The organism is Rhizobium sp. BK602, assembly GCF_014195095.1.
Lineage (GTDB): Bacteria > Pseudomonadota > Alphaproteobacteria > Rhizobiales > Rhizobiaceae > Rhizobium.
Map to the genome: position 1 here is coordinate 687,808 of NZ_JACIBC010000003.1, position 56,002 is coordinate 743,809.

Consider the following 56,002-nt stretch of genomic DNA (forward strand, 5'->3'; position numbering starts at 1 on the left):
TCTCCTCCGGCCATATCGCCTTCGATGGTATCGATCTCGCGCAACAGAGAACGACGAGCCTCGCCAAGCTCAGGCGCGAGGCGGCCATGGTGTTCCAGGATCCGTATAACGCGCTCAATCCGCGGCTGACGATCGGCGATATGCTCACCGAAGTGCTCAAGGTACAGGGCAAAGTTGCATCCGCCGACATCCCTGCCCGCGTCTACGAACTGCTCGATCTCGTCGGTCTGGAGCGCGAATTCGCCAAGCGCAAGCCGCGCAGCATGAGCGGCGGCCAGTGCCAGCGCGCCGGCATCGCCCGCGCGCTCGCCGTCGACCCGCAGCTCATCATCGCTGACGAATGCGTCGCCGCGCTCGACGTCACCATCCAGGCGCAGATCATCGAACTCTTCCGCGAGCTGACGCGGAAGATGAACCTGACCCTGCTCTTCATCGCCCATGATCTCGCCATCGTCCGCAATCTCTGCGAACGCACCGTCGTCATGTATCGCGGCGAGATTGTCGAGGAAGGCCTGTCAGAGGAGGTCTTCGCACGTCCGAAACATGCCTACACGGCCTCGCTCATCGCTGCCATTCCGGACATCGATCCGGACAAACAACTCTTTGCCGAAACCGATCTTCGCGGTGAAAACCACATCGCCGAAATCCTGCCATTCAAACGCATGCCATAACAAACAAGGGAACGATCTCATGACCAGCAGATGGAAATCAATCGGGCTTGCGGCCATCGTCGCCGGCCTCACGCTCACCGCAACCTATGCCGAGGCAGCCGGCGTGCTGACCATCGGCCGCCGCGAGGATTCGACCACGTTCGATCCGATCAAGACCGCCCAGAACATCGACAACTGGGTGTTCTCGAACGTCTACGACGTGCTGATCCGCGTCGACAAGACCGGCACCAAGCTGGAGCCCGGCCTCGCCGAAAGCTGGACGGCCTCCGACGATGGCTTGACCTACGTCTTCAAGATCCGCGACACGAAATTCTCCGACGGCTCGCCACTGACGGCCGAGGACGCCGCCTTCAGCTTGCTGCGCATTCGCGACGATCCGGCCTCGCTCTGGAGCGATTCCTACAAGGTGATCGACACGGCGGTCGCGACCGACGCCCATACGCTGACGATCAAGCTCAAGCACCCCTCCGCACCCTTCCTCTCGACGCTGGCGCTCCCCAACGCCTCCGTCATCTCCAAGAAGGGCATGGAGACGCTCGGCCCCGACGCCTATGCCGAAAAGCCGATCGCCTCGGGCGCCTTCACCGTCGACGAATGGCGGCGCGGCGACCGCATCATCCTCAAGAAGAACCCCAATTTCTGGCAGGCCGACCGCGTGAAACTCGACGGCGTCGAATGGATCTCCGTCCCCGACGACAATACCCGTATGCTGAACGTCCAGGCCGGCCAGCTCGACACGGCGATCTTCGTGCCCTTCTCCCGCGTGGCGGAATTGCAGAAAGACCCGAACCTCACCGTCGACATCGACGCCTCGACGCGCGAGGATCATCTGCTGATCAACCATGCGCATGGCGATCTCGGCAAGAAGGAGGTCCGCCAGGCGCTCGATCTCGCCATCGACAAGAAGGCGATCGTCGATGCCGTCACCTTCGGCCAGGGTACGGTCGCCAATTCCTACATTCCCAAGGGCGCGCTCTATCACTATGCCGACAACCTGCAGCGCCCCTACGACCCGGAAAAGGCCAAGAAGCTACTGGCGGACGCCGGCGTTTCCAACCTGACCCTGACCTATCTGCTGCGCGCCGGCGATGAAGTCGACGAGCAGACGGCGGTGCTGATCCAGCAGCAATTGCAAAAGGCCGGCATCACCGCCAACCTGCAGAAGGTCGATCCCAGCCAGGAATGGGATATGACGGTCGCCGGCGATTACGACATCTCGGTCAACTACTGGACCAATGACATTCTCGACCCCGACCAGAAGACGACCTTCGTGCTCGGCCACGATTCCAACAACAACTATTCCACCAACTACAAGAACGAGGCGGTGAAAGAACTCGTGGCCAAGGCGCGCCTGGAGCTCGATCCGAAGAAGCGCGAGCAGATGTATATCGATCTGCAGAAGATGGCGAAGGACGACGTCAACTGGATCGACCTCTATTACAGCCCCTATATCAACGTCTCGCGCAAGAACATCGAGAACTTCTACCAGAACCCGCTCGGCCGGTTCTTCCTGGAAGATACCGTGAAGAACTGATCTTCGGCAGACGTCCTCTTCTCCCAAGCTTGCGGCAGAGGCCGGCACCATATCGGTGCCGGCCTCTTCGACATTGCAGGGCCTGTCTATCCGTCGAGACGTCATGCCGTCCGGGCGCTGTAACTTTCTCAACAAAGAAAAACACAAACGAAAAATCGGAAGACATATGGTCGTCCGGCAGGCCGAGGCGCGCGGAAAAGACCTGCAACTGCCAACGCTGGACATCGGCTCTCGCAATCGATGGCACAAGCGCTGCGCGCCATGAAGAGACTTCGGTAAAGGAATCCGATCATGAAAACTATCTTCGCGGCTCTCGCCTTGACCATGGCGGCCACGATCGGTGGCATAAGTCCGGCCGCCGCACAGGTGATCATCTACCGGGACCATTCACCCGACGATGCTTCGGACGACGACCAGGTGGAGCCGTCCTTCATCCAGCACTGGAACCGCGAGCACGACTCGACCAACCGATGGGGAGAACGGCGCCACAGCTTTGGCCCGAACGATGTCATCCGGCTGCTGGAGCGGCGGGGCTATCGCGTCCGGGATGTCGACGATGTCGGCGAACGATATCTCGTCAGGGCGTCGCGCGACGGCGACAACCTTCTGGTCAGCGTGTCCCGCGACGGTGAGATCATGGGCGTCGTACACGACCGTTATTGATGCGATTGCCGCCGGACGGAGATGCTCTCCGCGGCGGCGACCCACGGATCGCTCCATTAGAGATTTTTGCCCCGCAGCCTCAAGCTGCGGGGCGTCCGGTCTTCGGGAGGAAACGGTATCCCTATGCTAAAGCGAAGTCGGCACGTCACCCTGGTCGACGCGGCGGGAGAATTCGGTCTCGATCCCCTTCGCCAGCTTCGCGGCCTGCCCGACCCAGTCCTCGCGCTCGATGCGGCCCGGAAAGGCCAGGTAGCTGCCGACCCATTCGGCATTTTCCTCGGTCCAGGCCGCGATCTGGGCAAAGGTCCAGATGCCAAGCTCGTTCAGCTTGATCTCATTGACATGGCCGATGCCGGAAATGCGCTTCAGATTGTCCGGCGTCGCATCTCCTTTCGCGGCGGTCGGCGGGCGCCGGCCGGGATGCTCACCGTCAGCGCCAGCGGTGGTGGTCGCGGCAGGCGCCGATGACGCCGGGCCAGGTGATGTGGGCGTATCGCCCGAGCGCGCGGAATCGGTTCCGAGCCCTTTCGCCAATTGCGCCGCCTGCCCGATCCAGTCCTCGCGCTCGATGCGGCCGGGGAAGGCCATATAGCTGCCGACCCATTCGGCATTTTCCGGCGTCCAGGCCGCGATCTGTTTGAAGGTCCAGACACCCAACTCATTGAGCTTGCCCTCGTTGACGGGACCGATACCGTCGATGAGCTTCAGATCGTCAGGGGCGGCAGCCCCTTTCACCAAGGCCAGCGGGCGCAGGCCGGGATGGAGGTGATCGCCAGCGGGAGCGGCGGGAACTGGTGCCGATGCGGTTGCCCGCACCGGCTCGGGTGTTGGAATCGGCGCTGGGGCTGGCGTCGGCACGGGAGACGGCGGCGTGACCCGAACAGGCGTGGGTTCGGCGGCTACGAGAGGCTCGCTCACATCCGCTTCCCGCGCGCCGAAACTCGCCAGCCAGCTACCGAGGAAGCAGCCGACGATATAGCTTCCGACGAAGAGCAGCGCGGTTTCGAGATAGTGTCCCGCCAGTCCGGGCAACCATTTGAATATAGCCACGACCAGGCCGATGAGAAACAGCAGGCCCAGCAGCTTGAACCAGCCGGGCCAGGCATCCGGCCACCAGCCGCTTCTTGAGCGCAGGAAGGTCACGAAACCGACGATGCCCCCAAGCACCAGTGCGAGAAGCATCCATAACCAGTAGGTGGAAAACAGATAGGTCATTGCCGCCTCTCCTATTTGATAGAGAATTCGATACGGCGATTGAGCGCCTTGCCCTCATCGGTATCGTTCGATGCGATCGGGCGAGACGAGCCGAGACCGATGGCGGTCAGCCGGCTTGCCGGTACGCCCGCGTCGCTCAGATAGGTGACGACGGCTTTGGCCCGCTGTTCGGACAGCGCGACATTCGCCGCTTCGTTGCCGCTCGAATCCGTATGACCGGAGATCTCGACAGCATTGCCGGGGCAGCGATTGATCGTCGCGACGATGGTATCCAGCACGCCTGATGATACCGAGGAGATCCTGGCCTTACCGGTATCGAAGTTGATCTTCGATTTGCTGAGGATCGTGTTGAGCAGGGATTGGCAATTCGGAGCATCGACCGCCGGAGCGGGCGCGCTGACGGCGATTTCGGCGGGCGCCGCCTTGAAGCCCGCAGGTATGGCAGCGGCGAACCCGTCCTGAATGCTCTTGACGGCACCGTCATAGAGCGCTTCGCCGGACAGCTTCGCATCCGTGCTGGAAAGCGAGAACGATCCCGTGGCAAGGCGTGACAGGGCATTGAGGCCGGCGGTCGCGGCAGCGGCAAAGCCGTCCGGCGCGCCGGCGGCGGCTTTCAACTGATCACTGATCTCATCGCCGGCAAAAAGGTTCTTGGCGGCGTCGAGGATCTTGCCGTGCGTGTCGTCGTCCGGATAAGTGCCCGAAAGCGTCAGTTTCCCCGCCTCCTTCAAGGCGTCGAAACTGAAGGAAGACGGCGCAAGCGCCGGTGTGACGGAGGCCGAGGCTCCGGCGGAGGCCACTGCCGCGCCGGAAGAAACCGCCGGGTCCGTCGGAGCGGGAACAGCGGCCGCTACGGGCGCGGGTGCCGCGATATCCGACTTGGCAAGGGAAAAGCCTTGCGGCAGTGCCTTGAGCGCAGCCATGATCCCATCATAGGCATCGCGGGTGTCGACCGTGCCGGAAATTCCGAGCCCGGTATCGGACAGCGATACAGCGCCCTTGGAAAGACGGGCGAGCTGATCCAGCCCGAACTGGACACCGGCATCGTAGCCGGCTGGCGCGCCGCTGGCATATTGCATTTCATCCTTGACGTCGGCGCCCGAGAAAGCAGCCTTCGCGGCCGAAACGATCTTGTCGCGCACGGTCGGGTCCGGCACGTTGCCAGTCAGGACGACGCTCGAACCTTCGTGGGATGCGCCCCAGTTGAAAGGCTTGGCGACATCCGGCTGCCTGGCATCGACCAGTACCTTGCGGACACCCCAGACGCTATCCACGATGCCCGCGATCTTTCCGGCCTCATCCGGCGAAAACACCGTGCCGGAGACGGAGACGTCGCGCCCGACCACGTTGAAGGCAGGATTGAGAACCGCCGAGCCCAAAGCGGACGTCGACCTGTTGCCAAGATCACTATCGATGGATTTTCCGGTAAAGATCGTGGCTAGAATCCACAGGATTGCAAGGGGGATCAATCCCCACCACCATTTCGAAGGCTGACTCATAGATACCCCCAATGACTGAACCCAGGACGGCTATATATGAGTTATAAAGCATATACTTTAAACCATTATATTCGCAACAAAAATTGTATTCATCACATGTATGCGATCTTCTGCGGTTCTTCGTGAGCTAGCCTCCGACGGGGTTCATTGGGGTGCAAACGGATATTTCGAACCCGCATCCAAGGCCCTTTAGGCCCGCCTTTTGAGGAGATTGCAGCAAAGCGGTTCAGCCGCATACAAGGCAATACCGGCCTCGCACACGCGATGAAAACGGGGCAAGATGATAAGAAACCTCGCGACCTATCTCGCCGGTCGTTCCTACCAGACGAAGGGAACGAACCGATAGCGCACGCGCCCGACATAGGCATCGTAGCCGCTCAACTCCGATCTTAGAGTCCGCTCCTCGTGAACTGCGCGCCAGCCGATCGCGACGATCAGCAGCGCGGAGAACAGCAAGCCCCACCAGGAGCCGAGCAACAAGGGCACCCCGAGAAAGAGAAACAGCACGCTGGCATACATCGGATGGCGCACGATCGCGTAAGGCCCTGTATCGATCACCGTCTGATCCGGCTGGATTTTCACCGACGGTGCGGCAAAGACATTTGCATGAAACGTCCATAATGTGCCGAGCATATTGGCGACGACACCAAGGGCTCCGGCCACCTGAAGCCAGAACGGCACGGCGGTAAAGCCGGTGCGGGCCGCATCCCAGCCCATGAAGCCCATCCAGCAGCAGAAGGCCGGGATGAACAAGCTCAGCCAGATACGATCCCAGGTTTTCTGACCGCGCTGCAAGGGCGAGCCCATGCGCTCCAGCAGCAGTCTCGGACTGTAACGCGACAACCAGGAGATCATGGCCAGACTGCCGACCGCAAACAGGCCGATCACGACCCAGGCGCCGGGAAAAGCGAGCGTGCCGGCCGGCCAGAAAAGCAGCACGGCCATGAAGACCAGCCATGCCAGGAGCTGAAACAGATAAGAGGTCATGATGCTCCTCGATGGAGGAAACCTGCAAACGGCCGGCATCTGGAGGCATGAAGACGAGACGCAGGACTATTCATGGACCATTCCCCCACGCTTGGTTCAAGTCAATCGTTCAGCGGGCATGCAAGCTGCAAAATGCTTTTCCAGCACCGGCAATGTCTTCCTGGCAAGCGTCGATACCGGCAGCCGCCTTCGCGTCAGAAATCGAAGATGCTGAGGCCGGTCGTCATCTCGTCCAGCCCGAGCGGCCTGGTCACGGGCGGTTCGGCGCGCGAAAGACAGCCCTTGCGTTCGCACAGCCGACAGGCCGGCCCGACGGCGACGGGTAGCTGGCCCGATGAAGCGGACTGACCATAGGCCAGATTGGCGCCGACCGCGCTGTCGCAGCCCACAAGCAGCGCCGTACGTCGAATACGCTCGCCGAACGGCGCCCGCGGCCCCTCCTGGGTACGCGCCACGGTGAGATAGGTCGAGCCATCCGGCATCTCGACGGTCTCCGACAATATCTGGCCCGGCTGCAGGAATGCGGCGTGGATGTTGAGTTTCGGACAGCCGCCGCCGAAGGACGAGCGCGGAAAGCCATGCGCGCCCATCCTGCGCAGGCGATGGCCGGCGGAATCGATCTCCATGAGAAAGAAAGGCACGCCGGATGCGCCTGGCCGCTGCAGCATGGTCAGACGCGCCGCCGCCTGCCCGAAGGAAACCGAGAAACGCGCGCACAGCATATCGATATCGTATTTGACGCCCTGGGCCGCCTTGAGGAAGGCCGCATAGGGCATGGCGAGCGCCAGCGCCGCCAGGCGGCCAAGCTCGAAGCGGGCGATGCGCCTGGCCTCGGGGGTCGACAAGGAAAGCTCCCCCAGCTCGGCGCCGATCGCCTCCTTGAGGGCGATGCCTGCAACCTCGATGGCGATCTCATGCGTCTGGTCGGCCGGCGACAGCCGTTCGGACAGAAACAGGCGCATCGAATGCCGGTCGAAACGCCGGCGAAGATCGGGCATGACATGAACGGGCAGAATGCGCACGCTGATCCCACACTCCGCGCGCAGCCAGTCCTTCAAGGCGAAAGGCAGATCCTGATCGGCCGACAGGCTGGCGGCAAAACTTTCAGCCGCCGTTTCAAGACGCGGGAAATAGGCCGAACGGCTCTCGAAGACGTCGCGGACCTCATCGGCCGGCAGGCGGGCACCGCCGATGGGCGGCGTCGCGCCGGCTTGCGTGGTCAAGGTCATCAGGTCGGAAAGGCGGGCGGCCTGCTCGCGATAGGCGCGGTAGAGCTTGACGACACCGCTTGCCGCATTCGGCGCGATCTCGGCAAGCTCGACCAGCTCCTGATCGCCCGGCAACTCGCCGGCAAGCAGCGGATCGGCGAAGACCTCCTTCAACTGGCCGAGACCGTCGCCCGCCTCGCTCCTGAGTTCGTCGAGATCGATCTTGAAGGCGGAGCTCAGCTTCAGCAGCAGCTGCACGGTCAAGGGCCGCTGGTTGCGCTCGATGAGGTTGAGATAGGAGGGAGAGATTTCCAGCGCATCCGCCATCGCGGTCTGGGTCATGCCGAGCCCGTTGCGCACACGCCGGACCTTCGGGCCGGCGAAAATCTTTCTCTCCACCATCAGCGCTCCTCCGCCTCCAATATTTTACAAATCTTGACAAAGTGACTGCCGCTCTTCGTCAAGGATTTGCAACGTGACCCTTTTCCGGACGCTATCCAAAAGGTTTCTCTGGCATTTCGCCGTCACTTTGTCGATCTTGTCAATGCGTCACCCGAGTGACGGACATTCTGTATGGAGGAAATCGTGACAGAATTTGACAATCTGATCCGCAATGCACCGGCCGGCCGTTTCGACGGCATCGAACGTCCCTATTCGGCGGAAGACGTGCGGCGGCTGCGCGGTTCGGTGGAGCTGCGCTATTCGCTGGCCGAACTGGGCGCGAACCGGCTCTGGGCGCTTCTGCATCGCGAGGATTTCGTCAACGCGCTCGGCGCCCTCTCCGGCAATCAGGCCATGCAGATGGTCCGCGCCGGCCTGAAAGCGATCTATCTCTCCGGCTGGCAGGTTGCCGCCGACGCCAACACCGCATCCGCCATGTATCCGGATCAATCGCTCTATCCGGCCAATGCCGGGCCGGAGCTTGCCAAGCGCATCAACCGCACGCTGCAGCGCGCCGACCAGATCGAGACCTCCGAAGGCAAGGGCCTTTCCGTCGATACCTGGTTCGCTCCGATCGTCGCCGATGCCGAAGCCGGCTTCGGCGGGCCGCTGAATGCCTTCGAGATCATGAAGGCCTATATCGAGGCAGGTGCTGCGGGTGTTCATTTCGAGGATCAGCTCGCGTCTGAAAAGAAGTGCGGCCATCTCGGCGGTAAGGTGCTGATCCCGACGGCGGCCCATATCCGCAATCTCGATGCGGCCCGTCTGGCGGCCGACGTCATGGGCGTGCCGACGCTCGTCATCGCCCGCACCGACGCGGAAGCCGCCAAGCTCATGACATCGGACATCGACGAGCGTGACCGCCCCTTCGTCGACTACGATGCCGGGCGCACGGTCGAAGGCTTCTACCAGCTCCGCAACGGGCTGGAGCCCTGCATCGCCCGCGCGGTCGCCTATGCGCCGCATTGCGACCTCATCTGGTGCGAGACCTCGAAGCCCGATCTCGAACAGGCGCGGCGTTTCGCCGAAGGCGTGCACAGGCATTATCCCGGCAAGCTGCTTGCCTATAATTGCTCGCCCTCCTTCAACTGGCGGAAAAATCTGGACGAGGCGACCATCGCCAAGTTCCAGCGCGAGCTCGGCGCCATGGGCTACAAGTTCCAGTTCATCACGCTTGCCGGCTTCCACCAGCTCAATTTCGGCATGTTCGAGCTGGCACGCGGCTACAAGGAACGACAGATGGCGGCCTATTCCGAGCTGCAGCAGGCGGAGTTTGCTGCCGAAAGCAACGGCTACACCGCCACCAAGCACCAGCGCGAGGTCGGCACCGGCTATTTCGATGCCGTGTCGCTCGCCATCAGCGGCGGCCTGTCGTCGACCACCGCCATGAAAGCATCGACCGAGCACGAGCAATTCCGCCCGGCCGCCGAATAAACCGAAGCTCAAGGAGGAAAACCATGGCTTCCATCGTACGTGTCCGCGAGCGCGCGGAAGAACAATCCACAACCCTGACGCCCGATCAGCAAAGCACGATCCGGGCGCTGGCGAACGACCTGCACCGGCTGAACCACTCGGTCATGAAGGCCGTCGAGGCCGGCATCTCGGTCGAGCTCGTCCGCTCGGCCCGCCATCACGGCGGTGAAGGCAACTGGGGCGACCTGTTGATTCCGGTCGTCATGGCGCGCGGCCAGGCGTAAACCTGCCGCCAGTAACACGATGCTGCCGCATGTCGGACACGACCTGCGGCAGTATTCGTTTTAGGGGACATCATCCATCTCGCAAGAAAGGATCGGCATCGCGGCTGGAGGCGCTCTGCCGGGCGAGCCAGCCCGCCAGATCCGCCTCGGCGCGCTCGATCGCGCTGTGGTTCAGGAGTTTGCGCAGGAAAGCGACGGCCACGGCCCGTGCGCGCAGATTGAACCGGCCGTCATCAGGGTCATGGCCAAGGGAGCGATAGACGTCCAGCTTCTCATAGAGCTGCTGCAAGCGGTTCTGCACGCTGCGCACCGAGAGATTGCGCCGCTGGGCAATGGCCCGGTCGGTCAGACCGAGCGCGATGTCGACAAGGATTTCATATTCGGCATCGGTGAAGCCGTTGGCATTGCCAAGGCTTTTCTGCTGCATACCGCGCACTTCGCGGTCGATCACGCACTGGCTCTCGATGAAGATGCTGCGCAGCGCCAGCCGCAAGCGATCGTCCGAGGCCGACTTCAGCACATAGCCATAAACGGCCCCCTGCGGCACGATGCGCGACACACCCCGCACATAGGCCTCGTCGGAATAGTTCGACCAGAACAGGATGCGGGTCTCGGGCCTCTCTTTCCAGATGGTCCGGGCCGCCTCGATGCCGTTGCGCGGGCTCATCTGCAGATCCATCACCACATGGGCCGAACGATAGTCGCGGGCGAGCCTTTCGCCGGCATGGCCGTTTTCCGCCTCGAGCACGGTTTCGCATTCCGGTAGAGCCGCCCGGACCGCTTCGTTGAGATAGGAACGATGCAGCGGATCGTCCTCGATGATCAACACCTTCATGCCGCCCCTCCAAACGCCGCCAGAGCCCGGCCGGCAAGCGTCACGGTGACGCTGGTGCCACCGGCCGGGCTCGACGGTTTGACGGCAAAGCGCGCCGAAATCAGGCGAGCCCGCGTCTTCATGTTTTCAATTCCCCCGCCGCTTGTCTTGCGTGCGGTGTTGAGGCCGATGCCGTCGTCGCTGACCTCTATGATCAACGCTCCGGCCGCCGCCTCCAAACGCACCAGAACGCAACTCGCCTGTGCATGGCGGATGGCGTTGTTGATCGCCTCCTGCGCAATGCGAAACAGGGCGATGCTGACGGGCTGTTCAAGGCAATCGATCGCGCCGTTGGTCTCGTCGGTAAGTTTCCAGCGCATGATCGCCCCGCTTTCCTGGATCGAGCGCTCCAGATGGTTTTCGATTGCCTGCGCGAAACCGAAAAGCTGCAATACCGACGGCTTGGCCTCCTCGATGATCTGGCGAAGATCGTGCATGCATTGCTGCAATCCGCGAAAGAGCGGCTCCAGCGCCTCGCCGGTGACGTCCGGCATACGCGCGAGCCGTTCCAGCCGCCGCGAAAGTCGCGTCAGATCCGCCAATATCTGGTCGTGCAGGTCCATGCCGATGCGCTGGCGCTCGGCCTCCAGCGCCTCCGTCAATTTCAGCGCCCCCAGCCGCAGCCCCTCCTCGCGGGCCCGCGCCTCCGCCTCCACGATCGCCGAACGCTTGGCCTGCTCGGCCGCGCGGATGGCGAAGAAATGCGGCGCCAGCAGATCGGCGATGGCGCGCGCATTCTCCACATCCTGCATTCCATAAAGGCCGGCCCGATGGCTGGAGCAGCTCAAGGCGCCGATGACATTGCCCTGAACCTTCAGCGGCACGTGCAGGCGGCTTCTCAATTGCTCGCGGATGATCGGATGCGAGAAGGCGCCTTCGAAGTGGAACCGCGGGTCGCTGCAGGCGTCGTCGGTCAACAGATGGTCGACCTCGCCCCAGAGCAGCGTGCGGATGGGGCTGTCGCTGACCGGAGCGGGGTGGCGCTTGCCCCAGTCGGTCTCGAGGCCGCTCTCATAGGCGATGTGATATTTCTCATCCACCATGATGATGCAGACATCGAAATGGTCATATGGGATGACATGGCTGATCTCGTCGGCAACCGAGCGGATGACCGAATGAAAATCGAGCTGTCCGGCCAGGAGCCTGGAAATGCTCAGATAATGGTCGAACAGCGACCGCGACTCCGACATGTGCAAGGCCGGCCCTCCCAGGCAGCGCGCCGGCCTCTCCCCAGGCCGGTTGCGAAACGCAAAATCCGAGCGTCATTAAGCGCCGATCGGGATCGTTCGTCTTGCGGAAAGGCGCAATTTTTCTGCGGGTTCCCGCAACGTCCGTCCCGTTAAGCGCCTGTACAACCGAAAGAATCTCGGACATCCTATCTTTACTGACGGGGCGACCTTCAGTGCAAATATTATTTTCGGCCGTTGTTGAGGAGCATCGTCGAAAATCCTGACCTGGGAGTGAGATTTAGGTCTTTTTGGGAGGAAAGAATATGAACATTGCCAAGATGCTGCTGGCATCCGTCGTGATTGCCAGCGTTGCAGCGCCGTTTTCCGCGCTTGCGGATACCGCGTCCAAGAAAATTGCCCTATCCAACAATTATGCCGGCAACTCCTGGCGCCAGGCCATGCTGACAAGCTGGCAGAAGGTGACGGGCGAGGCCGTGAAAGCCGGCGTGGTTGCCGCGGCCGATTCATTCACGACGGCGGAAAACCAGGCGACCGAACAGGCCGCGCAGATCCAGAACATGATCCTGCAGGGCTACGACGCCATCGTCATCGACGCGGCTTCACCGACAGCGCTGAACGGCGCCGTCAAGGAGGCCTGCGACGCCGGCATCACCGTCGTGTCCTTCGACGGCATCGTCACCGAACCCTGCGCCTGGCGCATTGCCGTCGATTTCAAGGGAATGGGCGCAAGCGAGATCGAGTATCTCGCCAAGAAGCTTCCGAAGGGCGGCAACATCCTGGAAATCCGCGGCCTTGCCGGCGTCTCGGTCGATGACGAGATTTCGGCCGGCATTCACGCCGGTGTCGCCAAATATCCGCAGTTCAAGATCGTCGGCTCCGTGCATGGCGACTGGGCGCAGGACGTCGCCCAGCGCGCCGTCGCCGGCGTCCTGCCGAGCCTGCCCGAGATCGCCGCGGTCGCGACGCAGGGCGGCGACGGCTATGGCGCCGCCCAGGCTTTCGCGGCCGCCAAGCGCCCGATGCCGACGATCGTCATGGGCAACCGGCAGGACGAACTCGCCTGGTGGAAGAAGGAAAAGGACGCGAACGGCTACGAGACCATGTCGGTTTCCATCGCTCCCGGCGTCTCGACGCTCGCCTTCTGGGTCGCCCAGCAGATCCTGGACGGCAAGCAGGTGAAGAAGGATCTGGTGGTGCCGTTCCTGCGCATCGACCAGGCCAATCTGGAGACCAATCTCGCCAATACCCAGCAGGGCGGCGTCGCCAATGTGGAATATTCGCTCGAAGACGCCCAAAAGGTCATCGACGCGGCGAAGTGATCCGCAATACGCAGCCGTTTTCGGCCGATGCCATCGCATGGCGCGGCCGAAAACGATGCTCTTGCCAGCCTCTGAACGCAGTCAAAGACAACGGAGCCCATGACAGAAGAAGCATTGACGAAGGCTGTCGTTTCCGCGCGCGGCATCAAGGTGCAGTTCGGCGCCGTCAAAGCGCTCGACGGGGCCGATCTCGTCATCAATGGCGGCGAATGCATCGGGCTGGTCGGCCATAACGGCGCCGGCAAGTCGACGATCGTCAATGTCATCAACGGCGGCCTCAGCCCTCACGAGGGCTCGATCGCCTATCATGGCGACGCCTCCGCGCATGGCATCAATGCGGCGCACAGCCACGGCATCCGCTGCGTCTTCCAGGAACTGTCGCTGTCGCCGAACCTGACCGTCGTCGAAAACATGCGGGTCGTGCATCGCGACCTCAATGGCTGGAACTGGCGCCGGCAGGCCGCCGGCATCGTCCGCACCAAGCTCGACGAAATCTTCAGCGGCCACGGCATCGATGTTTTGCGTACCGTCGGCGAGCTTTCCATCGCCGAGCGGCAGATGGTCGAGATCGCCATCGTCTTCTGCGCCGTCGCGCAGACACCCAAGCTGGTCATTCTCGACGAACCCACTTCGTCGCTCGACGCAGGGCTTGCCGCGCAGCTCATGACCTATGTGCGCAAATATGTCGATGCTGGCGGCGCCGTGCTGCTGATCTCGCATATTCTCGGCGAGATCCTGTCGACCTCCGATCGTATCGTCGTCATGAAGGACGGCAAGGTCGTCGCCGACCGCCCGGCCGGGGAGTTTTCGACGCATAGTCTCGTCCAGGCGATGGGCAGCGTGGTCAAGGATTATGATTTCGGGCGAGGCAAGGAAAGGGCAGCGAACGCGTCGCCCATCCTCTCGCTGCCAGCCAGAGGCGGCAAGGGCATTGCTTTCAACGCCTACCGAGGCGAAGTCATCGGCCTTGCCGGTCTCGGCGGCCATGGCCAGACCGACATGCTGCTCGACCTCTATCGTTCGCTCAGCAGCGACTGGCTGCCGGGACGGCAAGGCCAGATTGCCTTCGTCGCCGGCGACCGCAGCCTCAACGGCACCTTCCCGCTATGGAGCATCCTGAAAAACCTCAGCATCGCCTCGCTTTCCGATATGTCGAGGAGATTCCTGGTCGACAGGGTCCGCGAGGACGGCATCGGCGCCGACTGGAAGAGCCGGATCGAAATCCGCACGCCCAGCATGGCGAACGGCATCCTGTCGCTCTCGGGCGGCAACCAGCAGAAGGTGCTCTTTGCCCGCGCGCTGGCGACGAGATCCTCCATGGTGCTGATGGACGACCCGATGCGCGGCGTCGATATCGGCACCAAGCAGGAGGTCTACAATATCCTGCATCACGAGGCGGGAAGCGGGCGCACCTTCATCTGGTACTCGACCGAGATGGACGAGATCCGGCTTTGCGACCGAGTCTACGTGTTTCGCAGCGGCGCCATCGTCGCCGAACTGATCGGCGATGCCATTACGGAGGAAAATGTGCTGGCGGCCTCATTCTCTGGAGAAGACGCATGATCCGCATGTCTTCCGGCACTGTGCGGCTCATCATCCCCGCTCTCTCGCTCGTCGTCCTGCTCGTCGCGGTCTTCTATCTGCAGCCGCGGGCCATGAGCTATGTCGGGCTGAACCTCCTGTTCAATCTGGCGGTGCCGATCGCGCTTGCGACCATCGCCCAGATGATGATCATGTCGGTCAACGATCTCGACCTGTCGATTGGGACTTTCGTGAGCTTCGCCGCCTGCGTGGCGGCGACCTATCTGCAATCCCAGCCGCTCGTCGGCATTCTGATCCTCGCGGCTGCCATCGCCGCCTATGCCGTCATCGGCATGGTCATCTATATCAGGGACCTGCCGTCGATCGTCGTCACCCTCGGCATGAGCTTCGTCTGGGGCGGGCTCGCCGTACTGCTGCTGCCGGCGCCGGGCGGCGCGGCGCCCGACTGGGCGCGCTGGCTGATGACCTCGAAGCCGCCGCTGGTTCCGATGGCGATCGTCGCGAGCGTCGTCATCGCTCTTGCCGCGCATTTTCTCGTCATGCGCTCCGCCTTCGGGGTATTGGTGCGCGGCGTCGGCGGAAACCAGCGCTCGGTGCAGCGCGCCGGATGGTCGATCCTCGTCCTGCGCGCCGCCGCCTATGGGCTCGCCGGCTTCTTCGCCGTGCTCTCGGGCATTGCGCTGGTCGGCCTCACCACCTCGGCGGATGCCAATATCGCGCTGCGCTACACGCTGCTGTCGATCGCCGGCGTCATCCTCGGCGGCGGCGAATTCACCGGCGGCCGCGTCTCGCCGATCGGGGCCGTCATCGGTGCCCTGACGCTGACGCTCGCCGGCTCCTTCCTGTCGTTCCTGCGGATTTCGCCGGACTGGCAGATCGGGGCGCAAGGCGCCATCCTGATCATCGTTCTTGCCCTGCGCCTGCTGCTCAACCGTCTTGAAAAGCGGGAGAAACACGCATGAACGCCCTTCACGCGCTCCATCGCAAACCCTGGATCTGGTCCTTCGCAGCCGCGATCGCGGTCTGGATCATCACCGTCCTGTTCACCGGCGGCGCCAGCTCCCTCGGCCTGTCGCAGGCGGCGCTGACCTTCGCGGCCTTCTCCGTCATCGTCGGCATCGGCCAGATGTTCGTCATCACCCTCGGACCGGGCAATATCGACCTTTCCGTCCCGGCAACGATGACGCTTGCCGGCACCTTGGCGCTCAAGCTGATGAATGTCGAAGACGGCATGATCGTGCCTGGCCTTCTGGTTTCCATCCTGATCGGCATCGGTATCGGCATCGGCAATTACGCGCTGATCAAGCTGCTGCGCATTCCGCCGATCATCGCGACCTTGTCGATGAGCTTCATCGTGCAGTCGACCGCCATCTGGAGCAATCGCGGCCTGCGCATCAAGCCGCCGGAACAACTGGCGGACTTCACCACCTCGAGCCTTGCCGGCATTCCCAACATCGCCATCGTGGCGCTGCTGCTTTCCGTGCTTGCCTGGATTCTCCTGGAAAAGACCATCTACGGCCGCTGGATCTCGGCCATCGGCCAGAGCATCTTCGCCGCCCGCATGGCCGGCATTCCAGTCGACGGCACGCGGCTGGTGACCTATATCCTCTGCGCCGTGCTCGCCTCGATCTGCGGCTATCTGCTCGCCAGCTTCTCGGGCGGCGCCGCGCTCAACATGGGTGCCGAATATCTGCTGATGTCGATCGCCGTCGTCATCATCGGCGGAACGGCGGTCGCCGGTGGCGATTCGAACGTGCCGGGCATATGGGGCGCCTCGCTCTTCATGTTCCTCGTCGTGTCGATGCTGAACACCTATGGCTTCGGCGCCGGCTCTCGGCTCATCCTCACCGGTTTCATCATCATCGCCGTCATTCTCGTCGCCGGCGGCCGCCCGCTCGGCGGACGCTGATGCCGATCGGCGCATGCGGATCCCCCTCGACAGCATAGGAAACATCACAATGGCCAAGGACGATCATCCTCTCTACGAAATCCGCGATCCCCGGTTCCGGAACCTCATCGTCCCGAGTGCTGCGCTGGACGAACTCTATTCCGGCTGCCGCTGGGCGGAAGGCCCGGTGTGGTTTGCCGATTCCGGATGCCTGATCTGGAGCGACATCCCGAACCAGCGCATGCTGCGCTGGGTGCCCGACGGCGGCGTCTCCACCTTCCGCACCCCTTCGAACTTCGCCAACGGCAATACCCGCGACCGCCAGGGGAGGCTCGTTTCCTGCGAACACGGCGCACGACGCGTCACCCGCACCGAGATCGACGGCTCGATCACCGTGCTTGCCGACAGTTTTCAGGGCAAGCGGCTGAATTCGCCCAATGACGTCATCGTCCGGTCCGACGGCTCGATCTGGTTCACCGATCCGACCTACGGCATCCTCTCCGACTACGAAGGCTACAAGGCCGAGCCCGAGCAGGCGACGCGCAACGTCTATAGGCTCGATCCCGAAAGCGGCGCGCTGGAGATCGTGGCCGACGATTTCGGCCAGCCGAACGGCCTGGCCTTTTCGCCGGACGAGACCAAGCTCTATATCGCCGATTCCGCCTCGAGCCATGACATCAACGCTCCAAGGCATATCCGCGTCTTCGACGTGATCGACAGCCGCAAGCTCGCCAATGGCCGCGTGTTCTGCGACATCGATACCGGCCTTCCGGACGGTTTTCGCGCCGACATCGCCGGCAATATCTGGACAAGCGCCGGCGACGGCGTGCATTGCTTCGCAGCCGACGGAACATTGCTGGGCAAGATCAGGGTGCCGCAGACCGTCGCCAACCTCACCTTCGGCGGACCGCGCCGCAACCAGATGTTCATCACCGCAACGAAGTCGCTCTATTGCGTCTATACGACGACGACGGGGGCGCAGGTGCCCTGAGCGTGGCGGTCAGGCCTGAATCTTGAACGGTCCCATCTGGATGGAGCGCATCAGCGTTGCGCGTGCGGAATCCAGGTGGGCCAGCAGGCTTTTCTCCACCGCCTCCGCATCCCTGTTGCGAAGGGCCGAGATATAGTCGAGATGCTGCGTGAGCGCCCTGATGTTGCGCTGTTTCTCGTCATCGATATTCCACTGATAGGTGTAGTGGAAGAAGGCCGAGACGACATTGTAGAACTCGATGATGTACCTGTTTTTCGAGGCATCGTGCACGCAACGATGCAGCCGTTCGTCCAGCGCCGGGAATTCACGATAGCGCCGGTCGATATCAGCCAGCAGCTCGAGATGCTCCGCCTCGATCGCCTGGAGCTCACGCCAGCATGGGTCGCTGTCCGGCAATCTGAGCAGGTGCCTCGCCGAGCGCAACTCGAACATTTCGCGGACTTCATAGATCTCCTCGGCGAAATTCGGCGTGACGCCCAAGAACACCCAGGCGCTGTTGGGACGGCGCTCGATCAGTCCAAAATGTTGAAAATGCGTGAGATATTCGCGGATGGTCGTGGTCGAGGTGCCGAATTGCCGCGCCAATTCGGCACTGTTCAGCAACTGTCCAGCGCGAAAATCCCCCTGCAATATCCACTCCATGAAACGGCGCTCGACGGCGGCGGCGGCGGACATGGTCTGTGTTTCGGGGAAATAATCGGCGGTCTCCGGCCTGCGTCGCAGGGAATGGCCGGCCTCGTCGAGCCGCAGAATCCCGGTATCCGTCAGGGAGGACAGAACCGACCGTACCGTCGTGCGGCTGACCGCCAGCTTCGACGCCAGTTCCGAGTTCGACGGCAGCCTCTCATCGACATCGATATCGCCAAGAAAGGACAGGCAGCGGTTGTACGCGCCCTTATAGACTGCATTCCCCTTCATTCCAAACCATCCCCCTGCTGCGATCGCTCCGTACCATATAGGCCGGATTATTTATATAAAAAACAGTTGACTCGAAAATCTCCGCCTGTTTTATATACATAAGAGACAGCCGAAGGGAGGATCGAAGCTTGTCCGGGATTCATCTTGCAAACGGATTTTCGCATCGCGCCCTCATCGGAAAGACCGACGCGTGAGCGGCCGCATCATCCAGTTCGGGACCAGCCGCTTCCTGCAGGCGCATGCGGCGTTTTTCATCCATGAGGCCGCCGAAGCCGGCCAGACGGTCGGTCCCATTACCGTCGTCCAGGTGTCGGGAGATGCCGGCCGGAGTGGCCGCGTCGCAGCCTTCGGCCGGCCCGAGGGCTATCCCGTCGTCATCCGCGGCATGGCTGACGGCGAGACGATCGACCGCACCGTGCAGGTGAAAAGCGTCGACCGGGGGCTTTCGGCGGCAAGCGACTGGGCCGAAATCACCCGGCTTTTCGTCGAGGAGGCCGATTTCGTCGTCTCCAATACCGGCGACACCGGCTATCGGACCAGCCCGGACGAGGACCGCTTTTCATCGGACGAGCACGCCCCGAAATCATTCCCGGCCAAGCTGGCATTCCTGCTCTGTCGCCGCTGGCGGGCCTCGGCGCGCCCGCTCGTGGTACTGCCCTGCGAACTGGTGACCGGTAACGGCCAGGCTCTCAGACAAGCGGTCGTCGAAAGCGCGCGGCTGAACGAGCTGCCGGCGGCCTTCTTCGAATGGCTCGACCGCGAAGTGGCTTTCGCCGATACGCTTGTCGACAGGATCGTCTCCGAACCCATCGAACCGGTCGGCGCCGTCGCCGAACCCTATGCGTTGTGGGCGATCCAGCAGGCACCGGGCGTACGGCTGCCGTGCACGCACGACCAGATCGTGCTTACGCCCAATCTCGAACCCTATGAACGCCTGAAGCTGCATATCTTGAACCTTGGCCATACCTATCTCGCGGAAATCTGGCAGACCGAAGGCCATGCCATCGATCAGACGGTGCGCGGCATCCTTGCCGATCCGAACGTCAGGCAGCGGCTCGAGGCCCTCTACGACACCGAGGTCGTCCCCGGCTTCGCCGCCAAAGGCATGGGGGACGAAGCGCGATCCTATGTCGCGACCACGCTCGATCGTTTCTCCAACCCGTTCCTCAACCATCGCATCGCCGACATCGCCCAGCATCATGCCCAGAAGGTCGAACGCCGCATCGCCGCCTTCCTCGACTGGGTCGGGAAGACGCCCGCCGACTACGAAGCCCCGATCCTGCGCAAGCTGACCGCGCGCTATCCGGCATCCGGAGGAGCGGCATGAACTACCAGTTCGATTTCGCTTCGCTCCTTCCCTACTGGAAGGAGTTCGCGCTCGGCGTCTGGCTGACCCTTCAGCTCTCCGTGTTTTCCACCGTCATCGGCTTCGTCCTCGGCACGCTCTGCGCCATCGGCCGCGCCGACGGAGGTCCCTGGGTTCGTGCTCTCGTCGCCTCCTATGTCGAGGTCATCCGCAACACGCCCCTTCTCGTGCAGGTTTTCCTCGTCTATTTCGGCATCGCCACGCTCGGCATCCACGTTTCGGCCAACCTCGCCGCCGTCATCGCGCTGGTCGTCAATGTCGGCGCCTATACATGCGAGATCGTCCGCGCCGGCCTGCAATCCATCCACAAGGCGCAGCTCGAAGCGGCGGAATGTCTTGGGCTGTCCCGCAAGCAGACCTACTGGCATGTGATCATCCGCCCCGCCATCGAGCGCGTCTATCCGGCGCTGACCAGCCAATATGTGCTGCTGATGCTGGCTTCCTCGATCACCTCGCAGATTTCGGCCGAGGAGCTGACCGCCGTCGCCAATCGTATCCAGTCGGACACGTTCCGCAGCTTCGAGACCTATATCGTCGTCGGCGTTCTCTACCTCTTCCTGTCCTTCGTCGTGCGCATCGCTCTCTGGCTTCTAGGCCTTGCGATCTTTGTTCGCCGACGCAAGCTCGGCACGGCGCTTTAAGGGACGCGGCGATGACAACATTCGGTTTCGTTCATCTGGAATTCCTAAGCTGGGCAGCGCTTTGGACCATCGGGCTCTCTGCGATCGCCTTCATCGGCGGCGGCGCTCTCGGCTTCCTCGTGGCGCTGGCGCGCATCAGCAGCGTGACCGCGCTGCGGACGCTGGCAGCGGGCTACATCCAGCTCGTCCAGGGCACGCCGCTGCTCGTGCTGCTCTTCCTCCTCTATTTCGGCATCGCGATCCTCGGCTTCGATCAGGTTCCGGCAATCGTCGCAGCCGCCGCCGGCCTGACGATCTATTCCTCCGGCTTCCTTGGCGAGATCTGGCGCGGATGCATTGAATCCGTGCCGAAGACGCAATGGGAGGCGGCGGAATGTCTGGCGCTGTCGCGCTGGCAGCGCCTGATCAAGGTCATCCTGCCACAGGCGCTGCGCATCGCCACGCCGCCGACCGTCGGCTTCCTCGTGCAGATCGTCAAGAACACCTCGCTCGCCTCCGTCGTCGGTTTCGTCGAACTGTCGCAGGCCGGCAAGCTCATCAACAATTCGATCTTCGAACCCTTCACCGTCTTCATCGTGGTGGCAGTATTCTACTTCGCCATGTGCTTTCCGCTCTCCGTATGGAGCCGCAATCTCGAGAGGAAGCTCAATGTCAGCAATCGTTAAGCTCGCCAATGTTCACAAGGCCTTCGGCAGCGTCAAGGTTCTGAATGGTGTGTCCTTCGAGGTCGGGCGCGGCGAGGTTGCCGCCGTCATCGGCCAGTCCGGCTCCGGCAAATCGACGGCATTGCGCTGCATCAATGCGCTCGAGACCATCGAGAGCGGCACGATCGAGGTCTGCGACCATGCGGTCCACGACCCCAAGCTCAACAAGAGCGCGCTGCGCCGCGACGTCGGCATCGTCTTCCAGAGCTACAATCTGTTTCCTCACTTGACGGCGGAGCAGAATATCATGCTCGCGCCGACCTGCGTGAAGAAGCTCGGCAAGGCCGCCGCCCGCGATCTGGCGCGTGAGGTGCTCGCCCGCGTCGGTCTCGAAGCCAAGGCCGAACATTATCCGGAACAGCTCTCCGGCGGCCAGCAGCAGCGCGTGGCGATCGCCCGGTCGCTGGCCATGAAGCCAAAGCTGATGCTCTTCGACGAGGTGACCTCCGCGCTCGATCCGCAGCTCACCGGCGAGGTGCTGAAAGTCATGGAGGATCTGGCCCGCGGCGGGATGACGATGATCCTCGTCACGCATGAAATGGCCTTTGCCCGCAAGGTCGCATCGAAGGTCGTCTACATGCATCAGGGCCAGGTCTGGGAAACCGGACCGGGTGCCATGCTGGACAATCCGCAGACGACGGAATTGCGGGAATTCGTGGGCAGCGGCCTCTGAGGTCGAACTGGGAAGAGATTTTGTTGGAAGGACAAAAGGGTGGAGACCATGAAACGTAGAACTTTCCTTGCAGGCATGACTGGCGCGCTCGCCGGCGCAACATTCCTCAGTATCAATGCGCGCCAGGCTCTGGCCGATACGCTGGAGACCATCAAGACACGGAAGAAGCTGCTAATTGCGGTCGATCTCGGCTCGCCGCCATTTGGCATGAGCGACGCAGCGATGCAGCCGACCGGCTCGGATGTCGAGACCGCCAATCTTCTGGCCACCGATCTCGGTTTTCCGCTAGAGATCGTGCCGGTCACAAGCCCGAACCGCGTGCCCTTCCTGCTGACGAGCAAGGCCGACATCGTCATGGCGTCCTTCAGCGTCAACGAGGAGCGCAAGAAGGTCATCGATTTCACCGATGCCTATGGCGTTATCCAGATCGTCATCGCCGCACCGAAGAGCACTGACATCAAGACCCTGCAGGATGTCGTCGGCCAGCGCCTCGGCACGACGCGCGGCTCGACCAACGACAAGGTCGCGACGACGGAAGCGCAGGGCGCCGAAATGGTGCGCTACGACGATGACGCGACGCTGATCACCGCGCTGGTGTCCGGCCAGGTCAACATCATGGCGTCCTCGCCGCAGATCATGGCCGCCGTCAACCAGCGCCGCACGAACGACCCGCTCGAGGTCAAGCTGGTGCTCAAGACCAATCCCTACGCCATCGGCCTGCGCAAGGGCGACGACCCGCTGAAGGCGACGCTGAACGAATGGATCGCCAAGAACCTTGCCAACGGCAAGCTCAGCGCGATCTATCAGAAGTATAATGGCGTGGCACTTCCGGCCGAGATGCCGAAGACGTAAACCATATATTGCCGAGAAAACCGGAGCGCCGATCATTCGGCGCTCCCTGCAATCCGATGAAGCGGTTCGAGCGGGCTGGCCCCTGCGGACAAGGAGTGAACGATGAAAACATTGATCTGCAACGAGCCGGGCCGATTGTCTCTGATCGAGCGGGATATTCCCGTTCCGGCGGATGGCGAGGTGCTCGTCCGCATCAAGCGTGTCGGCATATGCGGGACCGATTTCCATATCTTCCAAGGCAAGCACCCCTTCCTCGAATATCCGCGCGTCATGGGCCATGAGCTCTCGGGCACCGTCGAGGATGCACAGGGGTCGGCGCGGCTGAAGAAGGGCGACAATGTCTATATCGTCCCCTATCTCTCCTGCGGCAAATGCGTGGCTTGCCGCCGCGGCGTGACCAATGCCTGCCAGAACATCGCCGTGCTCGGCGTGCACAAGGATGGCGGCATGTGCGAATATCTGTGCGTTCCCGAACAGAATGTCGTCTCGGTCGGCAAGGCCTCGCTCGACCAGGCGGCAATGATCGAATTCCTGGCGATCGGCGCCCATGGCGTCAAGCGCGGCAACATCCAGGCCTCCGATCGCGTTCTTGTCGTCGGCTCGGGGCCGATCGGCATGTCGGCGATCATCTTCGCCAAGGCGCGTGGCGCCGACGTGACCGTGATGGACATGCGCGAGGACCGCCTCGCCTTCACCGCCAGCGCGCTCGGCGCCGACAGGACCCTTCTCGCCAATGAAGACGCGGAGGCGCAGGCCAAGCGCCTGACGGATGGCGATTTCTTCGATGTCGTCATCGACGCCACCGGCAATGCCGGTGCCATGCAGCGCGGCTTCGGCTTCGTCGCCCATGCCGGGCGCTATGTCCTCGTCAGCCTCGTGCGTCAGGACATCACCTTCTCCGATCCGGAATTCCACAAGCGCGAGACGACGCTGTTTGCCAGCCGCAACGCGCAGCCGGACGACTTTGCCGAAGTGGTGAAGCAGATGGAGGCGGGGCGCGTGCCGACGGCAGCCCTCAACACCCATCGCGGCGCGTTTTCCGATGCTCCCGCGCTCTTCACCGAATGGCTGCGCCCCGAAGCCGGCGTCATCAAAGCCATTCTGGAGGTGTGATCGCATGGCCGCGCCGCGCACGCTTCGCCTCCATGAGGCCGACAATGTCGTCATTGCCATCGAAAGCCTGTCGCGAGGCAAGGTGATCGACGGCGGCGTCACGGTCGCGGCAGCCGTCCCGCGCGGTCATAAGATCGCTATCCAGCCGATCGCAACCGGCGAACCGATCCGCAAATTCGGCCAGATCATCGGCTTTGCCACAAGCGATATCCAGCCAGGCGACTGGGTGCACGAGCACAATGTCGCGATCCATGATTTCGAGCGCGACTATGCCTTTGCCTCCGAAGCGAAGTCCGATCGCGGACTTCTGCCCGGCGAAAGTGCGGCGACCTTTCAAGGCTTCCGCCGCGCCGATGGGCGTGTCGGCACACGCAACTATATCGGCATCCTCAGCTCGGTGAACTGTTCCGCCACCGTCGTCGATTTCATCGCCGACGAGATCACGCGCTCCGGCATCCTTGCCGATTATCCCAATATAGACGGCGTCGTTCCCTTCACCCATGGGACCGGATGCGGCATGGGCAGCAAGGGCGAGGAATACGACCTGCTGGCCAGAACACAATGGGGCTATGCCAGCCATCCGAATTTCTCCGCCATCCTGCTGATCGGGCTTGGCTGCGAGGTCTTTCAGATCCCACGCCTGAAGAAGACCTACGGCATTGCCGAGGGCGATCATTTTCAGAGCCTGACGATCCAGGAGGTCGGCGGCACCCGTAAATCGGTAATGATGGGCGTCGAGAAAATCCGCGAGATGCTGCCGCTTGCCAACAGATCGGTGCGCGAGACGGTTCCGGCCTCGGAGCTAATGCTGGCGCTGCAATGCGGCGGCTCGGACGGTTATTCCGGCCTGACTGCCAATCCTGCACTGGGCGCGGCCGTCGATATTCTCGTGCGCCATGGCGGCACCGCGATCCTGTCGGAGACGCCGGAGATCTATGGCGCCGAACACCTGCTGACCCGGCGGGCGGAAAGCCCGGAGGTCGGTCAGAAGATCGTCGACCTGATCGACTGGTGGCGCGATTACGCCGCCAAAACGGGTGGCGAGCTGAACAACAACCCCTCGCCCGGCAACAAGGCCGGTGGGCTCACGACTATTCTGGAGAAATCCCTCGGCGCCGTCGCCAAAGGCGGCAGCTCCACCCTGCGCGGCGTCTATCGCTATGCCGAACGCATCGACCGCAAGGGTTTTGTCTATATGGACACGCCCGGCTACGATCCTGTCGCCGCGACCGGTCAGGTGGCAGGCGGCGCCAATGTCCTCTGCTTCACTACCGGCCGGGGCTCGGCCTACGGCTGCAAGCCGACGCCGTCGCTCAAGCTTGCCACCAATTCCGATCTGTTCACGCGGATGGAAGAGGACATGGACATCAATTGCGGCGATATCATCGACGGCGTATCCATCGAGGAAAAGGGCCGCGAGATCTTCCAGTCCATCCTGGAAACCGCCTCCGGCAAGCGCTCGAAATCCGAATTGCTCGGCTACGGCCGCAACGAATTCGTACCCTGGCAGCTCGGCGCAACCATGTGAAACGCGCAAGCGTCGCCTAGACTAACTTCTGAGCAGAGCTCACCGTCCCTTGAACTGCGGCGGTTCCTTCGCAGCGAAGGCACGCATTCCTTCCGCCCGGTCGTCGCTTGCCGCGATCAGGGCCGAGAGCGAACGCTCGTAGCGAATGCCGGCCGATAGCGGTGTCTCGAAACTTTCGAGCACGGCGGCCTTGGCCATCACCACGGCAAGAGGGGCTGCTTTCGCGATGCGGTCTGCAATCGCGCAGGCATGCGCCTCCACCGTCTCGCCATCGGCGGCGATGCTGCTGATCAGGCCGCAGGCTCTCGCCTCCTCGGCATCGAGCTTTCGCCCGGCCAGAACCATCTCCATCGCCATGGACTTGCCGACGGCGCGCACCAGGCGCTGGGTTCCGCCGGCGCCGGGTATGGTGCCGATCGCGGTTTCCGGCAGGCCGAACAGCGCCGTGCGGTCGGCGACGACGATGTCACAGATCAGCGCCAGCTCAAGACCGCCGCCAAGGGCATAGCTTGAAATCGCGGCGATGAGCGGCTTGGTGATGGCCGCCACCTCGTCCCATTTCTCGCTGAAACCGCTGGTGTAAAGCTCGATGGGGCTGGCCGCGGCGAGCGATCCGATATCGGCGCCGGCGGCAAAGCCGCGCTCGCTGCCGCTGATGACGATCGCGCGCACAGCCGGGTCCGCCTGGCAGTCGCGCAGCGCGTCGACAAGCCCGGTGAGCATCTCGATATTGAGCGCATTCCGCTTGGCCGGTCGGTCGAGGATGATGCAAGCAAAGCCGTCATGTTTCTCGGTTTTGACGAGGGAGGATGTCATGCCTTGCGCCTTTCCGTCAGCAAGCGGACGGTATCGTCGCGGCGCGCGATCGCGGCAGCAACCTCTTCCGCCGTCCAGTCGTAAAAACCGCGACCGCTCTTCGTTCCGAAAGCACCCTCTTCGCATAGGCGGCTCACCAGCGAGGGTATGCCTTCGCTGCGATCGAGCGCCGGCATCAGAATGCGCGACACTTTCTCGACCGTGTCGAGACCCGCCATATCCATCAGCCTGAGCGGCCCTGCCGCCGACCAGCGCGGCGCGAGTGTGGTCTCGACCGCCCGGTCGACATCCTCGATCGAGGCCGCGCCCACTTCGACGAGATGCAGCGCTTCGCGCAGGATCGCATATTGCAGCCGGTTGACGACGAAGCCTGCTATATCGGTCTTCACCTCGATCACGTCCTTGCCGATATCGGCGCAGAGCGCGCGGGCACGGTCGACGACCTCATCCGAGGTTTTCTCGCCGCGAACGATCTCGACCAGCGGCATGACCGCCGGCGGATTGAACCAGTGAATGCCGACGACCCGCTCCGGCCGGGCAAGCCCCGCCGCGATCAGGGTGATCGGAACGCTGGAGGTATTCGTCGTCAGAAGGCAATCGGCCGGCGCCAGGGCCTCGACCTCGCCGAAGATACGCTGCTTCAGCGTGACGTCTTCCGCGAGATTCTCGCTGACGATGCCGGCGCCGGTAACGCAATCCGCGATCGAAGTCGTGTACGTGACCGCCGCTTCGCCGGCGATGGGGACGATCCGGCTCTTTGCCTTGTCGAGCGTCTCCGCGCTGCGGGAATAGACGGCGACAGGATAGCCTTGCGCGGCAAACACACCGGCGATGCCGGCGCCCATCGTGCCCGCGCCGAGGACGGCGACTTTCGGCCGGATGCGGGTCTTGTCGTTGATATCCTGCGGCATGGTCAAATCACTCCCCGCAACCGGAGGCTCTCGATATCGGGGCCATCCAGCCCCAGCTCACCGCTCAACACCGCATCCGTATGCTGCCCCAGGGTCGGCGCGACATAATCTCCGCCGGAGGCAATGCCACTGAAGCGGACCGGCTGTGGCATGACCTGGAATGCGCCGGCATTGCGATGCTGCACGGTGTGCAACAGCTGACGGTGCTGTGCATGCGGCGTGGCGAGCGCCTGAGCGAGGTCGTAGATCGGTGCGGCCGGAACACCCGCCTCGTCGAGCAGTTGCGTCACCTCCTCCGTCGAGCGGGTGCGCGTCCAGCTCTCGATGACGGATCGCAACTCTTCCTGATGCCTCAGCCTGTCCGGGTCGGTCTTGAAGCGTGGATCATCCGTCAAGCCGGGATTGCCGAGCGCCCGCGCCAGTCGGGCAAAGAGTGCGTCATTGGCAACGGCGATCACCACATAGCCATCCGAGGCCTGATAGGAATCCATCGGCGCGCTGATCGGATGCGCATTGCCGACCCGGCCGGGTGCGCCCTTGCCGCCGGTGATCTGCGACAGCGAGACCATCTGCAGGGACATGATGGAATCGAGCATGGCGACATCGACATGCTGCCCCTTGCCGGTGCGATCGCGCTGAAGCAGCGCCGCAAGCGCGCCCCAGGAGCCGTAGATGCCTGCCACGACATCGCCGATCGCGTCGCCGATGCGCGTCGGCGGGCCATCCGGCCAGCCGGTCACGGACATGATGCCGCCCATCGCCTGGACGACGTGATCATAAGCGGCACGGTGCGCAAGAGGGCCGTCCTGGCCGAAGCCGGAAATGCTGACATAGATCAGGCGCGGATTGAGCGCTTTCACGGCCTCGTAGTCGATGCCCAAACGCGCCGTGACCCCAGGCCGGAAATTCTCGACGAGAATATCGGCCTGCTTGATCAGTCCGAGCAGCAGTTCGCGGCCCTCATCCGATTTCAGATCGAGCGTGACGCTCTTCTTGCCGCGATTGACCAGCATGAAATAGCTGCTCTCGCCGCCGACATGCGGGGAAAAGGCACGGGAATCGTCACCATGATCGGGGATTTCGATCTTGGTCACGGTTGCGCCGAGATCGCCGAGCATGGCCGAGCACAGAGGCCCCGCAAGCACGCGCGCCAGATCCAGCACCTTTATTCCATCCAGCGGCCGTAGGGCCTGCGTTGCTTCGGTCACGGAAGTCTCCAAGCTCTTAAACGTTGACTGCAAGGGCACGATCGACAGCCCTCGCGATGGTTCCGTTGTCGATGAGGCCGCGGACGGCCTGCAATTCCGGATACATGGCGCGGTCGCTGTCGCGCGGCGGAACGACTTGCCGGATCGCGTCATAGGCCGCGCCCGTGCCCTTGCCCGGCCGCAAAGGACGATGGAACTCCAGTCCCTGAGCAGCGCAGATCAACTCGATCGTCAGGATATCGGCGAGATTATCGGCCGCCGTGCGCGCCTGCATTGCCGCAGAGACACCCATGCTCACATGGTCCTCCTGGCTGGCGCAGGTGGTCACCGTATGCACCGACGCCGGTGCGGCGAGGCTGCGATTGTCGCCGGCGATGGCGGCGGCCGCATAGGGCGGGATCATGAAACCCGAATTGGCGCCGCTCGCGCCCATGAGGAACGGCGGCAGCTCGCTGATATGGCCATTGGTCAGGCGGTCGGACCTTGCCTGCGACATGGTGCTGACATGAGCGATTGCGATCGCCAGCACATCCAGCGCCAGCGCCGTCGGCGCGCCATGGCCGTTGCCGCCCGGCAGCGGTATCAGCTCGTCGTCCTCGATGACGAAAACGGGGTTGTCGGTCACGGAATTGATCTCGATGGTCAGGACATCGCGGCAATAAGCGAGCGCGTCGCGCACGCCGCCATGGACCTGCGGAATGCAGCGCAGGCTGAGCGCATCCTGAAGGCGATGATCGCGATGCTTGGCCAGCACCTCGCTATCCGACAGCAGGCTTCGCAGCCGGCTTGCCGTCTCTGCCTGGCCGGGATGCGGCCGCATCCGCTGCAGGCGTTCGTCATAGCCCCGGCTGTTGCCCTTCAGCGCCTCCAGGCTCATGGCGCCGGCGACATCGGCGAGCGCGACCAGCTGCTCGGCCCGATGGACAGCGAGCGCGCCGATACCGGTAATTTCATAGGTGCCGCTGATCAGCGCATGACCTTCGCGGGGACCGGGCGCCTTGATGGCAATGCCGGCGCGGGTCATCGCCTCGCGTCCGGGCAGCAGCTCGCCTTCGTACCAGGCGCGCCCCTCGCCAAAAATGACGAGACCGATATGCGAAGTGGTGATCAGATAGCCGACCGAGCCTTTTGCCGGCGACCAGGGGATGACGCCGCGATTGAGCATCTCGCTCATGGTCTCGACAAGCCCGGCGCTGACGCCGCTACAGCCCTGCAAAAGTGCCTTGATCATCGTCGCCATGATGGCGCGCACGGCCGGCGGATCGAGCGGCTCACCCATGCCGCTTGCATGGCTGAGCAGCGTATTGAGCTGCATCTGCGACATGTCTTCGGGCTTGAGCTTGACGGTGTAGAGATCGCCGACCCCGGTCGTCAGACCGTAGATGGGCACGTTATTCTCGATCGCCTTGAGGAGATGCTGCTGGACCCTGCTCATGCCGGCGATGGCGTCGCGGCAAAGTGCGACCTTGGCTCCCATGGCGATCGCCGCGATCTCCTCGATCGTGGTCGGCACGGTGCCGAGCGTGACGGTGGTGGAGCTTTGTGACGATTGATCGCTATGTGTCATTTCCGCCCTCCCTTGGACGGACGCCAGCCTTCCCTGTCCGGAGAAAGCGGCTCGCTATTTCCCTCTATGCGGATGCCGGCGGCCGAACATATGCTCGGCCGCCGGGGTATCGATCAATTCAGCTTGTTCTTCGCCAGCCAATCGCCGGCAACGGTGTCGAAGCTCTCCTGATTGGCGAGACGGCCGTTCATTTCGATCAGGTCCTCAGTCGTCAGTGCGGCGGAGACGGCGTTGAGGGTCGCGGTGACCTTGTCGCTGATCTTGCTGGCGGCGATGATCGGCAGGATGTTCTGGGCCGGGAACAGGTTCTTCGTGTCCTTCAGCGCCACGAGCTTGCTCGCCTTCATGGCCGGGTCGGTCGAGGTCATGTCGGCGGCATGGACCTGGCCGTTGGTCAGGGCCGAAAGGGTCAGCGGGCCGGCGACGTCAAGGGTTTTGAAATCCTTGAATTCCAGGCCGTAGACATCCTTCAGGCCGACGACGCCTTCCTTGCGGGTCTTCCATTCCGGCGGACCGCCGAGGATGAGTTCGCCGGCGACCGGCTTCAGATCCTCGATCGAGGTCAGGGAGTATTTCTTCGCGGTTTCCTCAGTGACGGCAAGCACGTCCGAATCCTGGGCATCGGATGCGGCGAGCATCGAGATGCCCTTCGGGAGCACCTTGCCGAGCGCCTCGACAACATCCTTCGGCGCATGCGCGGTCGCGTTCTTGTCGAGATAGCTCAGCGTCGCGCCGGCATATTCGGGAAGCAGATCGATCGAACCGTCGAGCAGCGCCGGCATGTAGACTTCGCGGCTGCCGATATTGAGCTTGGTGTCGACCTTCATGCCCTTGGCGGCAAGCGCCATGGCATAGATCTTGGCCAGCAGCTGGCTTTCCGGGAAGTCGGCGGAGCCGACGATGATCGTATCCGTATCCGAGCGCGGCGTGCTGGAGGACAAGGGGTCTTCGGCGCGCGCGAGCGGAGCGACCGCGAGAAGGGCGGAAATGGCGATAGCGCCGATTGCAAGCATGTTTCGCTTTATCATGTTCGTTCTTCCTAGCTGTTCCGTTGTTTTGCGTTGACAAGCTGGCGCCGGCGGGCGGCGCCTTTCACAGTCCGGCGCGTCAAGCCGGGCGAGACTGCGATCCTGGATGCGAGGCCGAAGAACAGGTCGACGATCAGGGCGAGGATGCCCACGAGAACGGCGCCGGCGGCCATTTGCATGTAGTCGTTTTGGGCGCGGCCATCGATGATGAGCCGGCCGAGGCCACCAAGCGAGACATAGGCGGCGATTGTCGCTGTCGAAATCACCTGCAGGGCCGCGCTGCGGAAGCCTGAAAAGATCAGCGGCAATGCACAGGGAAGCTCGACGCTGAACAGCAAGGCGAGCGGCCGGTAACCCATGCCCCTGGCTGCATCGACGGCGGCCGGATCCACCGAGGTGATGCCGGAATAGGCCCCCATCATGATCGGCGGCACCGCGATCAGCACCAGGACGGCGATGCTCGGCACCAGATAGGCGAGATCGGATTTGAAATAGGGACCGACGAGGATGACAAGCAGCACGATCAGGCCGAGGCTCGGCAGAGCGCGCGTGGCGTTGGCGGCCCCCGCGATCAGGAAGGTGCCCTTGCCGGTATGCCCGACATAGAAGCCGATCGGCAGCGCAATGACCATCGCGATGAACAGCGAAATGAAGCTATATCCGAGATGCTGGGCAAGCAGGGTCGGAATGCCGCCCGAACCATGCCACTGCGCCGGATTGAGAAACCAATCGATCATGAGCTCACACCTTTCTCGGCCGCCAGGGCGTCAGCCAGCGATTGAGCAGGATGACGAGGCCATCGAGGACGACGGCAAGAAGCAAGCAAAGGACGATGCCGGCGATCAGCGGCGTCACGAAGCGAAGCTGGAGCCCCTGCGTGAACAGCAATCCGAGCTGCGGCGTTCCCACCAGGGCGGCGACCGAGACGATGCTGACATTGGACACCAGCGCCACGCGAAGACCGGCGGCGATGACCGGCACGGCGATGGGAAGCTCGACCATGAAAAACCGCTGGAAGGCCCGATATCCCATGGCGGTGGCCGCCTGCAGCGTATCAGGCGGCACGGCATCCAGACCGTCGCTGACGGTGCGCACCAAGAGCGCCAGCGAATAGACCGTCAGGGCGACGATCACGTTTAGCGGATCGAGGATTTTCGTGTGCAGCACCAGCGGCAAAAGCACGAAGAGCGCCAGGGACGGGATCGTATAGAGCAGGCCGGCAGCCCCGAGAATCGCCGATTTGAACAGCCCGCTTCTATGCGCCAGCCATCCGAGCGGCAGCGAAAGAATGAGGGCGGCGATCACCGGAATGACGGAAAGGCCGACATGCCACCAGAAGAGGTTGGCGATGTTGCCGGATTCGCGCAGCAGCCAGTCAAACCGCATGGTCGGCTCCCCTTGCCGGAGCGGCCGGGTCCTCGGCTCCGTCCAGCAGCGAGACGAGGTCGGCGACCGCGATGCTTCCCATCAGCTGCCCCTTATCGTCGACGACGATGCCGCGCCGGCTGGGCGAGCTCAGGGCCGCATCGAGAAGCTGGCGCAAGGAGCCATCGGCGGATGCGAGCGTGCCGCTGAGATTGAGGTCGCCGGTGCGGATCGGTTCCTTCAGGCTCGCCGGCTCCGTCCAGCCGAGCGGTTCGCCGTGCTCGTTCGTCACCAGCAGCCAACGGTCCCTAGCGGCGGCGCGTGCCACCTCCGGCGTGTCGCCAAGCCGCGCGGTCGGCTCGCTCTTGACGGTCAGCCTGCCATTGGCGCCGACGAAACCGAGGAAGCGATAGCCGCGGTCGCGGCCGACGAAATTGGCGACGAAGGCGTCGGCCGGCTTGGTCAGAAGCTCCTGCGGCGTGGCGATCTGGGCCAGCGTGCCGCCGACGCGCAAGACGGCAACCTGATCGCCGAGCTTCAGGGCCTCGTCGATGTCATGGGTGACCATGATGATCGTCTTGCCCATTTCGCGCTGCAGGCGGAGGAATTCGTCCTGGAGCTGCGTGCGGACGATGGGATCGACCGCGCTGAAGGGTTCGTCCATCAGCATGAATTTCGGATTGGAGGCGAGCGCGCGCGCCACGCCGACGCGCTGCTGCTGGCCGCCCGAGAGCTGCCAGGGATAGCGATCCGCAAAGCTTTCCGAGAGGCCGACGCGCTCGAGCAGCTCCAGCGCAATGGCGCGGGCCTGCTTTTTCGGCGTGCCGTTCAGACGCGCCGTCGTCGCCACATTGTCGATGATCGTGCGATGCGGAAAGAGACCGGCATGCTGGATGACATAGCCGATGCGCCGCCGCAGCAGGGCCTCATCCATGCGCGATGTCGGCTCGTCACCCAGACGGATCGTTCCCGACGTCGGGCTCACGAGACGATTGATCATGCGCAGCGATGTCGTCTTGCCGCAGCCGGAAGGCCCGACAAGCACGGTCAGCTTGCCGGTCGGCGCCGTGAACGAGAGTTCGTTCACCGCCACGACATCACCGTGATAGCGCTTCGTTACTTGTTCGAAAGTGATCAACGTTGCTCACCCATTGCTGTTCCACCTGTATATACAGGTTACACGAAACCGATGGCCGCGCAACGGGGATGGCAAAAATTTTAGACGAGCTCGCCACATGCCCATTTTATATGCAAAATCCTGCATTTAATTGTGTATGCGTGAAGCCCCTCCAAGGAACGTCATTTCAAAGCGAGAACCCGCTTTTATAACTTGATAAAAACCATCGATTTGATATCAACCTTGCGCGCAGCGCGGAGCAGGCGGGACGCCGCATCGACCGCCACGGTTGTCTGCCAAAATTTTAATCAAAGAAAATTATTGCCTTGCAAACGCTCATTCGGTGTGCCTGTATATACAGCCAACCCGGACATGGATGCATTTATGCAGATCATCACCTCAAATGATGCGGCGGCTCTTCTGAAAGACGGCATGACCGTGGCCGCGTCCGCATTTGGGGGATGCTGCCATCCCGAAGCCATTTCCGCCGCCGTCGAGGAACGGTATCTGGCAGAGCGCGCGCCCCGCGATCTCACGCTCCTGTTTGCCGCCAGCGCCGGCGACCGCAAGACGCGCGGCATGGGCCATTTCGGGCACGAAGGCCTCGTCAGGCGTGTTATCGCCGGCGGCTGGCGCGGCACCCCACGGCTTGGCGAACTGGCTTTGGCGGAAAAGATCGATGCCTATTGCTGGCCGCAGGGCGTGATCGCCCAGCTCTATCGCGCCATCGCCAGCGGCCAGCCCGGCGTCATCACCCATATCGGCCTCGGCTCCTTCATGGACCCCCGCCATGGCGGCGGCCGCATGAACGAGAGCACGACGGCCGAGCTTGTGGAGCGGATCAGCCTGCGCGGCCGGGACTGGCTACTCTATCCCTCCATGCCCTTGGATTGCGTCCTGCTGCGCGGCACGACCGCCGACGAGGACGGCAATATCACGATGGAGGACGAGGCGTTTCCCGTCGATGTCCTCGCCATGGCGCAGGCCGGGCGAAACTCCGGCGGCATCGTCATCGTCCAGGTCAAGCGCATCGCCGAGCGCGGCTCGCTCGTCGCGACCGACGTGCGCATTCCCGGCATGCTGGTGGACTACGTCGTCGTCTGCGACGATCCTGCCCAGCATGGCGTCAGCTTCGGCGAAACCGACAATATCGCCTATACCGGCCGCTTCCGGGCCGCCGCCGGCCAATTGCCGCCCTTGCCGCTCTCCCTCGACAAGGTCATTCAGCGCCGGGCCTTTCAAGAGCTTCTCGGCCATGGTCATGCGACGATCAATCTCGGCATCGGCATCGCGGCGGGGATCGGCCGTATCGCCAGCGAAGAAGCCTATGACGACTATACCGTCACCATCGAATCCGGCGTCATCGGCGGCATTCCGGCCGAAGAACTTTCCTTTGGCGCCGCCGTCAATCCGAGCGCCATCATTCCGCAGGCATCGCAATTCGATTTCTACGACGGCGGCGGTCTCGACATCGCCTTCCTCGGCATGGCGGAAGTCGATGTGCGCGGGGCTGTGAATGTCAGCCGCTTCGGCAAATCCATCGTCGGCGTCGGCGGCTTCACCAACATCTCGCAGACCGCCGGCACGGTGGTCTATATGGGCTCCTTCTCGCATGGCGGCGCCGATATCCGGATTGAGGACGGCAGGCTTGCGATCGTCACGGATGGACGCTCGTGCAAGATCGTCGAGAGGGTCACGCAGGTGAGCTCCGATCCCGCTGCCGCTCCGCAAGGCCAGAAGCAGATCGTTATAACCGAACGTGCGGTCTTCCACGTCATAGACGGCCGCCTGACACTGACGGAGGTCGCGCCGGGCATCGATGCGAAAGCCGACGTCATCGATCGTCTTCCGCCGGGCGTCGCCATTGCCGACCGGCTCGTGCAAATGGACGCGCGCCTCTTCCACCCAGCCGCCATGAAGGAGGCCGGCCATGCAGATTGACGGAGCCGTCGTCATCGTCACGGGATCGGCGACCGGCGTCGGCGCATCTTGCGTGCGCATGTTTGCCGAAAAGGGCGCGAGGGTCGTCGTCAACTATAGCCGCAGCCGCGACGAGGCGGAGGAAACCGCCGCCGCCTGCAAGGCACTCGGCGCCGAGGTCGAGCTCGTGCAGGCGGATGTCTCCGACGATGCTGCCTGCCGCGCCATGGTGGCGAGAGCCGTCGAGCGCTGGGGGCGCCTCGATGCGCTGGTCAACAATGCTGCCGTCACCGTCAAATCCGATCCCTTCGATCTCGAAACATTGTCGGCCGAGGATTTCCAGAAAGTGTTCGGCGTCAACGTAATCGGCGCCTACCAGATGTGCCGCGCCGCCATGCCGGCCATGCGCGCCACCGGTGCCGGCGCCATCGTCAACGTATCGTCGAACGTCGCCTTTACCGGCGGCGGCTCCTCGCTTGCCTATACCGCCTCCAAGGGGGCGCTCAATGCGCTGACCAAGGCGCTGGCCCGCACCTGCGGCCCGGAAATCCGCGTCAATGCCGTCTGTCCCGGCATCATCGATACCCGCTGGATGCGCCAGACGCTGGGGAGCGACGGTTACGAGACGCTGGCGAACCGCTTTTCCGATACCGCGCCGCTTGGACGGGTCGCGACACCCGAAGATGTCGCCGGCGCGGTGGTCTGGCTGGTCGAGGGCGCCGAGTTCGTCACCGGCGAATTGCTCTCCGTCGATGGCGGCATCCGGCTGGCCGGCGGCGTGCGCAAACCTGCCGCCAAGTCGGGCGCATGACCATGGCCGTCTCGCTGCAAACGCTCATGGATTTTCCCATTCCGGAAGCCCGGCAGACGGTAACGGCGCGCGACGCCATTCTTTACGCACTGACCGTCGGTTATGGCGCCGCCCCTCTCGATCCGGCCCATCTGCGGCGGGTACAGGAGCATGATCTGCGCCCCGCGCCGACGCTCGCCAACGTCGTTGCCCATGCCGGCTCCTGGATGAAGGACGCGGGCGTCAACTGGCAGCGCCTCGTTCACTCCGAGCATCGGCTGACGATCCATCGCCCGCTTCCGCTCGACATCCCGCTCAAGTCGCGCTCGCGCATGCTGTCGGTCGTAGACCGCGGGCCGGAAAAAGGCATGTTCGCGACCTTCGAGCGAACGATCCTCACCCAAGCCGACGAGACTCCGGTCGCGACCATCGTGCAGACCAATGCCTGTCGCGACGACGGCGGATGCGGATCGGCGGGAACGCCGCCGGAACCGCTGGCGCCCCTGCCCGACCGCAGGCCGGACGCGAGCCTGGCAATCGTCGTGCCCGAGGATGCCGCTCTTCTCTACCGCTTGAACGGCGATCTCAATCCGCTTCATTCCGATCCGGACTATGCGGCCCTGGCAGGCTTCAAGCGCCCGATCCTGCATGGCCTGTGCACTTTCGGCCATGCGGGCTATGCGATCGGGAAAACTTTGGGCACGAATGACATCGCGGATGTCGGCTTTATCGCCGCCCGCTTCACCGCCGTCGTCTTTCCCGGCGACCGGCTGGAATTCGATATTTGGCAAGAAGGCCAGGACATACGGTTTCGCGCCCGGGTTCCCGCGCGCGAGGCTACCGTTCTGGACCATGGAACTGCGAGGTTGGCATGACGGCACCGAAGCCGAAACCGGCGGGCGATGCGCCGCATTATCTGCGTATCAAGGAAAAGATCATGACCTTGATCGCCGAAGGCAAGCTCAAGCCGGGCGATCGCGTCTATTCGGAAAGCGAGCTGGTGTCATCCTTCGGCGTCAGCCGCATGACCGCCAACCGGGCGCTGCGCGAACTGATGTTCGAAGGCGTGCTGACGCGCTCGGCCGGCCTCGGCACCTTCGTGTCCTCGCAGCGCCAGGATATCGATCTCCTGCAGATCAAGAACATCGCCGAGGAGATTTCCGGCAGGGGTCATCGCCATACCGCCAAGGTGCTGATCGCCGACCGGATCAAGGCGGATGCGAGCGTCGCCCAATCGCTCGATCTGGAACCGGGCGTCGAGGTCATGCACACGCTCATCGTGCATCTCGAAGACCAGCAGCCGATCCAGGTCGAGGAACGCTATGTCAACCCGGTCGTGGCGCCCGACTATCTCGACAATGATTTCAACGAGATCACCCCGAACGAATATCTGACGCGGGTCGCGCCGATCACCGAATTCGAACATTTCGTCGAGGCGATGAAGCCGGACGCGACGGTGAGGAAGCTGCTCGGCATGAAGCCGGATCAACCCTGCCTCAGGGTCTTCCGCCGCACCTGGTCCGGCGATGCCGTGGTCACCTGCGCACTGCTTTCCTATCCCGGCGACAAGTACCGGCTGGAAGCACGCTCGGGCAAGGGACGCGCAAAGCCGCTCGCCCTTCTGGAGGGCAGGCAGGGATGACCACTCCCGGCAACATCGTATCCTTCACGGGAGCCGCTCCGACAACCGGCGACATCGCCGCCATCGCGCGGCGGAATGCCCGGCTGACGATTTCCCCCGATGTCGAGCGAAAGATCCTCGCCGCGCGCGCCGTCGTCGATCGCTACACCGCGGCCGATCTGCCCGTCTACGGATTGACGACCGGGCTCGGCGCCGGTGTCGATACACGCCTTGCAGCCGAGGATCTCGTCGCCTTCCAGTTGCGAGTCCCCCAGGCCCGCGCCGTTGGCGTCGGGGCGCCGCTTCCACGCGACGTCGTGCGCGCGATGATGGCGGTCCGTATCGCCGGAATGGCGGCTGGCGGCTCCGGCGTGTCGTTGCCGGTGTTTTCCGGCCTTGTCGCGGCCCTGAATGCCGGATTTCACCCGGTCGTGCCCTCTCTCGGCTCCATCGGAGCGGCCGACCTGGCGCCGCTCGCCCATATGGGCCGGGCGCTGCTCGGACATGGTCAGGCCGAAGTCGGCGGCTCCGTCATGGCGGCAAGCGAAGCGCTGGTTGCCGCCGGCCTTGAGCCCTTGCGGCTCATGCCGAAGGACGGACACGCCGTCGTCGTCGCCAACAGCCTGTCCGTTGCGAGAGCCTGCCTTTGCCTGGCCGATGTCGAACAGCTCTTCGACTGGTCGCTCGCCGCCGTCGCCCTGAACTTCGAGGCGTTTCGCGCCAATGTCAGCGTCTTCGACGACCGGGCACTGGCCGCGAGACCGGCCTTCGGCCAGCGCGAAGCGGCCGCCCGCCTGCGCGATCTGCTCACCGGCAGCTCCCTGCTTGCCGATGCCGCGGCCCGACGACTGCAGGACCCCTTGAGCTACCGCTGTGCGCCGCAGGTCTGGGGCGCGCTGCTGCATGCCATCGGCGAGGCCCGGCAGGCAACCGAGATCGAACTTGCCAGCTCCGGCGACAATCCGGTCGTGCTGGTCGAGGAAGGTTTGATGGTCGCACAGGGCAATTTCGACCTGACCGCCTTCGTCCTCTCCTGGGAGCGCCTTGGCCAGGCGCTGGCGCATTGCGCCGCCGGAACCGCTTACCGGACCATGAAGATCATGTCGGCCGGCATGTCGGACCTCCCGCGCTTCCTGACGCCGCTCGGCCAGAGCCGCACCGGTTTTGCCACGGTCCAGAAGACCGTCTCGGCGCTGGAGGTGGAAATCCGCCATCTCGCGGCGCCTGTCTCGCTGACGCCCATACCGGTGGCCGATGGTGTCGAGGACCAGGCCTCGATGGCGCCGAGCGTGCTGGCCAAGACCGAGGCAATCATCGACCGGCTCCGCTATCTCGTTGCCATAGAACTCATCGCCTCCGCCCAGGCAGTGGAACTGCGCGGCGTGGAAAACGAACTCGGCAGGGGAACGCGGGATGTCTACCGGCAAATCCGCGAACACGTGCCGCCACTCACCGAGGACCGGGCCCAGGGGCCGGACTTCGAGCGCATAGCCGAACTGATACGACATGCCGGCTGAAGCTCAGCCGGACCCGATTTGACCAGCATAAGCCATATTGATCCGCCACTTAGAACAAAGGGAATGAAGATGAAATTATCGATCCTTTCCGCCATCGCCGCCGCCGTGATGGCCGCCGCCACCTTCAAGCCCGCAACGGCGGAGCCCATCAAGGTCGGCAGCAAGAATTTCACCGAGCAATATATTCTCGCCGAAATGTATGCCGCCCTTCTCGAAAAGGCCGGCTTCCAGGTCGAGCGCAAGATCAATCTCGGCGGCACGATGATTGCCCAACAGGCGCTCACGACCGGCGCCATCGACCTCTATCCGGAATATACCGGCACCGCGCTCTCCGCCGTCGTCAAGGGAACGATGTCTACGGATCCGGACAAGGTCTATAATGAGGTCAAGGACTTCTACACCAAGCAGTTCAATCTGACCTGGCTGAAGCCCACCGGCATCAACAATGGCTATGTCATCGTCGTGCGTCAGGAAACGGCCGACGCCGACAAGCTGAAGACGCTGTCCGACCTTGCCAAGGTATCGGGCACTCTGGTCTTCGGCGGCGGCGCCGAGTTTCCCGACCGCGCAGACGGTTTGCCCGGCCTGAAGCGTGTCTACAGTGCGGAATTCAAGGAATTCAAGCAGTTCGCCAAGCTCGGCCTGCGCTACGACGCACTTGCCCAGAAGGACATCGATGTCGTCAATGGCGCCGCGACGGACTGGCAGATCGGCGCAAAAGGACTGGTCGCGCTTGACGACGACAAGGGGCTCTTTCCGCCCTACTACCTTGCTCCGGTCGTCCGCCAGCAGGCACTGGACGCTAACCCGAAGATGAAGGACGTGCTGGAATCGCTCGGCTCCCATCTCGACAATGCAACGATGCGCGTCCTCAATGCCAAGGTCGAGAACGACCATGAGGAGCCCAAGGACGTGGCGGAAGCCTTCCTGAAGGAAAAGGGCCTGCTTCCCTGATCGTTTGGGAGCGCGGCTGGCCTCGGACCTGCCGCGCTCCCTCCCGGCACCAGCGCCGGCAATCCGCAGCAATCGACGTGGCCGCCGGCGGCGGCATCCCTGGAGAACGGGAATGCAGGAAATCTGGATCGACTATCTGAACGCCATCGATGCCAAGGCACTGGCGCTGACCAACGACGAAATCCTCGATGCCGTCACCAGGGCATTGGACGCGCAAGGCCGCGGCGAAACCGTCATCGAGCCCCGCGTGCATCTCGTTCCCGAAAGCTCCGACAAGGGCCATTTCAACGTGCTGCGCGGCTATGTGAAGCCGCTCGATTATGCCGGCGTGAAGGTGGTCGGCGATTTCGTCGACAATTACAAGCAGGGCCTGCCGTCCGAAATGGCGGTGCTCAATCTCTTCGATCCGCGCACCGGCATGCCGAAGGCGATCATCGACGCCACCGCGATCACCGATATGCGCACCGGCGCGGTCACCGCCATCGGCGCGCGCCATCTCGCCCGCAAGGACAGCAAGGTGCTCGGCCATATCGGCGCGCGCGGCACGTCCTACTGGAACGTGCGCCTGCTCGATCATCTCTTCGATTTCGACGAAATCCGCATCCATTCCCGCCGCCCGGAAAGTCGCGATGCGTTCGCCGCCCGGCTGGAAAGAGACCTCGGCAAGACGATCATCGTCACCGACAATTGGGAAGATTGCCTGAAAGACGCCGATATCCTGGTGGAAGCCAGCCGCCTGCCGGAGCCGACACCGCTCTTCAAGACCGCCTGGGTCAAGAAGGGTGCCTTCGTCGTTCCCTACGGCACGATGAGCGCGCTGGAATTCGACCTTACAGACATCATGGACAAGGTCGTCGTCGACGATTGGGGCCAGTGCGGTCCCGGCCGCCCCTATGGCGCGCTGCGCCGCCATGTCGACGAGGGCAAGGTGACGGCGGAAACCCTGCATGCCGAAATCGGCCAGATCGTTTCCGGCATGAAGCCCGGCCGCGAGAGCAACGACGAAACCATCCTCTTCTGGCACCGCGGTCTCAGCACCACCGATGTCGCGCTCGGCGCGGCAATGGTCGACAAGGCCAAGCGAATGAATATCGGCCAGCGCCTGCGGTTTGCGTGATCGGCCATGACGACGCCCGTGCCACCAATCGCCTGCTCGCGGATGTACAATCTCAGCCCGAACATCACCGGGCTGTGGGACAGGCTGTTTGCGTGGATCAGCGCTCAATCCGGCATCGGGCTTCAGGTGATCCCCCACGCGGCTCCGGCACCACTTTCCACGCTCTGGGAGCGGCCAGACATGGGCGCCGTCTTCATGTGCGGCTTCCCCTTTTCCCTGCTTGCGCCCGAAGAGCGGCCGATACCGCTCGCGGCGCCGATTTCGCTTGCGAGCTGGGCAGATGGGCAGCCCGTCTATGCGAGCCACATCGTCGCCGCCAGAGACACGGCTTTCGCAAGCAGCGATCTTGCAACGGCGCGATGGGGCTGGACGGTGCGCGATTCACAGTCGGGCTATAACGCGCCGAGGGAATTCGTCGCCGCATTGCCGAATGGAGACATGGTGCACGACACGGTCGGCCCGCTTCTCAATCCGCGCGGCGTCATCGACGCACTCAGCAGCGGCAAGATCGATGTCGGCGCGATCGACGCCTATGCCTATCAACTGCTGGACATGCACGAGCCGGATGTGATCGCGCCGCTGCGCATCGTGGCGACGACCAAACCGGCGCCCTTTCCCCTGCTGGTCGCGGCGAAAGGGCAATCGCCGGAAATAGTCGAGGCGCTGCGGCGGGCGCTCCTTGGCGCGCATCGAAGCGACGAGGGACGCTCCATCCTCGCTTCCCTCGGACTGCGGGCCTTCGCGGCGCCGGATATCGCGCAATATGACCAGCTGCCCGTGAGAGCGCGAGATACCAACCGAGCCCTGGGAGGATCCTGGTGAATCCGCCCCAGACACGCCGCTTTCAAAGCAAGGGAACCCGCCGATGAAATGGGTTCCGAAGAACATCGACCGGCTGGCCGGAGCACTCCTGGAACATCTCTATCTCGTCTTCTCGTCCGTCGGGATCGCATTGGTGATCTCGCTGATCGTCGGCATATGGGCGGCGCGCAAGCCTCGATCCTTCAGCGCGATCGTCATCGTCGCGGGCGTGCTTTTCGCCGTGCCGAGCCTCGCACTCTTCGCCCTGCTCATCCCCTTGCTCGGCATCGGCGCCGCCCCCGCCATCACCGGCCTCGCCGCCTATTCGCTGATGATCCTCATCCGCAATATCGGCCTCGGTTTTCAATCCATTCCCCGCGACGTGCTGGATGCCGCGCATGGCATGGGATACGGAACCATCAGGCGTATCTGGGAAATCGAACTGCCGCTCGCCATGCCGTTCATCGTCGGCGGCATCCGCATCGCCACGGTCACCGTCATCGGGATCGCCACGGTGGCGGCCTACATCAATGCCGGCGGGCTCGGCGTGATCATCTTCGAAGGCATCGACCAGCGCTTCCCGGAAAAGATCCTCGCCGGCGGCCTGCTCACCTCGGCGCTGGCGCTATCCGCCGACTATCTCTTCGCATCGATCGAAAAGATCCTGCGGCGGCGAAGCGGGAGGTGACGATGATCCTGATCGACGCCTTCCACTGGATTATCAGCAATCCCGGCACGTTCTTCAGCGCCTTCAACCGTCACATGCTGATGTGCGCAATCTCGCTCGGCATTGCCCTGGTGATCGCCATTCCTCTCGGCTTCGTCGTTGCCCGCGCGCCGCGCGCCGCTTTCGCCGCCATCAATATCGCCGGCTCGCTGCGGTCCATCCCGAGCCTTGCAATCCTGTCCGCGACCATGCCCTTTCTCGGTATCGGGCTGCTGCCTTCGGTGATCGCGCTGATCGTGCTGGCGGTGCCACCACTTCTGCTCAACACCATCGTCGGCATCAAGGAAATCGATCCCGCCCTTCTCGACGCCGCCAACGGCATGGGGATGGGGCGCCGCGACATCCTGTGGCAAATCGAGGTTCCGCTCGCCGTGCCCTCGATCCTTGCTGGCGTGCGCACCGGCGCCATCCAGGTGATCGGCGGCGCAGCACTTGCCTCCTTCATCGGCGGCGGCGGACTCGGCGATTTCATCAATGCCGGCATCGCCATCATGAACATGCCGCGCCTGCTGGTCGGCGCGCTGCCCATCGCCCTTCTCGCCATCCTCGCCGAACTGTTTTTCGGCTGGCTGGAGCGATTTTTCACCCAAAGACGATGACCGCGGAAGGCCATTGCCATGATACGACTCGACCATGTCACCAAGAATTACGAGGGAAGCGGACGCCATGCCGTCGACAGCCTCGATCTCGAGATCGAAACCGGCACGACCGTCGCGCTGATCGGCCCTTCCGGCTGTGGCAAGACCACCACCATGCGCATGATCAACCGGCTGGAGACGCCGACGCGCGGCCGCGTGCTGGTCAACGGCCGTGACGTGGCGGAAACCGATCCGAAGGAGCTGCGCCGCAGCATCGGCTATGTCATCCAGCAGGTCGGGCTGTTTCCGCATATGACGATCGAGCGCAACGTTGCGACCGTGCCGCGCCTGCTCGGTTGGGAGAAGGTGAAGACCGACCGTCGGATCGACGAGCTTCTCGACCTGGTCGGCCTCGATCCGGCGATCATGCGCCAGCGCCTGCCGCACGAGCTTTCCGGCGGGCAGCGTCAGCGCGTCGGCTTTGCCCGGGCACTCGCCGCCGATCCCGCCATCATGCTGATGGACGAGCCCTTCGGCGCCATCGATCCGATCACCCGCGTGCGGCTGCAGGACGAATTCCGGCAGATCCTGAAGAAGGTCAGCAAGACCGTGGTCATCGTCACCCATGACATCGACGAGGCGATCAAGATGGGCGACCGCATCGCCATCATGCGCGACGGACGCCTGCTGCAATATGACACGCCGGAAGCGATCCTCACCCGCCCCGCCAACGACTTCGTGGAAAGCTTCCTTGGGCCGGACCGGGCGATCAAGCGCCTGAGCCTGATCGAGGTGGCAAGCGTCATGGCGCCGCCTACGGCAGAGGTTCCCGCTATCTCCATCCACCCTAGCGCCAGTCTCCATGACGCCCTGGCGCTGATCCTTGCCGATGATCTGCAGGGACTCGACGTCAAGGCGGAGAATGGCGAGAGCGTCGGGTATCTCTCGCGTGAGGCGGTGCTTTCCGCGCATCGATAGGGTGGAACGTTCCGAGCTGAGCAGACTTGCTTTCGATCAAGACAAGCCGCGTTTAGAGCCTGTCTCAGCCCAACCAGTTTTCAACATCGCGCGGCCCGTAGACGACGGCAATGACAAAGATGCCATAGGGCATCGGCTCGTAGATGACGACATAGCGGCCCTCAATCAAAATCCGGGTGTGGGGCTCAATTCCGGCCGAGGAGATCCCATGAGGGGCTGTCCTGACGCAAGCTCGGCCTTGTCCAAAATCTGCGTGAGAAGAGCGTCCGCTGCCCGCTCATTGTCCGGCGCGATTGTGCGCCATATTTGGCGCAGATCTTCCTCTGCCTTGGGGCTTAGAATGTACTTAGGCACCGCGACGGATTTCCGCCTTCAACTCCGCCAGAAGCGTTTTGGCATCGACCTCACGGCCTTCGCCGCTTGCCATGCCTTCGTCATATGCTCTCTTGAGACGGTTGATTTCCAAGAGACGAATTTCTTCACGCTGCTCCCATAAACGCAGGGCATCCCGAACCACCTCACTATTGGAGGCATAGGCTCCGGATTCAACAGCGCCGTGCAGCCGCGCCACCTGCTGAGGCGAGAGGGATATGGTGAGGGTTTTCATGGGCTCGGTTTTCATGAGCTATTTATAGAAATCCTAACAAGAACTAATAATATCACATAGTTGGCCTGCGCGCGCCCCGCCACCAATATAAATCCCCGCCGCGTCGGCCGCGACAGGGAAAATGTCGGTACTACTTGGTTCGGCCCTACGCCGGCAGCTGGAAGACCCAGTTGCCGATCAGCACGATGGCGAGGCCGCCGGCGATCGCCAGATAGGGCAGGATGCCTGCTTTCTTGACGCCGAGATCCTGGCCGACCAGGCCGAGATCGTCCATGGCGCCGGCCGGGAACTTGCCGCGGTCGCGGACATAGTGCCGATAGGCAAAGACCGGCAGGATCAGCGCTGCGAAGGCAAAGCCGACCCAGAGCGCGTTGGCGTAACCCCAGACCTTGGCGCCGGCGCCGAGGAAGAGGGCGTTGACGAAGGCGAGGATGGTGTTGAGGCCGATCAGCCAGGTCGGCGCTTTCCATGGGCGCTCGATATGACCGGAATCGATACGGTGAATCCAGCCGGAGTTGAGGTTCAGGAAGTTGAAGATGATATAGCCGACGTTGGAGACGGCCAGCACGAAGAAGTAGCCGCTTGCATCGGAGGCGATGGCCAGGAGGCAAAGGTTGAAGGCGAAGTCCGTCCACATCGCCCTGGTCGGCGCGCCGTTCTCGTTGACGTGGTCGAGATATCTAGGCAGCCAGCCGTCCTTCGAGCCCTGATAGAGCGTGCGCGAGGAACCGGCCATGGCCGTCATGATGGCGAGGAAGAGCGCCAGGATCATCAGGACGACGAGGAGCTGGGTGACGATGCGGCCAGCGCCGATCAGGCCGCCGAGCGCTTCCGCCACACCGGTGCCGTCGACGATGCCGGGCGCCAGCATGCCGGCATGCCCGAGCACGCCCTGGAAGGCGAAGGGCACGAGGAAGAAGAACAGGCAGCAGACGAGGCCGGAATAGAAGATCGCCTTGAACGTGTCGGTCTTCGGGTTCTTCAGTTCGCGGGTATAGCAGACGGCCGTCTCGAAACCGTAGGTCGACCAGGCGGCGATATAGAGGCCACCCAGGAAGAGTGTCCAGCCGCCATTGCTCCAGGTGCCGTCGCTGCCGGCATAGGCAGCAGTCGGCGGCACGAGGCCGGTGACGTTAGAGGCCAGGATCTGGCCACTGACAATCGGATAGACGCCGATGATCAGCAATGGCACGAGAACGATGATCGCGAGCCATTTCTGGACGCTCGCGGTCTCCGAAATGCCGCGATGCTGGATCGCGAAGATGATCAGCATCAGGATGCCGCCGATGAAGAAGGTGGCGTTGATGTTGGCGGTTGCGAGGAAGGGAATATTGAAGCTGACCAGTGACCAGCTGCGAATGGCCGGCGTGAACGCGGCGACGCCGTCGGCGCTGAGCAGCGCCTTGACCGCATCGTCGGGGGACGTGCCGGCATGCGCCGCGATATACTCGGCCACACGCGGGCTATCGGCCGTTATCGACGCGGCATGTGCACTGATCCAGTCGAGCACGGCTTGCGAATCCGCCGCCGGGATCGGGAAAAAGGCGTTCAGGATATAACCCGCCGCGATAGCGCAGCCGAGCGAGAGCACCGGCGACCAGGCAAACCAGTTGCACCAGACCGAAAGCGGCGCAATGAATTTCGAATAACGCAACCATGCGGTCGCGCCATAGACCGAAGCACCGCCGGATTTATTGCCGAACATGCCGGCGATTTCCGCATAGGTGAAGGATTGCAGGAACCCCATGATCATCGAAATGATCCAGACGGCAAAGGCGAGTTTGCCCGTCGTGCCGGCAATACCGCCGATGGAGAAAAGAACGAGTGGCGGCACGCCCGCAGCCACCCAGAACGCGCCCTTCCAGTCGAGCGCGCGTATAAGCTTGCCTTCGGTGCCAGCGGGAGCGCTGGCGTCCACGATATCCGTCATCGATGAAGTTCCCCATTTTGTTCCGGACGTATCTCTCGTACGTCTCCCTGAACGTGCCTCCCATGGCATTTCAGGCCCGCCGGTGATTTTGACGATCCGTGTTTCCTGCACGGATTTCCGAGTCTAGGCCCTTTATGGATAGTGAAGATATTTTCTTTTTAGTCAATATCCCTTTACTTTCGGCAGGCATTTTGTCAGCATGATTCGAGTGCCGGGAGGCACATCGCTCCGCCGAGAGGACTGCATGCGAGATCTCCATCCGACGATCGCCGGAGTGCGGCCCCCTGCGGCGAGCATCATCCGCTATCCAGGCATCCCAACATTGCCGCCAAATACGGAGCGCTACCGCTGCAAGGGCGGTGGATCGCTCGTCCTGCGCGTCCAGCCCGGCGATCATCTGACTGTGACGGACAGCGAGGGCGGACAGGTCTGTGAACTGTCCTTCCTGGATGAAACGGGCAAATTCCAAGCCGCCGGCCTGGGAGCTGCTTTCACCAACACTGCCGAAGGGCTAAAATCCATCCTGTCTTCCGGCGACGGGAGTGCCTCGCGAAGCCTCGCTGCCTTGCAGCGCCGTGGCGCCGATCTCTCCAAGGCAGGGGCTCTTCGCATCTTCGGCGCGGCATCGCCCGCCGGCAGCACCGCCGAACTCACGATCGCGCTGAAAGGCCTGCTGATTGTCGCGGCCCCGGGCGACGCGATGTCGCCGGAGGCGCAGGAGACCGTGACGCCGATCGAAGTCAGGGTCCGGCGCAGCCAACTCATTCGCGACTATGCCTCCGCCCTGCCGGAGCCCTTGGCCGATCCGATCGAGGATATCCGCATCAGGGCGGCAACGGCGTCGGCCTATTTCGTCCGGGCCGGCGAGTTCATTCAGATCATCGATGTCTATGGCCGGCAGTGCACCGACTTTCAGGCATTCGCCGCCCGCAAGGTGGACAAGGGGCTCGATCTTGCGCTCGATTCCACCGTCACCCGCACGCTGCTCGGCCGCAGCTATCCGGCACCCGGCCTCCCCTCGAAAGCCTTCGACCGCGATTTCGAGCCGCTGGTGGAAATCGTGCAGGATACGGTCGGCCGCCACGATGCCTTCGCGACCGCCTGCAATGCACGCTATTACGACGATATGGGCTATCCCGGCCATGTGAATTGCACCGACAATTTCAACGCGGCGCTGGCGCCCTATGGCATTGCCGGCCGCAAGGGCTGGGAGGCGCTCAACTATTTCTACAACACCAATATCGACCACAATAATCAGCTCTATCTCGACGAACCCTGGTCGCGGCCCGGCGATTATGTGCTGATGCGGGCGCTGACCGACCTCGTCTGCGTCTCCTCCTCCTGCCCCGATGATATCGACGCGGCGAACGGCTGGGACCCGACGGATATCCATGTCCGCACCTTTTCCGGAAAAGAGACATTCACACGAGCGGTGGCCTATCGCATGACCCCTGACGCCGACCCCGAACTGACGCGCGAAACCGCGTTCCACCCTCGCCTTTCCGCGCTGACGCGGGACTACACCGAATATCGCGGCTACTGGCTGCCGAACCGCTTTTCCTCGCAAGGGCCGGTCGAGGAATATTGGGCCTGCCGCGAGAAGGCCGCCGTCATCGACCTGTCGCCGCTGCGCAAGTTCGAGGTGACGGGACCGGATGCGGAGGAGCTGCTGCAATATTGCCTGACGCGCGACGTCCGCAAGCTGTCGACCGGCCAGGTGGTCTATTCCGCAATGTGCTACGAAAATGGCGGCATGATCGACGACGGCACGCTGTTCCGGCTCGGCGACAAGAATTTCCGCTGGATCGGCGGCGACGACTATAGCGGCATCTGGCTGCGCGAGCAGGCCGAGAAGAAGGGCTTCAAGGCCTGGGTCCGCTCATCCACCGACCAGATGCACAATATCGCCCTGCAGGGTCCGAAGAGCCGCGATATCCTCAAGGAGATCATCTGGACCGCGCCGCGCCAGCCGACGATCGGCGAACTGGAATGGTTCCGCTTCGCCGTCGGCCGCATCGGCCACTTCGAGGGCGCGCCGGTGGTCGTCTCGCGCACCGGTTACACCGGTGAGCTTGGCTATGAGATCTTCTGTCATCCAAAAGATGCCGTCGCCGTCTTCGACGCCGTCTGGAAGGCCGGCGAACCCCATGGGCTGAAGCCGATGGGGTTGGAGGCATTGGACATGGTGCGCATCGAAGCCGGCCTGATCTTCGCCCATCATGAATTCACCGACCAGACCGACCCTTTCGAGGCCGGCATCGGCTTTACCGTGCCGCTGAAATCCAAGCAGGATGATTTCATCGGCCGCGAGGCGCTGATCCGCCGCAAGGAAAACCCACGCCATCTGATGGTCGGCCTCGACATAGAGGCGAACGAAGCGGTCGGACATGGCGATTGCATCCATATCGGCCGCGCCCAGATCGGCGTCGTCACCAGCGCCACGCGCTCGCCGATCCTTGGCAAGACCATCGCGCTTGCCCGCATCGATGTTCAGCATGCGGGCGTCGGCACTCAGGTCGAGGTCGGCAAACTCGATGGCCAGCAGAAGCGGCTTCCCGCTGTCATCGTACCGCTATCGCATTACGATCCGCAGAAAACGCGGCCGCGTTCGTAAAGAATTGTTTATTCGGCCTTGCGCTGCGCATTCGAGATCGCCCGCGCCGCCTCTTCCGAGGAATTGGCAAGCGTGCGCATTTCGGCCGCAAGCACCGCAAAACCCGACCCCGCCGTTCCGGCTCTCGCCGCCTCGATACCGGCATTGACCGCGAGCAATTTCAGGTAGCGCAATGATTGCAGGATCTCGCCGGTCTTCGACGCCGTCACCCGCATGTCCGCCGTCTGCTCATCGATGCGCTGATAGAGCGACTCGATGTTGATGATGCTGCCTTCGAGATAGAGCAGCTCTCCGGCTTCGTCCCAGACACCGCCGCCGGTTTCCGTCACCCAGATGAAGTGGCCTTCGTTGTGACGAATGCGATATTCCATCGTCCAGTCGGTGCGGCTTTCCAGCGCCTTGCCGACGACCTCGTCCATGACGGGCACATCCTCCTCGCACATGATCGAGGTGAAGGTTCGCGTTCGATTGCCGATGATCTCATCGGCGGGATAGCCGAAAATGCGTTCGATGCCGTCGGTCATCTCCAGCATCGTATAATTCTCATCGGCGCGGCAGCGATAGAGAAAGCCGTTCATGCGGCCGAGAATGCTTGTTTGAAAATCCATGAAAGCCATGCCCGAAGAAAAAGGTTGCGGATCAACTTGCTTCGTCTCGTCTCGAACATGCCGGCAAGGGACGCGGCATGCGCCCCTTGCCGGTTACGCAATACTTGGGAGGAAATCAGTTGCGCAGATATTCCTCCATGGAATCGTCAAGCGCATCGACCCAGGGCGTGTGATGCTTGGGCGACATGTTGCCGGTCATCAGCGAACGATAGGCATGGTCGCGGAAGCCCATGATGCTCTCGGCCTTGTGGTGTTCCCATTCCATGAAGGTCTTGTTCGTGCCCTCGATATCGAAGCTCGGATAATCGGTTTCGGCGAGCAACTCCTTCACATAGTCGCCCTGATACCAGATCATCTGCTCGGCATCCTCGAGCGTTTCCTCGCGGGCGCGCCATTTGTCGAAGTTTGCCTGCAACTCTTCTTCCGGTGGCAGCTTGATCCGGCCCAGCATGACATCACGGGCCCACCAGGCCTGCACATCGAACATGTTGAAGGTGTAGAACTGGTCCTGCATGCCGATGTAGAAAAGCTGCGGGTTCTTGTCGAAAATCACGCCCTTGTAGAGGTGATCGGCCCAGAGCCGGTTGGCGGTCTTGAGGCGCAGTTCGTCCGGCAGGAAGGGGAAGTGGTGCTGATAGCCTGTGCACAGGATCAGCGCGTCCACCTCCTTTTTCGAGCCGTCGAGGAAGTGCGCCGTCTTGTTTTCGAGCCTGGTCAGCAACGGCCGTTCCTCGAAATTCTCCGGCCATTTGAAGCCCATCGGCTTCGAGCGGTAGCTCGTGGTCACCGACTTCGCGCCGTATTTCCAGCATTGCGAACCGATATCCTCGGCGGAATAGCTGCGGCCGACGATCAGCACGTCCTTGCCCTTGAATTCCAGCGCGTCGCGGAAGTCGTGCGCATGCAGCACCCGGCCGTTGAAGGTCTTCACACCCTCGAAATAGGGCACGTTCGGCGTCGAGAAATGGCCGTTGGCGACGACGACATAGTCGAATTCCTCGTCATACATCCGGTCCTCGACACGGTCATGCGCCGTCACCGTGAACTTCTTCGTCTCCTCGTCGAAGCGCACCATGCGCACCGGCGTGCTGAAGCGCACCCATTTGCGCACATCGGCCTTCTCGACGCGACCCTTGATATAGTCCCAGAGCACGGCGCGCGGCGGATAGGAGGCGATCGGCTTGCCGAAATGCTCTTCGAAAGAGTAATCGGCAAATTCGAGGCATTCCTTGGGGCCGTTCGACCAGAGATAGCGATACATGCTGCCATGGACCGGTTCGCCATATTCGTCGAGGCCGGTGCGCCAGGTGTAATTCCAAAGCCCGCCCCAATCGGACTGCTTTTCGTAGCAGACGACCTCCGGGATCGCGGCGCCCTTCTGGGCCGCCGACTGGAAGGCCCGCAACTGGGCCAAGCCGGAAGGACCGGCGCCGATGACGGCAACTCTTGTCATGAAGCATTCCCCTTCTCGATTGTATCGAAGTTCTTATCGCATGCAGTCGTCCGAGGCGGCGTTCGGCCTCAATCCGGGAAGATACCGGGGCTGGTCGGCGCCCCGTCGTCATATTTGGAAAGCCAGTCGATCGTCGTCTGGCGGTAGCGGGTCAGGCCCTTGTAGTCGATGAGCTCGGGCGGCAGCGTGCGCAGCACGCGCGGGAAGCGGCGCGCCCATTTCGGCACGGTCACGAGCTCCTCCATGTTCATCAGATAGCAGCGGATGACGAAGAGGATGGCGTTGGAGCGCGGCAGGCGCCAGAGGCTTTGCAGCTCGACACGAAGATGCACCTTCTCGCCGACATTCTGCGGCGTCACCGTCAGGCGGTCCGGGCCCCATTTCGGATAGTTCTCCGGGCTGGTGTCGAGGCGCGGATTGATCGTCATCGTCCAGTTGAAGCGGCGCGTCGGCTTGCCCTGCTGCAAATTTAACAGGAATTTCAGCGCGCGGTCGAAGACGCCGATCTGGTGAGCGAGCGGCACTGGCCCGTGCCATTCCATGAAGTTCATGCCGATGTCGAAATCGAGCGACCAGTCGGCCTGGGTCGTGACCATGCCGGCGTCCATCCAGAGATTGTTATCGCGCTGGTCGACGATGCAGAAATCGCCCTGGGCCTGGCGGGTGATGTATTCGAACGGTTCGTAGGGCAGTGTCGACGCATCGCCGAAGGTGAACGTGTCGTCGATGCCGAGCGGGCGGTTGATCCAGCGCCACTGGTCGCCATTCCTGATCAGCGTAAAATGCTCGGGATAGCCGGCAGCCTGCTCCTCCATCAGAAGCTCCAGCGTATCCCATTGCGCCGTCATCATGTGCGGCAGCGCCTGATAGCGCAGCGGATCTTCCTTCAGCACCAGCGCCCGGTCGCGCATCTCGGCGACATAATGCTCGTCGACATCGATCAGGCTTTCATAGACGGTGCCGGCCTGCCCTTTCACATGCGGTTCCATGTTGACGGAATACATGTACTCGTCGCGATCGAAAGGGAACGGGAAGCGCCGGATGTTCTCCGGACTGTTGCGATAGCTAAAATCGTCCCGGAAGGTTTCCTGCTTGAAGGCGATTGCCATGTCCATTCTCCTGGGTATCGGTTCGGTGCCTACAGGTCGAGATGCAGCGCACGTCCCTCGAAGCGGGAGACGCAGATCATCACCTTGCGGCCGGAAGCCTTTTCTTCCTCGCTCAGATAGACGTCGTGGTGCAGAAGCTTGCCGTCGCAGACGGCAACGCCGGTTTCGCACTGACCACAGGCGCCGCCGCGACAGAGGAAGGGCGCGTCGACACCCGCCGCCTCGATCGCCTCCAGCATGCTTTCATGATGGCCGACATGGACGGTCTTGCCGGATTGCGTCAATTCGATCGAGAAGGGCTTGCCGGGCTGCGAGGACAGGAAGCGTTCGGAATGCAGGTTCTGCTCCGGCCAGCCGGCCTCCAGACCAGTCCTCATCACGCCGTCGATCATGCCCGAGGGGCCGCAGACGTAGAGATGCGTGCCGAGCGGCTGGCTGTCGAGCAGACGGGCAACGGGAATGAAGTTCTTTTCCGCGTCGCAATAGATCTTCACCCGATGCGGGCCGTAGCGCGCGACCAGCTCCTGGCAATAGGCGCCGCGATCGAGCGAACGCACCGCATAATGCAGCTCGAAATTGGCGCCCTCGCGGGAAAACTGCTCCATCATCGCAATGAAGGGTGTGATGCCGATGCCGCCGGCGATCAGCAGATGCTTGCGGCCACGCCAATCCGGCTGGAAGAGATTGACCGGATAGCTGACCCTGAGTTCGTCGCCTTCGCTGACCTTCTCATGCATGAAGGTCGAACCACCGCGCGACTCCTCCACATGCAGCACGCTGACCTCGTAGCCTGAGCAATCATGCGGCGGCGACATCAGCGAATAGGCGTTGCGCCTGACATGGCCTGCATCGTTCATCGAAACGATCACATGCGCGCCACCGGAAAAATAAGGCATAGGCTTGCCGTCGAGGCGTTCGAAACGGAAGCGTTTGATCCGATGCGCCACCGGCGTCACCTTCGTCACGCGGACAGGAATTTCAGTACCACCGCTCACAGGAACAACTCCTCGGGATCAGGGGCGCTGCCCGGTTCTTCCGCATCGATATTGACGCCCTGGAAGGCGCCGAGCCGGCGCGAATAATGGTCGCGCACCAAGAGCGGGAGTCCGCAATGGCCACAGGCGACGGGGCTATGGGTGACATCCTCGGTGATGCCCTTGCAATGGACGCATTGCACGCGCCGCGCCAACGAGCCGCGATGTTCGGTGACGATCGAGGCATGGTCCATACCGTAGTCGAGCGCCACCATCATCGTCTGGCCGATGAAGCCCTCCGTGCCGGCAATATAGAGCCGGGTGCCCATATGGGCTGTTGCCAGCGACCCCTTAAGGCGAAAGAGCAGCGTGGCGATCGTCGGCGCCACGAAAAACATGTCGGCCCCGAGCCCGCGCAGCGCCTCGTCGTGGCCGGTGCCTTGTGAGCCGCGCGCGACATACAGGATCTCGCTGCGCGACAGGACGGTATCGTCAAGGGAGGACTTCTGGTCGAGGAGGGCGTTGGCGCCCTCTCCTTCAAGCGCGAAGAGGTGCCGGCGGGCATGCGGCTGGATCGTGAGACCTCGGTAGACCGGTCGGCTCTTGATGCCTTCGACAAGCATGGGCGCCTCCTTAACCGATGGCCGTCCTCTTCTTCTTGTCCGGATCGTCGAAGGGCAGCGTATGGGCGATGGCGCTCGCCTTGAGGGTCTTGCCGCGCACTTCGAGCTTTGTCCCCTGCACCGCCTTGTCGACGTCGAGCCGGACGATCGCCATGGATTTTTTCGTCAGGGTCGAATAGCTCGGGCAAGTGATGACGCCCACTTTCTTGCCCTCGTAGAAGACCTCGTCGCCAAGGTCGGCGGGACCGTCGGCATCGATCAGCAGACCGAAGATCTTGAAACGTTCCTTGCCCTTGAGACGCGCATGTTCCTCGGCGCCGCGGAAGCCGGTCTTGCCGGGGCTGACAGTGAAATCGAGGCCGAGTTCCCACAGGCTGTCGCCGGGCGGCTGGTCGGCGAAGGGATACATCTGTGAGTTATCGTAGGGGTAAAAGAGCAGGTAGCTTTCGACGCGCAGCATGTCGAGAACGCTGAAGCAGCAGGGGATGATCCCCATCTCCTTGCCTTCCGCAACGATACGGTCCCAGACCATCGGCGCGTCCTGGCCGCGCACGAAGATTTCGTAACCGCGCTCGCCGGTATAGCCGGTGCGCGAGATCATCACCGGCACGCCGAACAGCGTCGTCTGCATGTGATGGAAATATTTGAGATCGCGGATGCCGGGTACATATTTGGCAAGATAATCCACCGCGACCGGGCCTTGCAGCGACAGATCGTGCAGGTCGTCATCGAAGAGGACTGCACAGTTGCGGCCAGCCGCCTGCTTGACGATTTCCTCGTGGCCGGAGCCGGAGCCGTGCACCAGCATCCAGGAGTTCGGACCGGTGCGGTAGACGATGCAATCCTCGGTGAAATGGCCACGGTCGTTCAGCATGCAAGCGTAGACCGAGCGGCCAGGATAGATCTTTGCCATGTCGCGGGTGGTAATATAATCAAGGACGGCGATCGCATGCGGACCAACCAGATGCACCTTCTTGAGGCCGGAAACATCCATGATCCCGGCCTTGGTGCGGATCGCGACATGCTCTTCCGACATGTCCTTCTCGTAGGTCCAGGCGGTTCCCATGCCGCTCCAATCCTCGAGTTTCGATCCCAAAGCACGATGCCGATCCGCCAAGGCGGAGAAACGCCATGATAATGCCATTTCGTTCCCTCGTTTTCTTCTATGGAATATTTATTTCCTGACTATATTCGTCTTTCGCGCCTTGGCAAGCTGATGGCCAAGGTTTTTTGTCTCCTTGCGCGGCTCCGCGCGCATTCGATTTCGCAGCCGGCAAACCGACGGCGAAGTCGCTTATCGCACTCACCCCATCCTCTCGGACGCATAGCTTCCCGGGCTTGCCGGGAAGACGATGGTGCGGTTGCCGTTGAGGAAGGTGCGGTAGTGGATATGCGCATGGATGGCGCGTGCCAGCACCTGGCTCTCCACGTCCCGGCCGATCGACACATAATCCTCCGCCGACTGCGCATGCGTGATCCGCGCCGTGTCCTGCTCGATGATCGGTCCCTCGTCCAGATCCGCCGTCACATAATGCGCCGTCGCCCCGATCAGCTT

54 protein-coding genes (1 of these 54 cut by a window edge) are annotated in these 56,002 nt (G+C 62.7%); 29 read left to right on the forward strand and 25 right to left on the reverse strand.

All coding sequences use genetic code 11. The features are described from left to right. The 3 genes from FHX11_RS13545 to FHX11_RS13555 all read left to right on the forward strand — a co-directional run. Window positions 1-671, forward strand: partial view of an ABC transporter ATP-binding protein gene (locus FHX11_RS13545; protein ID WP_184358143.1) — the 3' end only. 1,039 nt of this gene lie to the left of the window's left edge; the window shows 671 of its 1,710 coding nt (coding positions 1,040-1,710); the start codon falls outside the window, past its left edge; the stop codon is at window positions 669-671. 19 nt (window positions 672-690) lie between these two features. Beyond that, entirely contained in the window at window positions 691-2,205 is a 1,515-nt protein-coding gene (locus tag FHX11_RS13550) for an ABC transporter substrate-binding protein (RefSeq protein ID WP_184358144.1), read from the forward strand. Between the two features lie 291 nt (window positions 2,206-2,496). After that, a complete protein-coding gene (locus FHX11_RS13555) occupies window positions 2,497-2,868 on the forward strand; it encodes a hypothetical protein (RefSeq protein WP_184358145.1) in 372 nt (123 codons plus the stop codon). 126 nt (window positions 2,869-2,994) lie between these two features. Here the strand turns inward: FHX11_RS13555 and FHX11_RS13560 are convergent, their stop codons facing one another. The 4 genes from FHX11_RS13560 to FHX11_RS13575 form a co-directional block, all read right to left on the reverse strand. Then, complete coding sequence (locus FHX11_RS13560; RefSeq protein WP_184358146.1) at window positions 2,995-4,083, reverse strand: hypothetical protein; 1,089 nt, start codon at window positions 4,081-4,083, stop codon at window positions 2,995-2,997. A gap of 11 nt (window positions 4,084-4,094) precedes the next feature. Further along, window positions 4,095-5,582: an OmpA family protein gene (locus tag FHX11_RS13565; protein WP_184358147.1), complete on the reverse strand. Its 1,488-nt coding sequence runs from the start codon at window positions 5,580-5,582 to the stop codon at window positions 4,095-4,097. Between the two features lie 318 nt (window positions 5,583-5,900). Continuing rightward, window positions 5,901-6,569 carry an isoprenylcysteine carboxylmethyltransferase family protein gene (locus FHX11_RS13570; protein ID WP_184358148.1) on the reverse strand — a complete coding sequence of 223 codons (669 nt, stop codon included), beginning with the start codon at window positions 6,567-6,569 and terminating at the stop codon, window positions 5,901-5,903. A 194-nt stretch (window positions 6,570-6,763) separates the two neighbouring features. Then, on the reverse strand, window positions 6,764-8,179 hold the full coding sequence (locus tag FHX11_RS13575) for a short-chain fatty acyl-CoA regulator family protein (protein ID WP_184358149.1): 1,416 nt from the start codon (window positions 8,177-8,179) through the stop codon (window positions 6,764-6,766). Window positions 8,180-8,362: 183 nt separating this feature from the next. Between FHX11_RS13575 and aceA the strand changes: the two genes are divergently transcribed. Both aceA and FHX11_RS13585 read left to right on the forward strand, forming a co-directional pair. Then, window positions 8,363-9,652 carry an isocitrate lyase gene (gene aceA, locus FHX11_RS13580; RefSeq protein ID WP_184358150.1) on the forward strand — a complete coding sequence of 430 codons (1,290 nt, stop codon included), beginning with the start codon at window positions 8,363-8,365 and terminating at the stop codon, window positions 9,650-9,652. Window positions 9,653-9,675: 23 nt separating this feature from the next. Beyond that, on the forward strand, window positions 9,676-9,915 hold the full coding sequence (locus FHX11_RS13585) for a hypothetical protein (protein WP_184358151.1): 240 nt from the start codon (window positions 9,676-9,678) through the stop codon (window positions 9,913-9,915). Between the two features lie 70 nt (window positions 9,916-9,985). On the opposite strand, the gene FHX11_RS13590 is transcribed toward FHX11_RS13585, so the two are convergent. Beyond that, window positions 9,986-10,750 (reverse strand): response regulator transcription factor, encoded by a 765-nt coding sequence (locus FHX11_RS13590; RefSeq protein ID WP_184358152.1) that lies wholly within the window; start codon window positions 10,748-10,750, stop codon window positions 9,986-9,988. Continuing rightward, window positions 10,747-11,979 carry a GAF domain-containing sensor histidine kinase gene (locus FHX11_RS13595; protein ID WP_184358153.1) on the reverse strand — a complete coding sequence of 411 codons (1,233 nt, stop codon included), beginning with the start codon at window positions 11,977-11,979 and terminating at the stop codon, window positions 10,747-10,749. The genes FHX11_RS13590 and FHX11_RS13595 overlap by 4 nt, the downstream gene beginning before the upstream one ends. A gap of 302 nt (window positions 11,980-12,281) precedes the next feature. On the opposite strand from FHX11_RS13595, the gene FHX11_RS13600 reads away from it, so the two are divergent. From FHX11_RS13600 to FHX11_RS13620, 5 genes are all read left to right on the forward strand, one after another. Beyond that, a complete protein-coding gene (locus tag FHX11_RS13600) occupies window positions 12,282-13,298 on the forward strand; it encodes an ABC transporter substrate-binding protein (protein WP_184358154.1) in 1,017 nt (338 codons plus the stop codon). Between the two features lie 99 nt (window positions 13,299-13,397). Beyond that, window positions 13,398-14,861, forward strand: a complete 1,464-nt coding sequence (locus FHX11_RS13605) for a sugar ABC transporter ATP-binding protein (RefSeq protein ID WP_184358155.1) — start codon at window positions 13,398-13,400, stop codon at window positions 14,859-14,861. Beyond that, on the forward strand, window positions 14,858-15,802 hold the full coding sequence (locus tag FHX11_RS13610; protein WP_184358156.1) for an ABC transporter permease: 945 nt from the start codon (window positions 14,858-14,860) through the stop codon (window positions 15,800-15,802). The genes FHX11_RS13605 and FHX11_RS13610 overlap by 4 nt, the downstream gene beginning before the upstream one ends. Continuing rightward, window positions 15,799-16,749: an ABC transporter permease gene (locus FHX11_RS13615; RefSeq protein ID WP_184358157.1), complete on the forward strand. Its 951-nt coding sequence runs from the start codon at window positions 15,799-15,801 to the stop codon at window positions 16,747-16,749. The genes FHX11_RS13610 and FHX11_RS13615 overlap by 4 nt, the downstream gene beginning before the upstream one ends. Before the next feature lie 49 nt (window positions 16,750-16,798). Continuing rightward, entirely contained in the window at window positions 16,799-17,719 is a 921-nt protein-coding gene (locus FHX11_RS13620; RefSeq protein WP_184358158.1) for an SMP-30/gluconolactonase/LRE family protein, read from the forward strand. A gap of 9 nt (window positions 17,720-17,728) precedes the next feature. Here FHX11_RS13620 and FHX11_RS13625 read toward each other — a convergent pair whose 3' ends face one another. Beyond that, window positions 17,729-18,637, reverse strand: a complete 909-nt coding sequence (locus tag FHX11_RS13625) for a GntR family transcriptional regulator (RefSeq protein WP_184358159.1) — start codon at window positions 18,635-18,637, stop codon at window positions 17,729-17,731. 190 nt (window positions 18,638-18,827) lie between these two features. Here FHX11_RS13625 and FHX11_RS13630 point away from each other — a divergent pair, with 190 nt between their 5' ends. From FHX11_RS13630 to FHX11_RS13660, 7 genes are all read left to right on the forward strand, one after another. Further along, the gene (locus FHX11_RS13630; RefSeq protein WP_184358160.1) at window positions 18,828-19,964 is read left to right on the forward strand and encodes a mannitol dehydrogenase family protein; all 1,137 of its coding nucleotides are present in this window, start codon (window positions 18,828-18,830) and stop codon (window positions 19,962-19,964) included. Continuing rightward, window positions 19,961-20,644 carry an amino acid ABC transporter permease gene (locus FHX11_RS13635; RefSeq protein WP_184358161.1) on the forward strand — a complete coding sequence of 228 codons (684 nt, stop codon included), beginning with the start codon at window positions 19,961-19,963 and terminating at the stop codon, window positions 20,642-20,644. Before FHX11_RS13630 ends, FHX11_RS13635 begins: the two co-directional genes overlap by 4 nt. Window positions 20,645-20,655: 11 nt before the next feature. After that, on the forward strand, window positions 20,656-21,309 hold the full coding sequence (locus FHX11_RS13640) for an amino acid ABC transporter permease (protein WP_184358162.1): 654 nt from the start codon (window positions 20,656-20,658) through the stop codon (window positions 21,307-21,309). Then, on the forward strand, window positions 21,293-22,021 hold the full coding sequence (locus tag FHX11_RS13645; protein ID WP_210292426.1) for an amino acid ABC transporter ATP-binding protein: 729 nt from the start codon (window positions 21,293-21,295) through the stop codon (window positions 22,019-22,021). The genes FHX11_RS13640 and FHX11_RS13645 overlap by 17 nt, the downstream gene beginning before the upstream one ends. Before the next feature lie 48 nt (window positions 22,022-22,069). Then, complete coding sequence (locus FHX11_RS13650; protein ID WP_210292427.1) at window positions 22,070-22,873, forward strand: transporter substrate-binding domain-containing protein; 804 nt, start codon at window positions 22,070-22,072, stop codon at window positions 22,871-22,873. Between the two features lie 102 nt (window positions 22,874-22,975). Beyond that, window positions 22,976-23,986 carry a zinc-binding alcohol dehydrogenase family protein gene (locus FHX11_RS13655; protein WP_184358164.1) on the forward strand — a complete coding sequence of 337 codons (1,011 nt, stop codon included), beginning with the start codon at window positions 22,976-22,978 and terminating at the stop codon, window positions 23,984-23,986. A gap of 4 nt (window positions 23,987-23,990) precedes the next feature. Further along, complete coding sequence (locus FHX11_RS13660) at window positions 23,991-25,514, forward strand: altronate dehydratase family protein (RefSeq protein ID WP_184358165.1); 1,524 nt, start codon at window positions 23,991-23,993, stop codon at window positions 25,512-25,514. A 39-nt stretch (window positions 25,515-25,553) separates the two neighbouring features. Here the strand turns inward: FHX11_RS13660 and FHX11_RS13665 are convergent, their stop codons facing one another. The 8 genes from FHX11_RS13665 to FHX11_RS13700 all read right to left on the reverse strand — a co-directional run bounded on the left by FHX11_RS13665 (window position 25,554) and on the right by FHX11_RS13700 (window position 33,547). Then, window positions 25,554-26,330, reverse strand: a complete 777-nt coding sequence (locus tag FHX11_RS13665) for an enoyl-CoA hydratase-related protein (protein WP_184358166.1) — start codon at window positions 26,328-26,330, stop codon at window positions 25,554-25,556. Beyond that, the gene (locus FHX11_RS13670) at window positions 26,327-27,241 is read right to left on the reverse strand and encodes a 3-hydroxyacyl-CoA dehydrogenase family protein (protein ID WP_184358167.1); all 915 of its coding nucleotides are present in this window, start codon (window positions 27,239-27,241) and stop codon (window positions 26,327-26,329) included. Before FHX11_RS13670 ends, FHX11_RS13665 begins: the two co-directional genes overlap by 4 nt. Before the next feature lie 2 nt (window positions 27,242-27,243). Beyond that, the gene (locus FHX11_RS13675; protein ID WP_184358168.1) at window positions 27,244-28,449 is read right to left on the reverse strand and encodes a CoA transferase; all 1,206 of its coding nucleotides are present in this window, start codon (window positions 28,447-28,449) and stop codon (window positions 27,244-27,246) included. 16 nt (window positions 28,450-28,465) lie between these two features. Beyond that, window positions 28,466-30,016 (reverse strand): histidine ammonia-lyase, encoded by a 1,551-nt coding sequence (locus FHX11_RS13680; RefSeq protein ID WP_184358169.1) that lies wholly within the window; start codon window positions 30,014-30,016, stop codon window positions 28,466-28,468. Window positions 30,017-30,129: 113 nt separating this feature from the next. After that, window positions 30,130-31,044: an ABC transporter substrate-binding protein gene (locus FHX11_RS13685; RefSeq protein ID WP_184358170.1), complete on the reverse strand. Its 915-nt coding sequence runs from the start codon at window positions 31,042-31,044 to the stop codon at window positions 30,130-30,132. Between the two features lie 11 nt (window positions 31,045-31,055). Continuing rightward, window positions 31,056-31,781 carry an ABC transporter permease gene (locus FHX11_RS13690; RefSeq protein ID WP_184358171.1) on the reverse strand — a complete coding sequence of 242 codons (726 nt, stop codon included), beginning with the start codon at window positions 31,779-31,781 and terminating at the stop codon, window positions 31,056-31,058. A gap of 4 nt (window positions 31,782-31,785) precedes the next feature. Next, window positions 31,786-32,430 (reverse strand): ABC transporter permease, encoded by a 645-nt coding sequence (locus tag FHX11_RS13695; protein ID WP_184358172.1) that lies wholly within the window; start codon window positions 32,428-32,430, stop codon window positions 31,786-31,788. Then, window positions 32,420-33,547 (reverse strand): ATP-binding cassette domain-containing protein, encoded by a 1,128-nt coding sequence (locus tag FHX11_RS13700; protein WP_184358173.1) that lies wholly within the window; start codon window positions 33,545-33,547, stop codon window positions 32,420-32,422. The genes FHX11_RS13695 and FHX11_RS13700 overlap by 11 nt, the downstream gene beginning before the upstream one ends. 363 nt (window positions 33,548-33,910) lie before the next feature. Between FHX11_RS13700 and FHX11_RS13705 the strand changes: the two genes are divergently transcribed. The 11 genes from FHX11_RS13705 (at window position 33,911) to FHX11_RS13755 (ending at window position 44,529) form a co-directional block, all read left to right on the forward strand. Continuing rightward, window positions 33,911-35,467: a CoA-transferase gene (locus FHX11_RS13705; protein ID WP_184358174.1), complete on the forward strand. Its 1,557-nt coding sequence runs from the start codon at window positions 33,911-33,913 to the stop codon at window positions 35,465-35,467. After that, window positions 35,457-36,257: an SDR family oxidoreductase gene (locus FHX11_RS13710; protein WP_184358175.1), complete on the forward strand. Its 801-nt coding sequence runs from the start codon at window positions 35,457-35,459 to the stop codon at window positions 36,255-36,257. Before FHX11_RS13705 ends, FHX11_RS13710 begins: the two co-directional genes overlap by 11 nt. Beyond that, window positions 36,254-37,111: a MaoC family dehydratase gene (locus FHX11_RS13715; RefSeq protein WP_246780978.1), complete on the forward strand. Its 858-nt coding sequence runs from the start codon at window positions 36,254-36,256 to the stop codon at window positions 37,109-37,111. Before FHX11_RS13710 ends, FHX11_RS13715 begins: the two co-directional genes overlap by 4 nt. Next, entirely contained in the window at window positions 37,108-37,878 is a 771-nt protein-coding gene (hutC, locus tag FHX11_RS13720) for a histidine utilization repressor (protein ID WP_184358176.1), read from the forward strand. The genes FHX11_RS13715 and hutC overlap by 4 nt, the downstream gene beginning before the upstream one ends. Beyond that, the gene (hutH, locus tag FHX11_RS13725; RefSeq protein WP_184358177.1) at window positions 37,875-39,374 is read left to right on the forward strand and encodes a histidine ammonia-lyase; all 1,500 of its coding nucleotides are present in this window, start codon (window positions 37,875-37,877) and stop codon (window positions 39,372-39,374) included. Before hutC ends, hutH begins: the two co-directional genes overlap by 4 nt. 63 nt (window positions 39,375-39,437) lie before the next feature. Beyond that, complete coding sequence (locus FHX11_RS13730) at window positions 39,438-40,328, forward strand: glycine betaine ABC transporter substrate-binding protein (RefSeq protein ID WP_184358178.1); 891 nt, start codon at window positions 39,438-39,440, stop codon at window positions 40,326-40,328. A gap of 112 nt (window positions 40,329-40,440) precedes the next feature. Beyond that, on the forward strand, window positions 40,441-41,445 hold the full coding sequence (locus tag FHX11_RS13735; RefSeq protein ID WP_184358179.1) for an ornithine cyclodeaminase family protein: 1,005 nt from the start codon (window positions 40,441-40,443) through the stop codon (window positions 41,443-41,445). 6 nt (window positions 41,446-41,451) lie between these two features. Then, window positions 41,452-42,267, forward strand: coding sequence for a PhnD/SsuA/transferrin family substrate-binding protein (locus FHX11_RS13740; RefSeq protein ID WP_246780979.1), 816 nt, complete (start codon window positions 41,452-41,454; stop codon window positions 42,265-42,267). A 43-nt stretch (window positions 42,268-42,310) separates the two neighbouring features. Next, window positions 42,311-42,934 carry an ABC transporter permease gene (locus FHX11_RS13745; protein ID WP_184358180.1) on the forward strand — a complete coding sequence of 208 codons (624 nt, stop codon included), beginning with the start codon at window positions 42,311-42,313 and terminating at the stop codon, window positions 42,932-42,934. 2 nt (window positions 42,935-42,936) lie between these two features. Beyond that, the gene (locus FHX11_RS13750; RefSeq protein ID WP_184358181.1) at window positions 42,937-43,572 is read left to right on the forward strand and encodes an ABC transporter permease; all 636 of its coding nucleotides are present in this window, start codon (window positions 42,937-42,939) and stop codon (window positions 43,570-43,572) included. A gap of 18 nt (window positions 43,573-43,590) precedes the next feature. After that, complete coding sequence (locus FHX11_RS13755) at window positions 43,591-44,529, forward strand: ATP-binding cassette domain-containing protein (RefSeq protein WP_184358182.1); 939 nt, start codon at window positions 43,591-43,593, stop codon at window positions 44,527-44,529. Between the two features lie 165 nt (window positions 44,530-44,694). On the opposite strand, the gene FHX11_RS29925 is transcribed toward FHX11_RS13755, so the two are convergent. The 3 genes from FHX11_RS29925 to FHX11_RS13770 form a co-directional block, all read right to left on the reverse strand. Beyond that, window positions 44,695-44,883, reverse strand: a complete 189-nt coding sequence (locus FHX11_RS29925) for a type II toxin-antitoxin system RelE/ParE family toxin (RefSeq protein WP_348649704.1) — start codon at window positions 44,881-44,883, stop codon at window positions 44,695-44,697. Next, window positions 44,876-45,136, reverse strand: a complete 261-nt coding sequence (locus FHX11_RS13765) for a type II toxin-antitoxin system ParD family antitoxin (RefSeq protein WP_184358183.1) — start codon at window positions 45,134-45,136, stop codon at window positions 44,876-44,878. Before FHX11_RS13765 ends, FHX11_RS29925 begins: the two co-directional genes overlap by 8 nt. Window positions 45,137-45,281: 145 nt before the next feature. Then, window positions 45,282-47,066, reverse strand: coding sequence for an APC family permease (locus FHX11_RS13770; RefSeq protein WP_184358184.1), 1,785 nt, complete (start codon window positions 47,064-47,066; stop codon window positions 45,282-45,284). Between the two features lie 244 nt (window positions 47,067-47,310). Between FHX11_RS13770 and FHX11_RS13775 the strand changes: the two genes are divergently transcribed. After that, window positions 47,311-49,680: a DUF1989 domain-containing protein gene (locus FHX11_RS13775; protein ID WP_184358185.1), complete on the forward strand. Its 2,370-nt coding sequence runs from the start codon at window positions 47,311-47,313 to the stop codon at window positions 49,678-49,680. Between the two features lie 8 nt (window positions 49,681-49,688). On the opposite strand, the gene FHX11_RS30065 is transcribed toward FHX11_RS13775, so the two are convergent. From FHX11_RS30065 to FHX11_RS13810, 7 genes are all read right to left on the reverse strand, one after another. Beyond that, window positions 49,689-50,288, reverse strand: coding sequence for a PAS domain-containing protein (locus FHX11_RS30065; protein ID WP_184358186.1), 600 nt, complete (start codon window positions 50,286-50,288; stop codon window positions 49,689-49,691). Window positions 50,289-50,403: 115 nt separating this feature from the next. Continuing rightward, window positions 50,404-51,741, reverse strand: coding sequence for an NAD(P)/FAD-dependent oxidoreductase (locus tag FHX11_RS13785; RefSeq protein WP_184358187.1), 1,338 nt, complete (start codon window positions 51,739-51,741; stop codon window positions 50,404-50,406). 68 nt (window positions 51,742-51,809) lie between these two features. Continuing rightward, window positions 51,810-52,850, reverse strand: a complete 1,041-nt coding sequence (locus FHX11_RS13790; protein WP_184358188.1) for a DUF3445 domain-containing protein — start codon at window positions 52,848-52,850, stop codon at window positions 51,810-51,812. A 29-nt stretch (window positions 52,851-52,879) separates the two neighbouring features. Next, window positions 52,880-53,845: a PDR/VanB family oxidoreductase gene (locus FHX11_RS13795; RefSeq protein ID WP_184358189.1), complete on the reverse strand. Its 966-nt coding sequence runs from the start codon at window positions 53,843-53,845 to the stop codon at window positions 52,880-52,882. After that, window positions 53,842-54,447, reverse strand: a complete 606-nt coding sequence (locus FHX11_RS13800; protein ID WP_184358190.1) for a dimethylamine monooxygenase subunit DmmA family protein — start codon at window positions 54,445-54,447, stop codon at window positions 53,842-53,844. Before FHX11_RS13800 ends, FHX11_RS13795 begins: the two co-directional genes overlap by 4 nt. A gap of 10 nt (window positions 54,448-54,457) precedes the next feature. Then, entirely contained in the window at window positions 54,458-55,591 is a 1,134-nt protein-coding gene (locus tag FHX11_RS13805; RefSeq protein ID WP_184358191.1) for an aminomethyltransferase family protein, read from the reverse strand. Between the two features lie 159 nt (window positions 55,592-55,750). Beyond that, on the reverse strand, window positions 55,751-56,002 hold a 252-nt coding region (locus FHX11_RS13810; RefSeq protein WP_281411599.1), incomplete at its 5' end, for a formyltransferase family protein.

Excerpts from the sequence above, each read along its gene's own strand:
- FHX11_RS13600 (WP_184358154.1), top strand. The coding sequence starts at position 12,282 with ATGAACATTGCCAAGATGCTGCTGGCATCCGTCGTGATTGCCAGCGTT.
- FHX11_RS13680 (WP_184358169.1), bottom strand. The coding sequence starts at position 30,016 with ATGACACATAGCGATCAATCGTCACAAAGCTCCACCACCGTCACGCTC.
- FHX11_RS13645 (WP_210292426.1), top strand. The coding sequence starts at position 21,293 with ATGTCAGCAATCGTTAAGCTCGCCAATGTTCACAAGGCCTTCGGCAGC.
- FHX11_RS13550 (WP_184358144.1), top strand. The coding sequence starts at position 691 with ATGACCAGCAGATGGAAATCAATCGGGCTTGCGGCCATCGTCGCCGGC.
- FHX11_RS13775 (WP_184358185.1), top strand. The coding sequence starts at position 47,311 with ATGCGAGATCTCCATCCGACGATCGCCGGAGTGCGGCCCCCTGCGGCG.
- FHX11_RS13640 (WP_184358162.1), top strand. The coding sequence starts at position 20,656 with ATGACAACATTCGGTTTCGTTCATCTGGAATTCCTAAGCTGGGCAGCG.
- FHX11_RS13685 (WP_184358170.1), bottom strand. The coding sequence starts at position 31,044 with ATGATAAAGCGAAACATGCTTGCAATCGGCGCTATCGCCATTTCCGCC.
- FHX11_RS13690 (WP_184358171.1), bottom strand. The coding sequence starts at position 31,781 with ATGATCGATTGGTTTCTCAATCCGGCGCAGTGGCATGGTTCGGGCGGC.
- FHX11_RS13665 (WP_184358166.1), bottom strand. The coding sequence starts at position 26,330 with ATGACATCCTCCCTCGTCAAAACCGAGAAACATGACGGCTTTGCTTGC.
- FHX11_RS13745 (WP_184358180.1), top strand. The coding sequence starts at position 42,311 with ATGAAATGGGTTCCGAAGAACATCGACCGGCTGGCCGGAGCACTCCTG.
- FHX11_RS13620 (WP_184358158.1), top strand. The coding sequence starts at position 16,799 with ATGGCCAAGGACGATCATCCTCTCTACGAAATCCGCGATCCCCGGTTC.
- FHX11_RS13555 (WP_184358145.1), top strand. The coding sequence starts at position 2,497 with ATGAAAACTATCTTCGCGGCTCTCGCCTTGACCATGGCGGCCACGATC.
- FHX11_RS13570 (WP_184358148.1), bottom strand. The coding sequence starts at position 6,569 with ATGACCTCTTATCTGTTTCAGCTCCTGGCATGGCTGGTCTTCATGGCC.
- FHX11_RS13770 (WP_184358184.1), bottom strand. The coding sequence starts at position 47,066 with ATGACGGATATCGTGGACGCCAGCGCTCCCGCTGGCACCGAAGGCAAG.
- FHX11_RS13715 (WP_246780978.1), top strand. The coding sequence starts at position 36,254 with ATGACCATGGCCGTCTCGCTGCAAACGCTCATGGATTTTCCCATTCCG.
- FHX11_RS13785 (WP_184358187.1), bottom strand. The coding sequence starts at position 51,741 with ATGACAAGAGTTGCCGTCATCGGCGCCGGTCCTTCCGGCTTGGCCCAG.
- FHX11_RS13695 (WP_184358172.1), bottom strand. The coding sequence starts at position 32,430 with ATGCGGTTTGACTGGCTGCTGCGCGAATCCGGCAACATCGCCAACCTC.
- FHX11_RS13610 (WP_184358156.1), top strand. The coding sequence starts at position 14,858 with ATGATCCGCATGTCTTCCGGCACTGTGCGGCTCATCATCCCCGCTCTC.
- FHX11_RS13560 (WP_184358146.1), bottom strand. The coding sequence starts at position 4,083 with ATGACCTATCTGTTTTCCACCTACTGGTTATGGATGCTTCTCGCACTG.
- FHX11_RS13660 (WP_184358165.1), top strand. The coding sequence starts at position 23,991 with ATGGCCGCGCCGCGCACGCTTCGCCTCCATGAGGCCGACAATGTCGTC.
- FHX11_RS13740 (WP_246780979.1), top strand. The coding sequence starts at position 41,452 with ATGACGACGCCCGTGCCACCAATCGCCTGCTCGCGGATGTACAATCTC.
- FHX11_RS13575 (WP_184358149.1), bottom strand. The coding sequence starts at position 8,179 with ATGGTGGAGAGAAAGATTTTCGCCGGCCCGAAGGTCCGGCGTGTGCGC.
- FHX11_RS13595 (WP_184358153.1), bottom strand. The coding sequence starts at position 11,979 with ATGTCGGAGTCGCGGTCGCTGTTCGACCATTATCTGAGCATTTCCAGG.
- FHX11_RS13765 (WP_184358183.1), bottom strand. The coding sequence starts at position 45,136 with ATGAAAACCCTCACCATATCCCTCTCGCCTCAGCAGGTGGCGCGGCTG.
- FHX11_RS13710 (WP_184358175.1), top strand. The coding sequence starts at position 35,457 with ATGCAGATTGACGGAGCCGTCGTCATCGTCACGGGATCGGCGACCGGC.
- FHX11_RS13650 (WP_210292427.1), top strand. The coding sequence starts at position 22,070 with ATGAAACGTAGAACTTTCCTTGCAGGCATGACTGGCGCGCTCGCCGGC.
- FHX11_RS13565 (WP_184358147.1), bottom strand. The coding sequence starts at position 5,582 with ATGAGTCAGCCTTCGAAATGGTGGTGGGGATTGATCCCCCTTGCAATC.
- FHX11_RS13705 (WP_184358174.1), top strand. The coding sequence starts at position 33,911 with ATGCAGATCATCACCTCAAATGATGCGGCGGCTCTTCTGAAAGACGGC.
- FHX11_RS13625 (WP_184358159.1), bottom strand. The coding sequence starts at position 18,637 with ATGAAGGGGAATGCAGTCTATAAGGGCGCGTACAACCGCTGCCTGTCC.
- hutC (WP_184358176.1), top strand. The coding sequence starts at position 37,108 with ATGACGGCACCGAAGCCGAAACCGGCGGGCGATGCGCCGCATTATCTG.
- FHX11_RS13735 (WP_184358179.1), top strand. The coding sequence starts at position 40,441 with ATGCAGGAAATCTGGATCGACTATCTGAACGCCATCGATGCCAAGGCA.
- FHX11_RS13590 (WP_184358152.1), bottom strand. The coding sequence starts at position 10,750 with ATGAAGGTGTTGATCATCGAGGACGATCCGCTGCATCGTTCCTATCTC.
- FHX11_RS13605 (WP_184358155.1), top strand. The coding sequence starts at position 13,398 with ATGACAGAAGAAGCATTGACGAAGGCTGTCGTTTCCGCGCGCGGCATC.
- FHX11_RS13805 (WP_184358191.1), bottom strand. The coding sequence starts at position 55,591 with ATGGCATTATCATGGCGTTTCTCCGCCTTGGCGGATCGGCATCGTGCT.
- hutH (WP_184358177.1), top strand. The coding sequence starts at position 37,875 with ATGACCACTCCCGGCAACATCGTATCCTTCACGGGAGCCGCTCCGACA.
- FHX11_RS13730 (WP_184358178.1), top strand. The coding sequence starts at position 39,438 with ATGAAGATGAAATTATCGATCCTTTCCGCCATCGCCGCCGCCGTGATG.
- FHX11_RS13615 (WP_184358157.1), top strand. The coding sequence starts at position 15,799 with ATGAACGCCCTTCACGCGCTCCATCGCAAACCCTGGATCTGGTCCTTC.
- FHX11_RS13750 (WP_184358181.1), top strand. The coding sequence starts at position 42,937 with ATGATCCTGATCGACGCCTTCCACTGGATTATCAGCAATCCCGGCACG.
- FHX11_RS13655 (WP_184358164.1), top strand. The coding sequence starts at position 22,976 with ATGAAAACATTGATCTGCAACGAGCCGGGCCGATTGTCTCTGATCGAG.
- FHX11_RS13670 (WP_184358167.1), bottom strand. The coding sequence starts at position 27,241 with ATGCCGCAGGATATCAACGACAAGACCCGCATCCGGCCGAAAGTCGCC.
- FHX11_RS13635 (WP_184358161.1), top strand. The coding sequence starts at position 19,961 with ATGAACTACCAGTTCGATTTCGCTTCGCTCCTTCCCTACTGGAAGGAG.
- FHX11_RS13800 (WP_184358190.1), bottom strand. The coding sequence starts at position 54,447 with ATGCTTGTCGAAGGCATCAAGAGCCGACCGGTCTACCGAGGTCTCACG.
- FHX11_RS13585 (WP_184358151.1), top strand. The coding sequence starts at position 9,676 with ATGGCTTCCATCGTACGTGTCCGCGAGCGCGCGGAAGAACAATCCACA.
- FHX11_RS13755 (WP_184358182.1), top strand. The coding sequence starts at position 43,591 with ATGATACGACTCGACCATGTCACCAAGAATTACGAGGGAAGCGGACGC.
- FHX11_RS13790 (WP_184358188.1), bottom strand. The coding sequence starts at position 52,850 with ATGGCAATCGCCTTCAAGCAGGAAACCTTCCGGGACGATTTTAGCTAT.
- FHX11_RS30065 (WP_184358186.1), bottom strand. The coding sequence starts at position 50,288 with ATGGATTTTCAAACAAGCATTCTCGGCCGCATGAACGGCTTTCTCTAT.